Source organism: Shewanella jiangmenensis (assembly GCF_018596335.1).
Lineage (GTDB): Bacteria > Pseudomonadota > Gammaproteobacteria > Enterobacterales > Shewanellaceae > Shewanella > Shewanella jiangmenensis.
Map to the genome: position 1 here is coordinate 398,075 of NZ_JAHEPS010000004.1, position 57,671 is coordinate 455,745.

Sequence of the window (57,671 nt, forward strand, 5' to 3'; positions counted from 1 at the left end):
TCACGGTGGCGGCCTTGGACTTGGTAACACCCTCCAGAATAATGGTGAACTCATCGCCGCCGAGGCGGGCAACCGTATCGCCTTCACGCACACAGTTTTGCAGCCGGTTGGCCACGGATTTGAGCAGCAGATCGCCGATATGGTGGCCCATGGAGTCGTTGATGTGCTTAAAGCGGTCGAGATCCAAAAACAGCAGTGCCACCATGTTTTCGGCGCGGTGCGCCTGCGACAGCGCATGGCTTAAGCGGTCATGGAACAGGGTGCGGTTGGGCAGCCGGGTCAGGGGGTCGAAGGAGGCGAGCTGGCGCAAATCTTCTTCGGCCTTTTTGCGATCGGTAATGTCGGTGAACACGGCCACAAAGTGGCTCGCTTCGGATTTGGTATCCAGTACCTGATTGATTTCAAGCCAGATTAAGATGGCGCGCTGATCGCGGGTGCGGATTTTAAGCTCGCCGGCCCAGTGTTTGCTGCGCAGCAACTGCTGCTCTATGTGTTCATATAGCTGGCGGGTTGAGCGATCGTGGGCCAGGAACAGGAAGTGTTTGCCCAGAACCTGCGCCGGACTGAAGCCGGTAATGAGACTGAACGCCGGATTGACCGAGGCGACCCGATAATCGAGCCCGCCAACCACCACCGCTTCGTTCATGCTCGCGAGTACCTGCGCTGAAAGGCGCAGTTCATTTTCAATCACTTTGCGGCTGGTGATGTCTTTGTGGGTGCCGACCATCCTGAGCGGTTTGCCGCGTTTGTCGCGCTCAACCACCTTGCCCCGGTCGAGCAGCCAAATCCATTTGCCGGACTTTTCTTCAATACGGTACTCGGCTTCATAGAAGGCGCGTTCGCCTTCCGTGTGGGCCTCGAGCGCCTGCAGCACCTTGAACTTGTCTTCGGGATGGATTTTATCCAGCAGCACAGGGCCATCGACCTGCTGCTCCATGTGCGGGTGCATGCGGGTGCGGAACACCTTGCCGCTGCTGATATCCCAGTCCCACATGCCATCGCCCGAGGCCCACAGGGCGAGCTTGAGCCGTTCTTCCGAGGTGCGGATGCTGGATTCAAACTCCAGCCGTTCGCGCCGTTTGGCGCGCCGCTCACGCCAGACCCAGCCCAAAATGGTGAGGGTAAACAATCCATACAGGGCGTAGGCTGGCAGGGTACGGTAGAAGGGTGCACTGACGTTGAGCGGTATGGTAAGCACCTCGTGGCCGAGCGGATTGGCCGCCAGGCCATGGCGCACCCGCAGCAGGTAATTGCCGGGGCTCAAGTTGGTGTAGGTAATATGGGATGTTGACTGAGACTCGCGCCACTGATTGTCAAAGCCCTGCAGGAAAAAGGAAAACCTGTCTTCGCCGGGGTATGAGAAATCGAGCGAGGTGACTTCAACGCTGACCACCTTGTCGACATAGCTCATGGCGATTGAAGGTGGCTCGGCCAGGTCCAGTACTGCTGTGCGTTTGCCGCCCACGCTGTAGGCAGTCAGTGCCAATTTGGGTTCGTGGCGGACTTTGGGAATAAGCTCGGGGCGAAAGCGGGTGATGCCGTTAATGCCGCCAAACCAGAAGTAGCCATCGACGCCGGCAAATTTAACGCCGCCGTTATATTCCTGCTCCTGCAAGCCTTCGAATTTGCTGAAGGTGACTATCCGGTCTTCGCCGGGGATAAAGCGGCTGATGCCGGCGTTGCTTGAAAACCAGAACTGCCCCTGTTTGTCTTCCAGGATGGCGTAAACCGTATCGCTCGGTACCCCTTCGGCTGTGCTGAGGCGGTTGATTTGCCAGCCTTTGTCGGTGGCACGAAAAATACTGATACCGCCATGGGTACCAAGCCAGATATCGCCGTTGGCGGCCTGATAAATGTCGCGTACCCGGTTGTTGCTCAGGCTGTTTGGATTTTGCGGATCGTGACTGAAAAGCTCGGCGTCGCCGCTGACCGGATTCAGACGCACCAAACCATCCAGGGTACCAACCCAAAGCCAGCCATCGATAAATTCGACCGTCAGTACCTGGGTGGCGGGCAGCTTGTCATCGAGTTTTGGGGTTAAATCAAAGGCGAGCAGTTCATTGCCATCGGCTGGCAGATACCAGAGCCCCTCATCGGCGCCAAGCCAGATGTTGCCACGCTTATCAAAGGTGACAGCACGGCCCTGCACCCGGCCGTTCGCGGCCTGATACAGAGAAAAGCGGCCATCGGCGCCAAGCTTGCCAAGGCCATAGTTACTGGCAAACCAGAGGTTAGCCTCGGCGTCTGCCTCAATATCCCGCACCACCAACGAAAGGCTTGTGCTCGGCAGGCCAAGTGCTGCGGCAAAGAGCGCAGTGTGGTCCCGATAATCCGCCGCCTGGGGCTCAAGGGTTTTAACCCCGGCTCCTTCGGTGCCAATCCAGACAGTACCGTCACCGGTCTGGTGAATGGCACGGATCATGTTTACCTGCTTGGGCAGCACTGCGCTCTTGTCAAACAGGTGCTCAAAGTACTGGCGGCGGATGTTGATTTTATCCAGTCCCGAATAGCTGCCGCCGAGCCAGAGCACGCCGTTGGGGTCCAGCAGTATGCTCATCAGGGTGTTATCGCTGATGTCGCGGGAACTGCGGGCATCGTTCCTGTGATAGCGGGCATGCCAGCGGTCGGTGTGGCTAAGCTCAATCAGCCCCGCTCCCGGCGCGATGGCCCAGATTTCGTTTTCAGAGGCGATGGTAAAGTCGCGCAGCTCGCCATGATAAAAACTCTGCGGCTCGCTTTGCCAAAGCTCGCGGGCGACATGGCTGTCGATATCGTAACTCCACAGGCTGTTGCCGATGGCGAGCAGCACTTCGTGGCCCTGGCTTTGGATTTGATTCACCGAACTGTCGGCCGGCAGTTTCAGGCGCAGAATATTATTGCTGCTGATGGCGTAGGCGCCGTTTTCTTTGGTGCCGGCGAGCAGATACTCATCGCCTATGGTGGCAAGGCTGGTGATGTGCGGCGTTAAGGCGTTACCCAGCGGAATGGGGCGGATTTGGCCGCTTTTGCGCTGCATGGCATACAGGCCGTTTTCGGTGCCAATCCACAGGCTGTCGCCTATCACGGCAAGGCGGCTGACTTTAAGCTCGTTCAGGCCCTCGGCCTGGCCGAAGCGGGTAAACTTGCCCGTGTTCAAGTCCAGTCGGTTAATGCCCTGTGAATAGGTACTGATCCACAGATAGCCTTCCGGGTCCTGAATGATGTCGGTGATGTAGCCTTCGGAGATGCTTTGATTGTCGTCGGCGATGGGCAAAAACAGCGAAAACGCCTGCCCGTTGAAGGAGTGCAGCCCGTCCTGCGTACCTATCCAGAGCATGCCTGCATGGTCGGTGTAGAGGCGAGTGATGGTGTTTTGATTCAGGCCGTCACTGCTGCTGAAATGCTGAAATTCCAGCGTGTTATGGTAGTGATAACTGCCGTGATCTGCCCTGGCCGTTGACAGAAATATACCAAGGAACAGAACCAGAACAGAGCCAATAAATGCTCGAAACATGAGTCTCCAATCTTGCAGGGATTGGGCTGCGCACAGTTGACTGTGTCTTAATGGCCCAAAAACAAATGCGGCATTTATCCACCCGGCACAAATGCACTTAATTCCTCAGGGGTAATGGAATTTGGTGTTGTTTTTTTGTTGTAAGAGCTTAGATTCTAACGTTCGCGGCGGGGGTGTCAATTTGCGTGTAATACAAAAAGGTAAAAAGAAAAAAGGCCCCGCCGGAAGGGATTAAGCGGAGCCTTTGTAAAAGGTATTGCGGATTGACAGGTTAAGGTTGCGGCACCCGTACAGTGCCTTCCATCAGAATGCGCGCCGAGCGGCTCATAATGGCCTTGGTGACAGTCCACTGGCCGTCCACTTGTTTGGCTTCGGCGCCAACCCGCAACGTGCCGGAGGGGTGGCCGAAACGCACCGCCTGACGCTCACCGCCACCGGCGGCAAGATTCACCAGGGTGCCGGGAATAGCGGCCGCCGTGCCTATGGCCACCGCCGCTGTGCCCATCATGGCGTGGTGCAGCTTGCCCATGGACAGCGCCCGTACCAAGAGATCGACGTTATCCGCTTCAACCGTCTTGCCGCTTGACACCACATGGGTCATGGGTCTCGCCACAAAGGCCACCTTTGGGGTGTGCTGGCGGGTCTTGGCTTCATCGAGGCTCTTGATAAGCCCCATCCTGATGGCGCCGTGGGCGCGCAGCTGCTCGAACATGGCAAGCGCCGCGGGGTTGCCGTTGATGGCTTCCTGCAGCTCGTCGCCGCGATAACCAAGGTCTTCGGCATTGACAAAAATGGTCGGGATCCCGGCATTGATCAGGGTCGCCTGAATTTTGCCGCTTAAGTGCACTTCGGTGGGCACGTCCAGCTCGTCCACCAGATTGCCGGTGGGGAACATGGCGCCGCCGTCTTCGCCCCCGTCTTGAGAAGAGCCATCTGCCGGGTCGACAAATTCCAGCACGATTTCGGCGGCGGGAAAGGTTACCCCATCGAGCTCGAAATCACCGGTTTCCTGCACTTCGCCGTTAGTCACAGGCACATGGGCGATAATGGTTTTGCCGATATTGGCCTGCCAAATTCGCACTTCACAGATCCCGTTTTCAGGCACCCGCGAAGCGTCAACCAAACCCGCATGAATGGCGAAAGCACCGGCGGCGGTGGACAGGTTGCCGCAGTTGCCGCTCCAGTCGACGAAGGCGGTGTCGATGGACACTTGCCCATAGAGGTAATCCACATCGTGACCGGGCACGCTGCTCTTGTTCATGATCACGCACTTGCTGGTGCTGGAAGTCGCGCCGCCCATGCCGTCGGTGTGTTTGCCATAAGGGTCGGGGCTGCCAATCACCCGCAGCAGCAGTGCATCACGCTCTGCGCCCGGCACCCGGGCCGCCTCAGGCAAATCGTCGAGGCGGAAAAACACCCCTTTTGAGGTGCCGCCACGCATATAGGTGGCAGCAATTTTCATCTGTGGCTTACATGCCATGGCATTGAATCCTTTGACATAAATGGAACTAAGATCTTGGACAGTTTCTGACTCCACTTCAATCTGCTCGAAAGCGGAGATCTTGCAGTGAGGCCGAGCCGGGAGCGCGGAGTGTATCAGCCGATACATGAGCACTCCCGGCGTGGGATCGCGGCAAGAGAACGCTCAAATACTGCCTTGCAGGAAGTCCTGGGCGAAGCGTTGCAGAACTCCACCTGCTTCGTAGATGGACACTTCCTCTGCTGTATCCAAACGACACTTCACCGGCACTTCCAGGGTTTTGCCATCTGTCTTGTGCACCAGCAGGGTAAGGCTTGCACCCGGGGTGCGCTCGCCCTTCACATCGAAGGTCTCGGTGCCATCTATGCCATAGGTCAGGCGGGTTTCGCCCGGCATAAATTCCAGCGGCAACACGCCCATGCCCACCAGATTGGTGCGGTGAATGCGCTCGAAGCCTTCGGCCACAATCACTTCGACACCGGCAAGACGCACGCCCTTGGCGGCCCAGTCACGACTGGAGCCCTGACCATAGTCTTTACCGGCCACGATGATCAGCGGCTGTTTGCGCTCCATGTAGGTCTCGATGGTTTCCCACATGCGCAGCACCTTGCCGTCCGGCTCCAGGCGAGCGAGCGACCCCTGCTTCACCTTGCCGTCAGCATCTTTCACCATCTCGTTGAAGAGTTTGGGGTTGGCGAAGGTGGCGCGCTGGGCGGTCAGATGATCGCCCCTGTGGGTGGCGTAGGAGTTAAAGTCTTCCTCCGGCAGGCCCATTTTGGCGAGATACTCACCGGCGGCCGAGCTTGCCAGAATCGCGTTGGAGGGCGACAGGTGATCTGTGGTGATGTTGTCACCCAATACTGCCAGTGGCCGCATGCCGCTTAGGGTCCGCTCACCGGCAAGGGCGCCTTCCCAGTAGGGTGGGCGGCGGATGTAAGTGCTCTGCGGACGCCAGTCGTACAGTGGCTTCTCGGTGCCGTATTCCACGGCCAGATTGAACATGGGGTCGTACACGGCACGGAACTGCTCAGGCTTCACCGACGACTTGATGATGGCATCGATTTCCGCATCTTCTGGCCACAGATCTTTGAGGGTCACCGCATTGCCATCGGCATCAGTGCCGAGCACATCTTTTTCGATATCGAAGCGCACAGTGCCCGCGATGGCGTAGGCCACCACCAATGGCGGCGAGGCCAGAAACGCCTGCTTGGCGTAGGGGTGGATACGGCCGTCGAAGTTACGGTTACCCGACAATACGGCGGTGGCGTAAAGATCCCGCTCGATGATTTCCTGCTGAATAACTGGGTCCAGCGCGCCGCTCATGCCGTTACAGGTGGTGCAGGCGAAGGCGACTATGCCAAAGCCGAGCTGCTCAAGATACGGCAACAGACCTGCTTCTTTCAGATACAGCTCAACTGCCTTGGAGCCGGGCGCCAGAGAAGTTTTCACCCAGGGCTTGCGCACCAGCCCTTTTTGTACCGCATTGCGGGCAATAAGGCCCGCGGCAATCACGTTACGGGGGTTACTGGTGTTGGTACAGCTGGTGATGGCGGCGATGATCACCGCGCCATCGGGCATCTTGCCGGCTTCCTCTTGCCAGTCGGCGGCAATGCCCTTGGCGGCCAAATCGCTGGTGGCCAAACGGGCATGGGGGTTGGAAGGCCCGGCCATGTTGCGTACTACGCTGGAGAGGTCAAACGTCAGCACCCGGCCATAGTCGGCGCCGGTCATGGCATCCGCCCACAGGCCTGTGGTTTTGGCATAGTTTTCAACCAGCTGCACCTGCTGCTCGTCGCGGCCGGTGAGGCGCAGATAGTCGATGGTCTGCTCGTCGATATAGAACATGGCGGCGGTGGCGCCATATTCAGGGGTCATGTTGGAGATGGTGGCGCGGTCACCCAGGGTCAGCGCCTTGGCGCCTTCGCCAAAGAACTCAAGGTATGCACCCACTACCCGCTCTTTACGCAAAAACTCGGTCAGTGCCAGCACCACGTCGGTGGCGGTAATGCCGGGGTTTGGTTTGCCGGTAAGCTCAACACCCACGATATCCGGCAGACGCATCCAGGAGGCGCGGCCCAGCATCACGTTTTCGGCCTCAAGGCCACCCACGCCGATGGCGATTACGCCCAGGGCATCCACGTGTGGGGTGTGGCTGTCGGTGCCTACGCAGGTGTCGGGGAAGGCGATGCCGTCACGCACCTGAATCACCGGCGACATCTTTTCCAGGTTTATCTGGTGCATGATGCCGTTGCCGGGTGGGATCACATCCACATTGCGAAAGGCTTTTTTAGTCCAGTTGATAAAGTGGAAGCGATCGTCGTTGCGTCTGTCTTCGATGGCGCGGTTTTTCTCAAAGGCATCCTTTTCGAAGCCGCCGTGCTCCACCGCCAGTGAGTGGTCCACAATCAGCTGGGTTGGCACAACCGGGTTCACCTTGGCCGGGTCGCCGCCTTTGGCCGCAATGGCATCACGCAGGCCGGCAAGATCTACCAGCGCCGTTTGGCCAAGAATGTCGTGGCATACCACCCGGGCAGGGAACCAGGGAAAGTCTAGGTCCTGCTTGCGGAAAATCAGCTGGCTCAAGAAGTCGTTCAGGCGCGCAGGCTCGGCCTTGCGCAGCAGGTTTTCGGCCAGCACCTTGGAGGTGTAGGGCAGTTTGTCGAAGGCGCCGGGGGCGATGGCATCTACCGCCTCGCGGGTGTCGAAGAAGCTTAAATTGGTACCGGGCAGCGGCTTACGGAATTGAGTGTTCATAACGGCGTTCCAGAAATGCAAAAAGGGCGCGAACGTTTTTGGCTGTTTGTTGTTATTGCGCTGTGGTTAACGGGGCCAACCTTTGGCCGGCCCCGCCGTTATCAGCCGCGCTCGCTGATAGGGGTAACGCGGCGCAGTTCTACACCCACATAATCGGCGCTCGGGCGGATGATGCGGTTGTTGCTGCGCTGCTCCATCACGTGGGCTGTCCAGCCGCTGACCCGCGAGCATACGAAGATGGGGGTAAACAGCTTGGTGGGAATGCCCATGAAGTGATAGGCGCTGGCATGGAAGAAGTCGGCGTTACAGAAGAGCTTCTTCTGCTCCCACATAAAGGCTTCGCAGGCCACGGAAACACGGTACAGACGGTCGTCGCCGTATTCCCTGGCGAGCTTTTCAGACCACTCTTTGATGATGGCGTTGCGTGGGTCAGACTCGCGGTAGATGGCGTGACCAAAGCCCATGATCTTCTCTTTACGCTCCAGCATACCGGCCAGTACGTCGCGGGCGTGCTGCTCGTCGCGCATATCCTGAATCAGTTCCATGGCCGCTTCGTTGGCGCCGCCGTGCAGCGGGCCACGCAGTGAGCCGATGGCACCGGTTACGCAGGAGTGCATATCAGACAGGGTCGAAGCACAGACGCGGGCGGTAAAGGTGGAGGCGTTGAACTCGTGCTCGGCGTAGAGGATGAGTGATACATCCATTACCCGGGCGTGCAGGGCAGATGGCGCCTTGCCGTGCAGCAGGTGCAGGAAGTGGGCACCTATTTGCTCGTCATCGGTCTCGGTTTCGATGCGCACGCCATCATGGCTGAAGCGATACCAGTAGCAGATGATGGATGGGAACACCGCCAGCATGCGGTTGGTCACGTCAAACTGGTCGGCAAAGCTTTGTTCAGTTTCCAGGTTGCCGAGCATAGAGCAGCCGGTACGCAGCACGTCCATGGGGTGAGCATTGGCTGGGATGCGCTCCAGCACTTCTTTCAGTGCCTGTGGCAGACCGCGAAGGCCTTTGAGCTTGGCGCGGTAGTTGTCCAGCTCCAGCTGAGTAGGCAGTTCGCCGTAAAGAATGAGGAAGGCTACTTCTTCGAAGCTGGCGTTCTCGGCCAAATCTTTCACGTCATAGCCGCGGTAGGTGAGGCCTGAGCCGGATTTACCTACGGTGCTCAGGGCGGTTTCACCGGCGCTCTGACCACGCAGGCCTGCACCACTCAGTTTTTTATCGGTTGTCTCAGCCATTTTGCATTCCCTCGTAAACTCGTCTTTTTCTGAAGGCCGGCATCGTTAGGGCGATGGGGTCCCGGCGCTGATTTATGGATTACTTTGTTCGCCCCGGGTTTTAGCCGGGGCGGGAAGCAGCTACTGCCTGGGTCTTATGCCCCGCTGTCTTCGTCCCTGTGTTGCTTGTTATCTTTCTGTCTTGCCTGGTCTTATTTGCCGTTCGCCTTATTTGTTTTTTCCTTCGGCAAACAGGCGATCGAGCGTGTCTTCAAAGCTGTGGTAGTTCAAAAATTCGTACAGCTCTTTGCGGCTTTGCATGGTGTCTACCACATTGCGCTGGTGGCCATCGTTCATCAGTGCCTGCATCACCTTAAGGGCGGCCAGGTTGGCGGCGCGGAAGGTGCTTAGCGGATACAGCACCATGTCGGCACCGGCCTCATACAGGGCGGACTTGTCGAACAGCTCGGTCTGGCCGAATTCGGTCATGTTGGCGAGGATCGGCGCCTTTACTGCATCCTTGAATTTGCGGTACTGGGGCAGCTCGGTCAGGGCCTCGGCGAAAATCATGTCGGCACCGGCCTCGATATAGGCCTGGGCGCGCTCAATACCAGCATCTAGGCCTTCCACAGCTACGGCATCGGTGCGGGCCATGATGACGAAGTTCTCATCGGTACGGGCATCCACGGCGGCCTTGATGCGGTCAACCATCTCTTCGGTGCTCACCACGGCCTTATTGGGGCGATGACCACAGCGCTTTTGCGACACCTGATCTTCCATGTGCACGGCGGCAACGCCGGTCTTTTCAAATTCTTTGATGGTGCGGGCGATGTTGAAGGCGCCGCCCCAGCCGGTGTCTATGTCGACCAGGAGTGGCAGCTCGGTGGCCGAGGTGATGCGACCGGCATCAATCAGCACATCGTTCATGGAGGTCATGCCCAGATCCGGCAGACCATAGGAGGCGTTGGCCACCCCGGCGCCGGACAGATAAAGCGCCTGAAAGCCGGTCTTTTCGGCCATCAGAGCGAAATAGGCGTTGGTGGTACCAACGATTTGCAGTGGCTTGGAGCGTGCCAGTGCGTCGCGAAAACGCTTGCCTGCGCTGTGGGTCATGCTGTCTCTCCCTTTAATTGCTGTGTGTTGGCGAAGGTAGCTGAGCTGTGCTCACGGGCGCTGGCCTCGGCCTTGAGTTCTTTAAGGCGCGCCTCTGTGTTGCGTCGTCCCTGTTCGATATGGCGCTGCATCAACAGCGCCGCCAGTTCACCGTCTCTGTCGCTGATGGCTTCCACTATGCGTCTGTGTTCGGCGATAGCGCGGCTTGGGCGCTGGTGGTTGCTGCACTGATAGCGGTACATGCGAAGCAGGTGATACAGGCCGCCCATCAGGGTTTCCTGCAGGTGTTTGTTGCCGCTGGCGCGGATGATTTGATAGTGAAAATCCACATCACCTTGCTCCTGAAAATAGGTATCGCCCTGCTTGAGCGCTGCTTCCTGACGCTCAAGCAGCGCCTGCAATTCGGCAAGTTGGGCGTCTGTGATGCGCTCGGCCGCGAGGCGACAGGCCATGGCTTCGAGGGTGGAGCGCAAATCGTAGAGATCGTTCAGCTCTTCCACCGACAGCTGCGCTACCCGGGCGCCCACATGGGGCATGCGCACCACTAAACGTTGCCGCTCAAGGGTTTGCAGCGCTTCGCGGGTCGGGCCTCGGCTGATGCCGAAGCGCTCGGCCAGTGCCTGTTCGTTGATCTTGCTGCCGGGGGCCAGTTCGCCCTTGATGATGGCGGTTTGAATGGCACTCAATACCTGATCGGCCAGGGTAGCCGCGCCGCGCTCATTTGCTGAATGGTCTTTGGAAGTGTCTTGGCTCATGGTGCTGTCGCCTTTTGTGCAACCCGGACTCTGACAATGGTTGAAAATTAGACCCGTTTGGCAGGATTGTCAACAATGTGTTGACGTAGACGTAAGTCTAACAAATGGTGTTGATAGGGTTGTAATTTCATTATCTGATTGATAAATATGTTTATTTGTATATGTTTTTGTTTGGTGTGTTTTTGCATCACAGTCGCCTGCTAAGTTTTATTGTCAACAACTGGCGGTTTTGCACTTTGTCTGCAAGGCATGGGATGATGTGGCAATTGGCTAATAAGGGTAGTTGTATTCATCGATGTTTGCCGCCGATGTGCTGCCCACTACAGAGCGAAGAAGCGATGGAAAAAATCCTGGTGAGCGCCTGCCTGCTGGGCGAAGCGGTGCGATATGACGGCAAAGATAATTTGCTGGATTCCCCCCTGTGGCAAGGCTGGCAGCAGCAGGGGCGCTTTGTCAGTATCTGCCCTGAGTGCGCCGGCGGCTTGCCGACGCCAAGGCCTGCGGCAGAAATCGTCAGTCCGCCAGGCCGCGAGGCCGTTGGAAGCCAGGCCATTCGGGTGCTGACGGTGTATGGAGCCGATGTGACTGATGCTTTTGAAAAAGGTGCCAAGGACGCTTTAAAGCTTGCCCGGCAGAACAATATCCGCTTTGCGGTACTTAAGGCCCGCAGCCCTTCCTGTGGCAAGGGGCTGATTTACGATGGCAGCTTTTCCCGCACCCTGATTGACGGTGACGGTGTTACTGCGGCGCTGCTGAGCCTTCATGGCATCGAAGTCTTTACCGAGCATCAGTTGCAGCAGCTCGCAGAGCGGTTGGCCGAGGTCGAAGCCTGAGGCGGTGCGCAGGCAATAAAAAACGCAGGCTTTGGCCTGCGTTTTTTATGTCGCTAGCGACAGGGCGTTCAGTTGGGGCTTCGCTCGGCAAGCTCTCGGTAGCTGCTGGTGCAGGCTTTGTGCTCGGCGAGCAGCGCATGGATTTGTTCATCCTTTTGCAGCCAGATGTCATTGAGCCATCGCTGGAACTGGGCGCGGTACTCGGCATTGCTGAAATACTCTTTGTCATCGACCTGAGGCACCGGCAGTGCTTCAACTCTGATAACGATTTTGCTCACTTTGCCCTGCATTACCCCGGCAAGAATGTCTTTGGGCGCGTCGGGATACACCACGGTCATGTTCAAAAGGTGGCTGAACTGCTCACCCATGGCGGAAAGGGCAAAGGCGATACCGCCAGCCTTGGGGCGCAGCAGATAGCGGTAGGGCGAATTTTGCCGATCGCGCTTTTCTTCGGTGAAGCGGCTGCCTTCCACATAGTTGATGATGGAGGTGGGCAGATCGCGGAATTTCTCACACGCCTTGCGGGTGGTTTCCAGATCCTTGCCCTTGAGTTTGGGGTTCTTTTTCAGCTTCTCCGGGCTGGTGCGATTCATAAAAGGCATATCCAGCGCCCAGCACCCCAAGCCCATGATGGGCACATAAATCAGTTCTTTTTTAAGGAAGAACTTCAGCATGGGGATGTGGTTACGCAGGATATAGGTCTGGGCGGCAATGTCGAAGCCGCTCAAATGGTTACTGATCACCAGATACCAGCCGTTTTTATCCAGCCCATTAATGCCTTTTACATCCCATTCGATTTTGGCAATCAGCTTCAGAATGGCGCCGTTGAGGGTGGCCCACAGCCACATAAAACGGTTCATCAGCATGGTGACCCGGACCCGACCCGCCTTGAAGGGGGTGAGCAGCTTGACGAGACCACCGATACACACCAGGGAACCGCAAATGGCGGTATTGATAATGAGCAGACTACCACTGATGAAAAACAGCAGCGGCCCCGGCAAAAAGTTAAGCATGTTGTTCGCAAACCTCTGATTTTATGTCTTCCTGACGCGAGAGTTTGTCGAGGATGACATCCTTTTCAGACCAAATCTCGTTGAGTTGTTCCTGGAAATCCTGTTTGAATTCACGGTCGTTAATATAGTCACCGCGCATCTCGGTACTAATATCGGCCACAGTGACGTGTACGCGGATTTCATCGACCTGACCCGAGATAAAGTCCCAGAAACTGGGCACCTTGCCGGGATAGTAAATGGCGACGTCTACCAATTTGTGGATTTGCTCGCCCATGGCGGAAAGGGCAAACGCCATGCCGCCGGCCTTGGGGCGCAGCAGATGCTGATAAGGCGAGTTCTGCTTTTTGTGTTTGGCAGCCTGAAAGCGGGTGCCCTCAACAAAGTTCATCACGCTCACCGGCTTGTCTTTAAACTTGGCGCAGGCGCGGCGGGTGATTTCGATATCCTTGCCCTTGAGTTTGGGGTTCTTTTTCAGCTCGGCGGTGGAATAGCGACGCATAAAGGGGAAATCCAGCGCCCACCAGGCAAGCCCCAGCACCGGCACATACAAGAGCTCTTGCTTAAGGAAAAATTTCAGAAACGGGATTTTGCGGTTGAAAACCCGCTGCAGCACCAGAATGTCGACCCAGCTCTGGTGGTTGGCAATCACCATATACCACTCATCGCGGCTCAGCTCGGCGTTGCCCTGCACATCGATACGCACCGGGTGCAGCACATTTTGAATAAAGCCGTTCACCGAAATCCAGTTGGAGGCACAGCCATCCACCAGATAGGACATCAGCTTACGCAGGGCAGGAATGGGCAGCAGCTTTACCAGACCAAGCAGCACAATAGGGACAAACCAAAACAAGGTGTTAAGGGTGTACCCCAAAAAAGCAAAAGAGCCCCGGAAAAGCGACAGCAGCGTGCGCATTCATACCTCCTGAATTTTGTGGACGCCTATGTTAACCGTGAATGGCGTATTGCTCAATCTTGCGGCCGACCCCTGAGCGCTGGCAGTACCAGTGAGCTTTTGGCGCACAGGGCACAAATGGACGACACTTACCTTAATTCATCCTTGGACATGCGCTATGAAATCACTGATTGGGTGCCTGCTGCTTGTCTTGCTGCAGGCGAGCTTGGCGGTAAATGCGGTTGCTACCGACATGAACAGCGCCGATGCTGAGATTATCCTCGCCTACCGCACCACCGAAAAACTGCCCTTTATTGCCCAGGCGCCCGACAATCGGGGCCTGTTTGAAGATATGTTTCGTGAGGCTGCGCACCGCGCCGGGCTGCGCCTCAAAATCGAGCGCATGCCCAAGGCGCGTATTCTTAATGCGCTTATCAATGGCGACGTGGATTTTTACCCGCAATTTACCTTTGATGACGCGCGCAACAAGTACACTTTTTTTGCGCCGAATGGTCTCAACGTCAGTTACAGCGCTATTTCGAGACCGGGCATTGGGAGGCTGGATTCAGCCGAGCACTTTAACGGTCTGACATTACTGCATGGGGTCGGTAATCCGGATTATCTCGATAAGCTGGGCTTTGGCAGCGCCCGAACCAAACGTTTTGAGGTGGCCGAAATGGATTTGGCCAAGGCCATTATGATGATCCAAAAAGGCCGCGCCGATGCCTATATCTATGAGGCTGAGCCGCTGGAATACGCCCTGATTAAAAGTGGCGTGACCGATGTCATCCTGCACCGCGAGCTGATGAGCCAGGCCGAGCCTGCAACCTTGGGCTTTTCACGAAAGTCGCGCCTGATAGCGCTGGAGCCGAATCCTTTTTACGACGGGGCGAGCCCTGTATCGGCCGACAATCAACCCGAGCGTCTGGTTGCCGGCTCACCGCTGGCAAGGCTCGTAGGCGCGCTGGACGAGATGCGCCGTGATGGCACCATTGCCGCCTTGTACCGCAAGTATCTTGGGCAGGAACCACAGTAGTTCGGCTGTTGTTGTAATGAATGATTGTTGCGATGATGTTTATCAGCGCCCGAGCTGCTGTGACAGGCTGGCGAGCAGCCTGTCCATGGCGCGATATCCGAGCGCCTGCGCCAGATGTTTGCGCTCCACATTGGGGCTATTTTCAAGGTCGGCGATGGTGCGGGCTACCCGCTGCAGGCGGTGAAAGCTTCGCACCGACAACCCAAGCCGGTTAACGCTTTGCTCAAGAAATTCAAGATCCTGCTGCATGAATCCCGCCTGTTTCAGCTCTTTTCCCGTGAGTTCACTGTTAAGTTTGCCAGCCCGCGCCAACTGGCGTTCGCGGGCGTTGGCCACCCTGCGGGCTATGGTGTCAGTGGTGTCGGCGGTCGGGGCATTTTGGGTGAGGGTGCCCGGCGGCAGTGGAGGTACTTCGATGGACAAATCGAAGCGGTCAAGAAAGGGGCCCGAAAGCCGTGCCAGATAGCGGCTGATTTGCTCGGGACTCGAGCGGCTGCCGGGGCCGGCACTGCCGCAGGGGCTTGGGTTCATGGCGGCTATCAGCTGAAAGCGGCTGGCAAAGGTGAGTTTGGCGGCGGCGCGGGAGATAACTACCTCGCCTGTCTCCATCGGCTCGCGCAGGCAGTCGAGCACCTTGCGCGGGAATTCCGCCAGTTCATCGAGAAACAGCACGCCCCGGTGGGCGAGGGAAATCTCCCCGGGCTTGGGCATGCTGCCACCGCCAACCAGAGAGATGGCTGAGCAGGTGTGGTGCGGTGAGCGAAAGGGGCGGCGATGAAACTCACTGGGTTTGATATTAAGCCCTGCCACCGAATGCAGCGCCGCCACTTCAAGTGCTTCGTCGTAATCGAGCGGCGGCAGTAAGCCCATTATCCGGCTGGCGAGCATGGTTTTACCGCAGCCCGGCAATCCCAGCATAAGTAGGTTGTGAGCGCCTGCGGCGGCTATTTCCAGCGCCTGCTTGGCCTGATACTGGCCAATGACCTCACTGAGGCAGTTAAATCTTGCCGGTGCGTCATCCAGCCACTCGGCGCCTTGCTCAAGCCCCGGCAATGGCTGCTGCCCATGCAGAAACGCCACCAGATGCACCAGCTGGCTACACAAACGAATGGCGGGATAGTCGACCAGCTCGGCATCGGCGCGGTTGGCGAGTGGCAATATGAGTTCGTGCCCGTCCCTGCGGGCGGCAACTATAACGGGCAGCAGCCCCTGACAGAAGCGGATTTCACCCGACAGTGCCAGCTCACCGACAAACTCGCGGTTTTTAAGGCTTGCGAGTGGGATTTGCCCCGAGGCGGCCAGAATGCCGATGGCAATGGGCAGGTCGTAGCGGCCACCCTGTTTGGGTAAGTCGGCCGGGGCGAGATTGACTGTGATGCGCCGCATCGGAAACTCAAACCCAGCGTTCACGAGGGCGCTTCGAACCCGCTCGCGGGCTTCTTTGACCGAGGCTTCGGGCAGGCCAACCAGATTGAAGGCGGGCAGGCCGTTGGCAAGATGCACCTCAACCGTCACGGCCGGAGCCTCAACGCCGAGGCTGGCGCGGGTGGCAACGCAGGCGATGCTCATGGGACAAATCCTTTTGTTCCGGGATAGAGCTCAGTGTAGCAGCTGCGCGGCCTGCAGCACGATTCGGTGATACGAAGGTACTAAATGCTACATTGCAATGTGTTGCATTTTGTGACATTTATAGTTAATTCTTCTGCGACGCAGAAGCAAGGACGATACATTACCAGCAGGGAGCCGTAGCCGTCGGGTAAGTAGGGTGTATTCATGAGGATGACGTTTTTTTGGGGATTGATGCTGCTGTCGTCCCTGACGCATGCCAAAACTGATGTGTTATTTCTGAATCCGGGCACCAGCGATGAAAGCTTTTGGCACGATGTGGATAGCTTGCTGACGGTGGCCGCGGCCAAGTATGATTTTGACGTCAAAACCCTTCACTCCAACCGCAATCACTTTGAAATGATCCGTCAGGCTACCGAGGCTGCCGCGTCAACCACTCTCCCCAAGTACGTGATTTTGGTCAATGAAAAGCAGTCCGGCGCCCGCATGCTGGAGGCTTTTTACCAAAAGCCGGTTTATGTGCAGTTTTTGCTGAACGATCTTAAGCCGCTGGAGCGCGGCGCACTGCTGCGCGATCCCCATTGGAGCAAATACCTGTTGCCGCCTGTGGTGCCGGATAATCGCAGCATAGGCTATCAAACCGCCCGCGCCCTGATGGCGGGGCTCGGAAAAGATAAGCCGGCGCAGGTGGTGCTTATTTCCGGTGACAAGTCCACACCGGCATCGGTACAGCGCACCGAGGGCGCGCTGGCGGCTTTGCAATCCATGGCTGAAATCAGTACCGAACAAACTGTCTATGGACAGTGGCAGGAAGCCAAGGCGTATCAACAAACACAAATTCTGCTGAGCCGTTATCCCAAACTCGATGCCGTCTGGACTGCCAATGACTTAATGGCGTTTGGCGCCATTCGTGCTATCCGAGAATCGGGGCGTGAGCCCGGCAGGGACGTGCGCATCGCCACCATCAACACCTCACCGGAAGTACTTGCCGCAAGGCGCAGTGGCGAAATCAATGTGCTTGGTGGCGGCCATTGTCTGGCGGCCGGAGTGGCGCTTGCCAATCTAAGGCAGCACAACGTCAGCGGCCACTACCCCGACAGCCGTTACCCACTGTTTTGGATGCTGAATCCCGACAGTGAGTTTTTCAGCGCGCTCGAGCGGCGTGACTGGGACTTTTTACTCAACATGACCTTAATTGCGCCAATGGACGGCGACGAGTCGCAGATGGTGCTGTGCGACGGGCCTGTCACCGGGTGCAGGTGAGGCCTTGAGCAGCAGATTTACCTCCATCAGCAGCAAGGTGACCGTGATGATTATCATGGCCAGTTCCCTGTTTGCGCTGCTGACCATGCTCATTCAGCTGCTGTGGAATTATCTTGGCGCCGTCGGCAATGCCCGCAATGAAATCCATGGCTACAGCGAGCTTATCCTGCCAACGCTGGCTCAGGCGCTGTGGGATGTTGACCGCTCGCTGCAGCAGGATTTGCTCTCTGGCATGGAGCAGATGCCCAACGTCGGCAGTGTCGAACTGGCAAGCCGCGATGGGGTTTACATTAAGCTTGGCGGCGAAGCCCAACTCGGCAGCCAAGCCCAGCCCGGCAGCGAAGCTCAGCGTGGGGGCGAATCGCGGCGTAGCGCCGACGCGGTGGCCGAGCCTGTGGTGCTGGCGGTTAACTACGAAGGCGAGCGCATTGCCACCCTCACCATTGCGCTTGACCGCAGCGAGATTTATTCCACCCTGTGGCATCAAATGGTGCCCCTGCTGCTTGGCAATGCACTCAAGACGCTCGCGATGGCATTTGTCATCCTCTATTTGCTCAAGCATTTGATCATGAAGCGGTTACTGGCACTATCCAGCTTTGCCGATGCGGTGGGTTTATCGGAAGGGGCACGGGCGGTGCCGGCGCTTCAGCTTGACCGGAAAAATGATGAAATCGGCCAGGTGGCGTCAGCCCTCGAGGCCATGTATCGCCGTATTCGCGGCGATTGGGCTCTTATCCGCCAGCAGCAACGTAAACTGGCGCTGCGTGGCCGGGCTCTCAGCCACACGGTGGAGCGTCAGGATGACATGCTTAAATGGATGGCGCAGGCAAATCAGCTGCTTGCCGAAGTCAGTCTGCGCTTTTTAAAGGCCTCGGCAACCGACTCGGCCGCTGAGCTTGGCTTTTTTACCGAAAACCTCGGCCAGATGCTCGCCGTAGAGCGGGTTGCCGTGATGGAGTTTGGCGATGGGCGGGTGTCCTATCGCGGCTTCTGGTCGCCGGAGCCTGACGCCATGCCCGCCAGAGACCTGCTTATCGATAACCTGCCGGCATTGCACCACAAATTTGGCCAGACCCGTACCGTGGTGATTGAGGATGTTGAGCAAATCTGCGACAGCGATCCGTTGGAATACCGTTATCTTAAGCAGGTTGGTATCACCTCGGTGGCCGGTTTTGCCATCACGGACGGGGATACCTTACTCGGGGTGCTTGCGGTCAGCAATCTGACGGCGCCGCTTTGCTGGAGCCCCGAAAAGTCGGCCATTCTGACTCAGTTTGCCGCGGCGCTGAACGAGCTGTGGCTGCGGGAGCGGCGTGAGCAGCGGATGCTTGAACTGCAGCAGGAGCTGATGCGGGTCAACGTAAAACTCGCTGAAGAAGCGGTGACTGATGCGCTGACTGGCCTCAGTAACCGCCGCCCCTTTGTCGAGCGCCTGTCGGCGGAGATTTTCCGCACCGGCGCGCTGCTGATGATAGATGTGGACTTTTTCAAGCGTTACAACGACAGCTATGGCCATCTTGCCGGCGACGATGTGCTTAAGCGGCTGGCGCAATTGTTAAAAGAGACACTGCCGAAAAATGCCCTGCCGGCGCGGATCGGCGGTGAAGAATTTGCGGTGGTGATCCCGGGCATGGATGCAGAGGCGCTGACCTTGCTGTGCCGGGATTTACTCGATGCGGTGCGGATACTGGCCATTCCTCATCAGGGCTCGCACCTTGGCCATGTTTCCCTCAGCATAGGCGCGGTTTCTCTTGAACATTGCAGCAGCGTTCGTGATGCCATGGGCAAGGCCGATGCGAGCCTGTATCTGGCCAAAGAGCAAGGCCGCAACACTGCGGTGGTCAATGGTTCTTTGTCGGTGCTGACTGTCCGTCAGGCAGACTGATTGCAAAACCCTTTGCTGATGTCCTTTGCAAATGTTCGCTGCTGATGTCCCTTGCTGATTTCAGGCCGGAATACCCGCTCAGGGCTGGGGTTGCTGCAGTTTTTCCTGGTTTATTTCGAGTATCCGCGCCAGTTCGCCCTGGTTTCTGAGCTTATTGATTTGCTCATCAAAATGGCGCTTAAGCCATTCCCGCTTCGGGCTTTGGGGCGAAATCAGCAGGTAAAAGGGTTCGCTGGGCGCGCCGATGATGGGGCCTTTGCCAAGCGGCGGAAACGGCTGATTGGGCATCAGAGCCAATTTGGCCGGCAGCAGCTCCAGTCGGTCGAGGTAAAAGCGGCAGCGCCCGGCACTCAGCACTTCAGAAAGCTGCTTGTAGCTTGCTGTGCGCACCACGTCTGTGCCGCTTGCCAGACCGAAGTGGCTGTAGTTGTGATCGCCAAGGCCGCAAACCGTGCCAGCGCTGCGTAATTCTTCTGCTGAGGCAACCTCGGTTGGTGCGTCTTTCGTCGAAGCGAGAAAAAAATAGCCGGGTGTCAGATAATAATAAGGCTCAGATGAGATATAATCCCGCTGCCGCTGCTCGTTCATGGATGCGCTCAGGGCACCATCCACGGCTCCGGTAGTCAGGGATACAAGACATCGCCGCCATGGAAGGGACACCACCTCATAGGATCCCACCTCAAATACCCGTTTGAGCACATCGATATCGTAACCGGCAAGTTCAGTGGTTTTGGCATTGCCCTGACGGACAAAATAGTTGAATGGCGGAAACTCGGTTTCCTCGACACAGAAGGTGAGCTTGCCCTCTGCCGCGTCGCATGGCGGCGCGAGAAGCGTCACAAAGTTGAAAAATGCCAAAAGATATAATGATTTGAACATCGCTCCCCCATCGGCTGTGGCCGACGTACTGAGTATAGCAAGCGATAGGCGCAGCCGCGCTGATCCACAACGGACGAGAACATGGGTTTTATAGAGAATATTTTTGTTATCTTGCTGCTGATAAGTGTCAGCTGCTTTTTTTCCATGTCGGAAATTGCGCTGGCAGCCGCCCGTAAAATCCGCCTGCGCCAACTGGCCGACGAAGGCAATGAGCGCGCCGCCAAGGTATTGGAGCTGCAGGCCCATCCCGGCAACTTTTTCACCGTGGTGCAAATTGGCCTCAACGCGGTCGCCATCATGGGCGGTATTGTCGGTGAATCGGCCTTTACCCCGCACATCATGGCGCTGCTGCAAGGCGTTGTGCCCGATCACTGGCTCAGTAAAGTCAGCTTTTTATTATCATTTTTGCTGGTAACCAGCCTGTTTATTCTGCTCGCTGATTTGATGCCAAAGCGCATTGCGATGGCCATGCCCGAGCGGGTCGCCATGCGTTTGGTCGGCGCAATCACCCTGTGTATTACCGTGCTGCGCCCCTTGGTTTGGCTCTTCAACGCACTGGCCAACGGTCTGTTTCGCATGCTGCGTATCCCCACCGAACGTAACGATGCCATCACCGAAGATGATATTTATGCGGTGATGGACGCGGGCGCCGAGGCCGGCGTGCTCGACAAGGGCGAGCAGCAGATGATGGAAAACGTGTTCGAGATGCAGAGCGTGCCGGTGACGTCGGCCATGACTGCCCGCGAAAGTCTGGTGTTTTTCCGCCAGAACGACACCGAAGATGACATCAAGCGCAAAATTACCCAGGACCCGCACAATCAGTTTCTGGTGTGTGATGGTCTGCTGGATTCCATCAAGGGTTATGTGAATTCCACCGATGTGCTTATTCGATTAATCAGCGGTCAGCCCTTGAATCTGAAAGATAATTCGTTGGTGCGCAGCTGTCCTATTATCCCCGACACCCTGAGCCTTTCTGAGGCGCTGGATTATTTCCGCAACAACCGGGTGGATTTTGCAGTGGTGATGAACGAGTACGCCCTGGTGATTGGGGTCGTGACCTTCAAAGATCTGCAAAGCGCCGTGATGGGCTCCTGGGTGCTGGCCGAAGGCGAGGAGCAAATCGTCGCCCGCGATGCCTCCTCCTGGCTGGTGGACGGCGTGACGCCTATCACCGACGTCATGCGCGCCTTTGGCATCGACAGTTTTCCCCAGAGCCAAAACTACGAGACCATCGCCGGTTTCATTATGTTTATGCTAAGAAAAATACCGCGCCGCACGGACTTTGTGGTCTATGCCGGTTACAAGTTTGAAGTGGTTGATATCGACTCCTACAAGGTTGATCAGTTGCTGGTAACCCGGGTCGAGCAGCCGCCGCTGAGCTAATCCCAGCTCAAAGCCAGGCCAAAGTGCAAAGCCGGGCGAAAAGTAAGGCGAAAAGTAGGGCGAAAAGTAGGGTAAAAAGCCAGGCGCAAAACTAAGCTGCGCCGGATGTCCGGACTCAAGCGAAAAAGCCGCGAAGCTATTAATGGCTCGCGGCTTTCTTATTTGTAAAAAGCTTTATTTCTTCAAAGCTTATTGGTCGATACAGTCGAGAAAGGCGGCAATCAGCGGGTCATCCAGCCGTTTACCTTTGCAGCAGCAGCCAAGCTCAAACGGCGCTATCGGCACGGGGCTTGGAATAAGCGCAATCCGGTCGCGCACCGGGCTGTGCTGGATCACCACTTCCGGAGTGATGCTCACCCCGCAGCCGAGCGCCACCATGGAGACAATCGCCTCGTGGCCCGACACCTTGGCGTAAATATTCGGATTAATGCCCATGGCGCGAAACCAGGCATCGGCGCGACGCCTCCCTGGGCCATGCTCTTGTAAAATAAAGGGTAATCTGTCCCACTGGATGCTGGCTTCTGCCAATAGCTCCTTGGCGCGGCAATGTACCTGGGGCGCTATCAGGGTCAGTGGAATGGTTTCAATCGGCGCAAAATGCAGGTTTTCCGGAAAGGATTCCGGCAGCGCCGCAATGGCGATGTCGGCGCGGTTTTGCTGCACTTCGCTGACCGCGTGGGCGGCATCGCCGGTGCTGAGCACGATTTCGACCAACGGATGCTCGCGGCGGAATTTATCCAGCATCTTGGGCAGGTGGCTGTAGGCTGCCGTGACCGAGCAGTAGAGATTCAGGCGGCCCTTGAGCTGCAGTTGATTGGGGTCGATGCGGCTTCTGAGCTGCTCCCAGCCGTTGACTGTGTCCTGGGCAAACTGACGAAATTCCACCCCGGCCGGCGTGAGGCTGACGCTGCGGTTATCGCGCTCAAACAGCCGGGTGCCGGCGTCTTCTTCCAGTCGCTGCATGGCGCGGCTTAAGGTTGAGGGGCTGACATGCATCTGCTCGGCGGTGCGGGCAAACTGCAGGGTGTCACACAGGCTCAGGAACAACTTGATTTCTCTGATATCCACACTGACCTCGACGTCCGGATTAGGCTGGTTTCACGTTGCTAAAAGTGAAATGTTAGATTTCGTATATATCATTTTGAGCAATGCTAACCCTCCGCTATAGTGATTTCAATCACAATCGACGAGCCCTTTCGCAGGCATGCTGATTGTTTGAACCCAATTAACGAAGGATAAGTGGTATTCACTATGGCTAACTACTTTAACTCATTGAATTTACGTCAGCAGCTGGCGCAGTTGAGCCAGTGCCGTTTTATGGACCGCAGCGAGTTCGCCAAGGGCTGTGACTACATCAAGGGCTGGAATATCGTTATCCTCGGCTGTGGTGCCCAGGGTCTGAACCAGGGCCTGAACATGCGCGACTCCGGTCTGAATATCTCCTATGCCCTGCGCGCCGAAGCGATTGCCGAAAAGCGTGCTTCCTGGAAAAAAGCCACCGATAACGGCTTTAAGGTTGGCACCTTTGAAGAGCTGATCCCAACTGCCGATCTGGTACTGAACCTGACCCCGGACAAACAGCACTCCAACGTAGTTAACACTGTGATGCCGCTGATGAAACAGGGTGCGACTCTGGCCTATTCTCACGGTTTCAACATAGTGGAAGAAGGCATGCAGGTTCGCCCAGATATCACGGTTGTGATGGTGGCGCCCAAGTGCCCGGGCACCGAAGTGCGTGAAGAATACAAGCGTGGTTTTGGTGTTCCTACCCTGATTGCGGTTCACCCGGAGAACGATCCACGCGGTGACGGCCTCGAGATTGCCAAGGCTTACGCCAGTGCCACCGGCGGCGACCGTGCCGGCGTGCTGCACTCGTCATTCATCGCCGAAGTGAAATCGGATCTGATGGGCGAGCAAACCATCCTGTGTGGCATGCTGCAAACCTCTGCCATCCTTGGTTACGAGAAAATGGTGGCCGACGGTGTTGAGCCTGGCTATGCCGCCAAGCTTATCCAGCAGGGGCTGGAGACCATCACCGAAGCGCTCAAGCACGGTGGTATAACCAACATGATGGACCGCCTGTCTAACCCAGCCAAGATCAAAGCCTTTGATATGGCTGAAGAATTGAAAGGCATTCTGGCGCCATTGTTTGAAAAGCACATGGACGACATCATCAGCGGTGAATTCTCCCGCACCATGATGGCCGACTGGGCCAACGACGATGCCAACCTGCTGCGCTGGCGCGCCGAAACCAACGAGACCGCGTTTGAGAATGCGCCGCACAGCGACGAGCATATCGACGAGCAGGCCTACTTCGACAAGGGCATCTTCCTGGTGGCCATGATTAAGGCCGGTGTAGAGCTGGCGTTCGATACCATGGTTGCGGCCGGTATCATCGAAGAATCAGCCTATTACGAGTCGCTGCACGAAACACCGCTCATCGCCAACACCATCGCCCGCAAGCGTTTGTACGAGATGAACGTGGTGATTTCCGATACCGCCGAGTACGGCTGCTATCTGTTCAACCACGCTGCGGTACCGCTGCTGCGTGACTACGTAAAAGCCATGCCGGCGGAATTCCTCGGCGCTGGCCTGAAAGACAATGGTAATGGCGTTGATAATCAGCGTCTTATCGAAGTTAACCGCGCTATCCGTTCTACCGCCGTTGAGTTTATCGGCGAAGAGCTGCGCGGTTACATGAAAGACATGAAGCGCATCAGCGCTGCCCAGTAACAATGGGCATGGCCGGGCTGCTCAGGGAGCCAGCAGTCCGGCAGCAACAAATGCAATAATATCAATCCATTAATCTGGTTGATATGACAACAGTTGTGTTGAGTGGTCACAACTGACGCTGGTCGAAAGACCTGAGCTTGTGGCCAAGCTCGATACTGTTTCTGTTGTTGTTTGCATTGTCTCGGCAGGGATGCTGAATCTTTTTTGGAATGCAAATTTTCTGTTGTAAAGCCCGCAAGCTTTGTGCTAATTCTTAAAGCTCGCTGAAAAAGGCGACAATCAGAAACGATTACGCAATATTTTAAGGACTCTGTCGAACGTGTTTAACCTGGCTGCCAAGCTCCTTCTCGTGATTATTACCGTAGTGATTATTAAGTCACAGCGGGGGCGGCGCTTGGCAAACTGACAGACCTAATACCAGGAAAGAAGTTGCAGAAACCCCCCGCTCCTCAAGGACCGGGGGGTTTCTCGTTTCAGGGCTTATAAAAATCTTACGGCAGACGGGCATGGCAAAGAATTTGATGGAAGGACAGATGATGAGAGGCGCAGACGCAGTCATCAAGGTATTGGCCGCCCACGGGGTGACCACGGTATTTGGCTATCCGGGCGGCGCCATCATGCCCATCTACGACGCGCTTTACGGCAGTGAAGTCGAGCACACCCTGTGCCGCCACGAGCAGGGTGCCGGCTTCGCTGCCGTGGGCTATGCCCGCGCCAGCGGCAAGACCGGCGTGTGTTTCGCCACCTCTGGCCCCGGTGCCACCAACCTCATCACCGCCCTTGCCGATGCGCTGCTGGATTCAGTGCCTGTGGTTGCCATCACAGGTCAGGTGTCCACCTCGGTTATCGGCACCGACGCCTTTCAGGAAATCGATGTGCTCGGCATGAGCCTGTCCTGCACCAAGCACAGCTTTATGGTGCAAAGTGTGGAAGAGTTGGTGCCCACCCTGTACCGCGCCTTTGAGCTTGCCGCCTCCGGTCGTCCCGGCCCTGTGCTGGTGGATATCCCCAAAGACGTGCAGATAGCCCAGCTTGAATACCGCGCCCCGCTGATAGCCGTTGCCGACGAGCCCGAAGTCCGTGATGCCGATATCGACGCCGCCCGCGCCCTGCTTGCCGCTGCCAAAAAGCCGATGCTGTATGTGGGCGGCGGTGTGGGGATGGCCGGAGCCACTTCGCAGCTGCGCCGTTTTATCGAGGCGACCCGCATGCCATCGGTCGCTACCCTCAAGGGACTTGGCACCATAGCCCATGGTACCCCGGGATACCTTGGTATGCTCGGCATGCACGGCGGTAAGGCCGCCAACCTTGCGGTGCAGGAATGTGATTTGCTCATGGTGGTGGGTGCCCGTTTTGATGACCGCGTCACCGGCCGTCTGGCCTCATTTGCCCCCAATGCCAAGGTGCTGCATCTGGACATAGATGCCGCCGAGCTTGGCAAGCTGCGCCGCCCCGATGTGGCCATCGCCGCCGAGCTTCGCGCCGTGCTGCCGCGGCTTGAAATGCCGCTAGACATCGCGTTGTGGTGCGCCGAGGTCGATGCGCTCGAAAAGGCCCATCGCTGGGACTATAACCACCCGGGCAGCCTTATCTACGCGCCGGCCATGCTGCGCCGTTTGGCAAACAAACTGCCGGAAGACAGCGTGGTGAGCTGCGATGTGGGTCAGCACCAGATGTGGGTTGCCCAGCATATGCATTTCCGTCGCCCCGAAGATCATTTATCCAGCGCTGGCCTTGGCACCATGGGTTTTGGCCTGCCAGCGGCCATCGGCGCCCAGATGGCGCGCCCCGATGCCACAGTGGTAGCTGTGTCCGGCGATGGTTCGTTCATGATGAACGTGCAGGAGCTTACCACCATCAAGCGTCGTAAGCTGCCGGTGAAAATCCTGCTTATCGACAATCAGCGTCTTGGCATGGTGAAGCAGTGGCAACAGCTGTTTTTTGAAGAGCGCTACAGCGAGACCAATCTGTCCGACAACCCGGACTTTGTCACCCTGGCTTCTGCCTTCGACATTCCCGGCCGCACCATTTTTGCCGCCGAAGAAGTGGAAGAAGCCCTGAATGAAATGCTCACCTGCAACGGGCCATTCCTGCTGCATGTGGCAATTGATGATGCCTTTAACGTCTGGCCTCTGGTACCGCCGGGAGCCTCCAACAGCGATATGATGGAAGAAATGGAGAGAAGCACATGAACCATAATCTGGAAGTCACCATGGCCCAGCGTCCCGAAGTGGTTGAGCGTGTGCTGCGCGTTGTGCGCCACCGTGGCTTTACCCTGACCCACATGAATATGCGTCTGGGTGAGGGCAGTGTGTCACTGTCGCTGTCGGTCTCGAGCGAGCGGGCAATTGAGTTACTCAGTAACCAGCTCACCAAGCTGGTGGATGTGACCGGCTGCCATGTACTGCCGCAGCCCATGTCACAGTCAGCCAGCGCCTGATGCTGCAAACTGTATTCTGTTTCCAACAAAAATTTTAAAAATCATAGGAAGTTACAATGGCTAAATTACGTTCCGCCACCAGTACCGAAGGCCGCAATATGGCGGGAGCCCGCGCCCTGTGGCGTGCCACCGGCGTGAAAGATACCGACTTCGGCAAGCCTATCATCGCCATTGCTAACTCCTTCACCCAGTTTGTGCCCGGCCACGTGCACCTTAAAGACATGGGCTCTCTGGTGGCCTCGGCCATCGAAGAGGCGGGCGGTATCGCCAAAGAATTCAACACCATCGCCGTGGATGATGGTATCGCCATGGGCCACGGCGGCATGCTGTATTCGCTGCCATCCCGCGAGCTGATTGCCGACAGTGTGGAGTACATGGTCAATGCCCACTGCGCCGATGCGCTGGTGTGTATCAGTAACTGTGACAAAATCACCCCCGGCATGCTGATGGCGGCGCTGCGCCTCAACATTCCTGTGGTGTTTGTTTCAGGCGGGCCGATGGAAGCGGGTAAAACCAAGCTGTCTGACAAGCTCATTAAGCTTGATTTGGTGGACGCCATGGTGGCAGCCGCCGACAGCCGCATCAGCGATGCCGACAGCGAGAAAATCGAGCGCAGCGCCTGCCCGACCTGCGGCAGCTGCTCCGGCATGTTTACCGCCAACTCCATGAACTGCCTCACCGAAGCGTTAGGGCTGTCGCTGCCGGGCAACGGCTCGATGCTGGCGACTCATGCAGATCGCCGTGAGCTCTTCCTCGAAGCCGGTCGCCGGGTGATGAAGCTTGCCAAGCGCTACTATGGCGACGATGACGCCTCCGTGCTGCCCCGCGCCATTGCCTCGTTCAAGGCCTTTGAAAACGCCATGGCGCTGGATGTGGCCATGGGCGGCTCGTCCAATACCGTGCTGCACCTGCTGGCGGCGGCCCAGGAGGCCGAGGTGGATTTCACCATGGCCGATATCGACCGCATCAGCCGCAAGGTGCCGCACCTGTGCAAGGTGGCGCCGTCCACGCCCAAATACCATATGGAAGATGTGCACCGCGCCGGTGGCGTGATGGCGATTCTGGGTGAACTCGACCGCGCCGGGCTGCTGCACACAGACGTAAACCACGTAGCTTCGGAAGATGGCACCTTGAAATCTGTGCTTGAGCGTTTCGACGTGGTGCTGACCAAAGATCAAAAAGTGCATGAGTTTTTCCGTGCAGGTCCTGCGGGCATTCCGACGACCCGCGCCTTCAGCCAGTCCTGCCGCTGGGATACCCTGGATGATGATCGCCGCGAAGGCTGTATCCGCAGCCGTGAGTTTGCTTTCAGTCAGGAAGGCGGCCTTGCGGTATTGTCGGGCAATCTCGCCGAAAACGGCTGCATAGTGAAAACCGCCGGGGTGGACGACTCTAACCTGGTGTTCAGCGGTGTCGCGCGGGTATACGAGAGCCAGGAAGATGCCGTTGCCGGCATCCTTGGCGGCGAAGTGGTGGCAGGTGACGTGGTGGTGATCCGTTACGAAGGCCCCAAAGGCGGCCCCGGCATGCAGGAAATGCTGTATCCAACCAGTTACTTAAAGTCACGTGGCCTGGGTACCCAGTGCGCCCTTATCACCGATGGCCGCTTCTCAGGCGGTACCTCGGGGCTGTCCATCGGTCACGTGTCGCCCGAGGCGGCCTCCGGCGGCACCATAGCCCTGATTGAAAATGGCGATCGTATCGATATCAATATTCCGTCGCGCAGCATCAAGCTGCTCGTGAGTGACGCCGAGCTTGAAAGCCGCCGCGAAGCCATGAACGCCAAAGGGCCGCTGGCCTGGAAGCCGCTGTCTCGTGTTCGCCCTGTGTCGCTGGCGCTCAAGGCCTACGCCATGCTCGCCACCAGTGCCGATATGGGCGCGGTGCGCGACAAGTCCAAACTGGAGGGCTGAAATGCTGGATTTTGCAGGTAGTAGTGAATCGAATAAATCAGAGGTGAAGCCCGTGGATCTTGCTCATTATTATCTGCAAAAAATCCTGCTATCGTCCGTGTATGACGTGGCCAAGGTGACGCCCCTGTCTCACATGGGCAAGCTGTCGGCGCGCCTCGGACAGGAGATTTATTTAAAGCGCGAAGACATGCAGCCGGTGCATTCTTTCAAGCTTCGCGGTGCCTACAACCGCATTTCGCAGCTGTCGGATGCCGAGTGTGCCCGCGGCGTGGTCTGCGCTTCGGCGGGCAACCATGCCCAGGGCGTGGCGCTCTCGGCTTCAAGCCGTGGCATCGATGCCGTTATTGTGATGCCGACTACCACGCCGGACATTAAAATTGATGCGGTGCGCCGCCGTGGCGGCAATGTACTCTTGCACGGCGAGTCATTCGATCAGGCCAACGCCCATGCCCAGCATCTGGCGCAAACCGAGGGCCGGGTGTACATAGCGCCCTTCGATGATGAGGCGGTGATCGCCGGGCAGGGCACAGTGGCGCAGGAAATGTTGCAGCAGCAGCGGGATCTGGAGCTGGTGTTTGTGCCTGTGGGCGGCGGCGGTCTGGTGGCCGGTATCGCCGCTTACTACAAGGCGGTGCGCCCGTCGGTGAAGATCATCGGGGTCGAGCCCGAAGATGCCGCTTGCTTGAAGGCGGCTATGGCGGCGGGTGAGCCGGTGACACTGTCTCAAGTGGGCCTCTTTGCCGACGGCGTGGCGGTCAAGCGCATCGGCACCGAGCCGTTTCGTATCGCCAAGCTCTATGTGGATGAAGTGGTGACCGTTAGCTCAGATGAAATCTGCGCTGCGGTAAAGGATATCTTCGAGGATACCCGCGCCATCGCCGAGCCTGCTGGCGCACTGTCGCTGGCGGGGCTTAAAAAGTATCTCTCCCACAGCGGCGCCGCGCTGCAGTTGGTCGACAATCAACCGCGCAAGGTGGCAGCTATCTTGAGTGGCGCCAATGTGAACTTCCATAGCCTCAGATACGTGTCTGAGCGCTGCGAGCTTGGTGAGCAAAAAGAAGCTGTGCTGGCGGTAAAGGTGCCCGAAGTACCCGGCAGCTTCCTTAAGTTTTGCGAGCTTTTGGGCAAGCGCGCCATGACAGAGTTCAACTACCGTTTCTCCAGCCGTGACCGTGCTGTGGTGTTTGCCGGCATTCGCCTGAGCCGTGGCCAGCAGGAACTGGCGGAAATCATTGCGGCCCTGACTTCGGGCGGCTTTGAGGTGCAGGATTTATCGAACGATGAAACCGCCAAGCTGCATGTGCGCTATATGGTGGGCGGTCATCCGCCTGAACCCATCAATGAGCGGCTGTTCAGCTTTGAGTTCCCCGAGTATCCCGGCGCACTTTTGAAGTTTTTAACCACCCTGGGCAGCCGCTGGAACATCAGCCTGTTTCACTACCGCAACCACGGCGCCGCCTTTGGGCGGGTGCTGGCGGGGTTCGAGGTGCCCGAAGCCGACAGCGAAGCTTTTGGCCGCTTCCTCACCGAGCTTGGCTTTGTGTGGCAGGAAGAAACCCACAGCCCGGCTTACCAGTTGTTTTTGGGTACCAAGTAAGAGAAATAACGCCCCTGCCTTAGACCAAGGCAGGGGCGTTTTAGTAAGGGAATTATGCTAGGGTAATTGCTCGAAATCAGAAGATAACGAGATAACTCAGACCTCAGCGCGGCTGCGCCGCGACAAGTTGCAAACCCGACAAAACCAACAAGGAGTCTCCATGCAAGCCGCCCCCAAGATTGCTCCCTTTATGCCACCGCGCCGAGTGCTGATGGGCCCGGGCCCTTCGGATGTGTATCCTGCCGTGCTGCTCGCCCAGGCCCGTCCGACAGTTGGCCACCTCGACCCGCTATTTGTGGCCATGATGGATGAGCTGAAAGCGCTGCTGCAATACACATTTCAAACTCAAAATGAGGTGACGCTGGCGGTGTCGGCGCCGGGCAGCGCCGGCATGGAAACCTGTTTTGTGAACCTGGTGGAGCCGGGCGAAAAGGTGGTGGTGTGCCGCAACGGTGTGTTTGGTGAGCGGATGCGCCAGAACGTGGAGCGCTGTGGCGGTGTGGCCGTGGTGGTGGATTTCCCCTGGGGCGCACCGGTAGACCCTGCTGTGGTGGAAGGAGTGCTGAAGCAGCATCCGGACGCGAGTTTCCTCGCCTTTGTGCACGCTGAAACCAGCACAGGCGCACTGTCGGATGCCAAGACCCTGTGCGCCCTGGCGCGTGAGCACGGCTGCCTGTCTATTGTGGATGCGGTGACGTCTCTGGGCGGCGTTGAGCTCAGAGTCGATGACTGGGGCATAGACGCCATCTATTCGGGTAGCCAGAAGTGTTTGTCCTGCGTGCCGGGCTTGTCGCCTGTGTCCTTCTCGCCAAGGGCGGTGGAGAAGATAAAAAGCCGCAAAACGCCGGTGCAGAGCTGGTTTTTGGATCAGACGCTGGTGATGGCCTACTGGAGTGGTGGTGGCAAGCGCGCTTATCATCACACGGCACCTGTGAATGCCCTCTATGCACTGCACGAGTCGCTGCGCCTGCTTGCCGAAGAAGGCTTGGAAAACGCTTGGGCGCGCCATAAAAACATGCACTTGCAACTCAGGGCCGGGCTTGAAAAGTTGGGGCTTAAGTTTGTGGTAGATGAGGCTTATCGCTTACCGCAGCTTAACGCTGTGTATATTCCTGCGGGAGTGGATGATGGCGCGGTGCGCTCGACTCTGCTGACGCACTATAACCTCGAGATTGGCGCCGGACTGGGTGATTTGGCCGGTAAAGCCTGGCGCATCGGCCTGATGGGCTACGGCGCCCGCGCCGAGAATGTGGCCCTGTGTCTGCAGGCGCTGGATGAAGTGCTGCGCTGAGTAAATTACTGAGCGCGGAAGTAAGCCATAAGTTGGTCTCTTCGATTGTCAGTGTCTATAGTTATGACAGTGACAATTCGAAGGGGTTTTATGCGCTTAGCTCTGCTTTTGCTGATGTTGCTGGCCTTGCCATCCGGGGCGGCAACCGTAACCATAGGCGCCGCCTTCAACCGTCCGCCTTATATCATTGAAGACGCCGAATCGGGCTTTGAGCTTGAAGTCATCCGCGCCGCCTTTGCTGAAATGGGCATGGAGGTGCGCTTCAAATTTTACTCCCGCAAGCGGCAAATCCTGTTTTATGAAAAGGGTCGCCTCGACGGGGTAATGACCATCAGCCCCAGCTTTGGCTTGTCGGGCTATCCTTCAGATATCTATATCAATTATTTCAATGTCGCCATCAGCCTGAAGAGCCGGCAGCTGCATTTGCAGCAGGTGATGGATTTAGCCAATTACAATGTGGTGGCCTTCGAAAATGCCTCTTTATTGCTTGGCGGCGACATTCAAACCCTGAGTCGGCGGCCCAACTACCGCGAGATTGAGCCGCAGTACACTCAAAACAAATTGCTCTACCTTGGCCGGGCCGATGTCGCCGTTGCCGACAAATATGTGTTTCTGGCCAACAATGCTTTGGTGGGTGATGAGGTAGACACCAGCAAAGAACTTGAATTTCATCAGCTGTTTGCGCTAAGCCCCTACCTGGTGATGTTCAGAAACTCCATAGTGCGCGATGCCTTTAACGCGGGGCTTGGCAAGCTTAAAGCAAGCGGCAAATATCAGGCGTTGCAACAGAAGTTTCTGGAGTGAGGTTCTGCTTTTTCTCGGCTGACGCGTTGCTTTTCCTCTACTTGTTGGCGGCCTTTAACAGCGAAGCAGTACCTATGCCTGCGAGGCTCAGCGGCAGGGCTATCAGGGTTGCCACCAGCACATCCTCGCTGTAATGCATGCCAAGCAACATCCGCGAAAATCCCATCGCCAGCGCCCAGACGGTCAGCATAAAGACCAGCAGCCAGTGGCCGGACGCTAAAAAATACCAGCACGCCGTGAGGCTCAGCACCACAGCAAACAGGGTGTGTCCGGATGGAAACGAATAGCCTACCTCTTGCTGCCAGTGGCCGTTGATGGCGGCCGACATTTTGGGGATGACGGGTGGCGGGGCTTGCATTAATCCGCTCATCATCGCCTGTCGTCCCGCTTTGGCCTGCCGGTAAAACTGCTCAAGATCCAAAAGGCCTGCCTTAGCAAGGTACTCGGCATTGGGCCGTGGGGCATCAAAGCGGGATTTCAGCGTTTCGTTCAGCAGCAGGCCCGCACCCAACGCCAGCGCGGCCGCGAGCAGGAGTCGGGTAGCCTGAATGCGCGACAAGCTGACAAAGCCGTAAGCAACCACGGCGGCCGCTGTAATTGCGCCCCAGGGCGCAGTGCCGCTGAACGTAATGCCATAAAAGAAGCTGGCAGCGGTGCCATCGAGCGCGATTAACGGGAAAAGATTGATATCGGTAAACTGCAGCAGCGCAGGCGGCAGCAACATAGTGAGCCACAGCGCGGCGAGACTCAGAAAGCGGCCCGGTTTTGTCAGGGTTACTCCTTGGCGATGCATGTAGACTCCATTCACTCAAAACTGCCACTCGCTGCTAAAAATTAAAAGCGAGAATTAACAACGAGATTTAAAAACGAGAGTTAAAAACGAGAGTTAAAAACGGCAAAGTAACATAGCCGCCCAGCCTAACGGCAAGCACGCTGCTATGCCAGCCAAAAATCACCCCAAGCCCGACATTTACCTTGGCGGGCTTGCTCGAACGTAACTGTTGCTTAAGTCACCGCTTGGTCAGCCGGATTGCAGTTGCCAAGCAGCTACGCCGCCAACCCCAATGCACATCAAACATTCTTTTCTGCGACATGGGCAGTTACCTTAGGCTGAGCTAGGCTTTATCAAGGCCGCCGCCCTCTGTGGCGGCGCAGTCTGTCTTAGCGGGTAGATCAGGGAGGATGCCGTATGCAGCTTATTATCGAACAACAGGAACCCAGGCTTATAGCCGCAGCCCTTGCCGAACAATTTGATTTTGCCAGCGCCGATGCCCAGTGCATGAAGGCCTGTTACAACGCCTTGTTGTCGCCAGATGCAACCTATGTGTTTTTCAGCCGTTATGCGGCCATCAATGGCTTTGCCGGGCCGCTGGTCGCGAGGCTTGCCAGCGCGATTGGTTTAAGTCGTGGCACCTTTATCGACCAGGATGAGTATCCCGATATCGCCGACAAAGACATGCTGGTTGCGCAGCAGGTGTTCAGCGCGACCATAGATGAATTTGGTGATGCCGGACAGCGTGGGTTAACCCACAGAACCCTGGCGCAGGCGACGGTAGAAGCCGCCGCACAATTTGCCGGCCTCAGCCGCTATCGGCGCCGGGAGCTGGCGCAGTTGCCCGGCACGTATCAGCCGCTGCTTGAGTCATTTATCCGTGACTATCAGGGGGAGGTGGGTAACGCGCGCCGTCTCGTGTATGCGCTTGGGTATCATCTGGCGAGTGAACTCAGGGCCGACAGGGAATATGCCCTGATAGACGAAGTGTTTTTGCACAGCAGTTGGGGTAAGGATTTCAAGGCGTGGCTCAATGAGCATAAAAGGGTGTCGCTGTTTGGCGAAGCCCTGCCGTCCTGGTACTGGGTTGCAACCCACGGTCACTATGGTGGCAACGGGGTGGAGTGGCAGCATTTTGATGCGGCGCTGGTGGCTATTCGTGGTGCCCGCCGTTACAGCCCGTTACCGATCGCGGAATTTGATACGCTGGTGGCGGAGGGCTTTGGCGATTTTATCCGTCTTATTAACGACACCTTTATCTTGCTGGCGGGTGAATGTGGGGCGGTTGCTGCCAGCGAAGAAGCGCAGGTTTAGCGGCGCTAGCCGCCGAATTTAGCGCCATGCGCGCCAGATGTTTACTGTTTGATACATAAGAAAAAAGCCGGCAATGCCGGCTTTTTTCTGTTAAAGCACCTTTCAGTTACCGAGCTTTTTTTCCAGCTCTTCAACTTTGGCCTGCAGGGCCTCGAGCTTTTCGCGGGTGCGCAGCAATACGTGTTGCTGCACTTCAAATTCTTCGCGGGATACCAGATCCAGCTTCATCAGTTGGCTTTGCAGTACCTGCTTGCTGCGCTCTTCCACTTCCCCGGCAAATTGCTTCAGACCGGATGGCAGGTTGTCACTGAGCTGCTTGGCCAGCTCTTCGATTTTTTTCGGATTCAGCATAGGGTGTTCCGCCTTGGAGTGATTCAGCCCTGAATGTCATGGCCATGATGAACTTGGCAGGATTGTACCCGAGGCTGCAGCTAACCCCAAGTCTGAGCTTAACTCCAAGCCAGAGCTTTGCCCAAAGCCAGATGTTAACGTTAAGGCCGAAGCCGCTGGCCTGAGGTGTGCGCTCAGACCCGGGGCTTTTGGCTTTGGAGCTTAAAGCAATCAGGCCTGCGCCTCTTCAAACTCGGGCAGCGGCTTGTGCTTTTCGCCAAGGAAGCTGTAAATCACCGGCAGTACAAACAGGGTGAACACAGTACCTATGGCAAGACCTGCCACAATCACCAGACCAATGTTGAAGCGGGCCACGGCGCCGGCGCCGGAGGCAAACAGCAGCGGAATAAGACCCGCAATCATGGCCGCGGTGGTCATCAGGATGGGGCGCAAACGGATTTTGGCCGCCAGGCTGATGGCCTCGATGCGGTTTATACCCCGGTGCAGCTGCTCTTCCTTGGCCACTTCACACATCAGGATACCGTGCTTGGTGATAAGGCCCACCAAAGTAATCAAACCGACCTGAGTGTAGATGTTCATCGACGATAAGCCGAACACATGGGTCCAGCCCAGCGCGATAAGCGCGCCACAGATGGCGAGCGGCACAGACACCAGGATCACAATCGGATCTTTAAGACTCTCGAACTGACTCGCCAACACCAAAAAGATGATGGCAATGGCCAGCAGGAAGGTGCTGTACAGCGCCGAGCCTTCGGTCACAAACTGACGTGCTTCGCCAAGGAAGTCGTAGTTGTAGCCCTTGGGCAGCTCGTTATCGCCGATGTTTTTCAGGAAGTTTATCGCATCGCCAATGGCCACGCCCGGGGTGGCAACGCCGCCCACGGTCAGTGAGTTCATCTGGTTAAAGTGTGGCAGTGAGCGCGGCTGCGCCACCATCTCGATTTCCACCAGACTGGAGAGCGGAATCGACTTACCGTCAGCGGCCTTAACGTAGTAGTTCGCCAGCGATTCAGGGTTGGCGCGCAGTTTACGCTCCACCTGCGGGATCACCTCGTAAGAGCGGCCATCCAGATTGATGCGGTTAACATAGCCGTCGCTCATCATGGTCGATAGCGTCATGCCTATGTCCTGCATGGTCACCCCATAGGTGCCCGCCAGATCGCGCTTGATATGAATGCGCATGCTGGCAGAGTCGAACTTGAGGTTCATCTCTGAGTAGATGAAGTACGGACTCTTTTGCACTTTTTCGAGCACCTGGGTACCAATCTGGAACAGGCTCTCGAAGCTGCTGGCGGTGGTGATGACAAACTGGATCGGCAAGCCGCCCGAGGCGCCTGGCAGTTCCGGCATCTCGAAGGTAGTCACCGCCATGCCGGGGATCTGTTTGACTTCACCGGCAAAGAACTTCTGCATTTCCTTCTGGCTCTTGTCACGCTCGCTCCAGGGCACCAGCGGCGCAATACCAAATGCCTGATTGGCATTGGGAATACCGACGAAAGCCAGTGAGGCGGCCGACTGCGGCTGGGCCTTAATCATGTCGGTGACCAGCTTCATATTGCTCTGGATGTAATCAAGGTTCGCGGTAGAAGGCGCTGTGCCCATCATCATCACCACGCCCTTGTCTTCCTTGGGGGCAAGCTCGGCGGGGATGAATTTAAACAGCAGCGGCAGCGAGGCAAACACGATAACCGCAAAGGCAACCACCACGGCACGCTTTTGCATCACGGCGGCCAGCATACGGGCGTAGCTGTCGGTCATACGGGTTAAGGTGGCTTCCACCGCATGCTCGAACTTGCTCGGTGCGCTGTGGGCTTTAAGGATTTTCGAGCACATCATAGGCGACAGTGTCAGCGCCACAATCCCGGAGATAAACACGGCGCCGGCGAGGGTTAAGGCAAACTCTTTAAACAGCGAGCCTGTGATCCCGCCCATCAGCGCAATTGGCGCGTACACCGCCGCCAGGGTGATGGTCATGGAAATCACCGGCACCGCAATTTCGCGGGTACCTATGATGGCGGCGCGAAACGGGCTTTCACCGAGCTTGATATGCCGGTCGACGTTCTCTACCACCACGATGGCATCGTCCACCACCAGACCAATGGCCAGCACCATGGCGAGCAGGGTCATCAGGTTCAAACTGAAGCCGAAGGTCTGCATGATGATGGCCACACCAATCAGCGACAGCGGAATGGTGACAATCGGAATAAGCACCGCCCGCAGTGAGCCCAAAAACAGGGTGATCACCACAATCACGATAATCGCCGCTTCACCAATGGTCTTGATAACCTCATTGATGGATTCATCGATGGCGCGGGATGAATCGTACAGGATACGCGCCTTGATGGAAGGCGGCAGGCTGCGCTCGATTTCCGGCAGCAGGGCACGGGCATCGGCGGCCACGGTGAGCGGGTTGGCGGTGGGGGTGACGTCCAGGCCAATCACCACGGCCTCCTGACCATCGGCGAGAGCGCGGTACACATCGTGGCTCTTGTCCAGCGACACTTCGGCGATGTCGCCAAGGCGCACCACCTTGCCGTCACCGCTTTTGATAACGAGGCGCTTGAGTTCATCAATGGTGGCCACCTGAGTATCGGCGGTGCCGTTAAACAGGGTGTAAACGCCATTGGCCTGACCTACGGCCGACTGGAAGTTGTTGGCCTGCAGTACCTGCATGACCTCGGTGGCGCTTAAGTTAAAGGCGCCCATGCGAGCCGGGTCGAGCCATATTCTCATGGCGTACTGAATGCCGCCGTACAGGTTCACCTTGGCCACGCCATTGATGGTAAAGAGCTGCGGCTTGACCACCCGCTCCAGATAATCAGTCAGCTGACTGGAGTTGATCTGGTCGCTGGAAAAGGCGATATAGAGCACTGACGTTTGCGAGCCGGTGGACATGGTCACGGTCGGGTCTTCAGACTCTTTGGGCAATTGCGAACGCACCGAGTTCACCTTGGCGAGAATATCCGCCAAAGCGCCGTTGGGGTCGGTGTTGAGCTTCATGTAGACGTTGATATTCGACTTACCGAGAAAGCTCTCGGAGGTCATAAAATCCACATTGTCGGCCTGGGCCAGCGCCTGTTCCAGTGGCTGGGTAATAAAGCCCTGAATAAGGTTGGCGTCGGCGCCATAGTAGCTGGTGGCCACGTTGACCACGGTATTGGTCATCTCGGGGTATTCCCGCACCTGCATGCTTTTCAGGGCATTAAGGCCCAACAGCAGGATAAGGAAACTTATCGAAATCGCCAGCACCGGCCGCTTGATAAAAATATCGGTAAAGCGCATCCGGATGTCTCCTTAGAGCCTTGGCATGGCGTCAGATTCGGTCAGGGCCTTGTCTTCCACCACCTTCACCTTGCTGTTGTTCGACAGGCGGATTTGACCCGAGGTCACCACCATGTCACCGGCCTTGATGGCGCCGCTCACCAGCGCATCATTGCCGCTGCGCTCCAGCACATTGACGTTAAGCTGATGCACCCGTGACAGGGTTTCACCGTTTTCGGTTTTTTCTTCAACCAGATACACAGAGTTGCCATAGAGGGTGAAGTTGATGGCGGTTTGCGGCAGTACAAACTGGTTTTCAAGGGTAGGCAGCAGCACATTTACCCGGGCGAACATGCCGCTTCGCAGCTTGGCGTGGTCGTTCGGAATGCGCGCCTGCACCTGAATGAGGCCGCTCTGGTAAAACACCGCAGGTTCAATGGCGGCAATTTCGCCTTCGAAGGGCTCGTCGGGGTAAGCATCCACAAACACATGAATTTTCTGGCCCACGGCGATGCGTGGCAGCTGGGTTTGCGGGATGGTGAAACGGATTTTCATGGTGCTGATATCTTCGATACGCACTATGTCGCTGCCCACCTGCAGGTATTCACCGAGGTTGATGTTGCGAATACCCACCAGGCCATCGAAAGGCGCGCGGATTTCGCGGCGGCCAATGGTGGCTTCCAGGCTGTCGATATCCGATTTAAGTGCCAGATACTTGGCTTCGGCGTTGTCCAAATCCTGTTTCGAAACCGACTTTTGCGTATAGAGGCGTGACAGGCGCTTGTAGTCGGCTTCGGCAGCAGGCAACTGCACCAGCTTGGACTGCAGATTGGCTTTTTCTACCTTGGTGTCCAGCGCGATAAGTAGCTGATCTTTGGTTACCTTGGTACCGTTTTCAAAGGCGATTTGGGTAACAACCCCCGCCGCTTCGTTAGCTACTGTCACGCCCTGATGAGGCTCAACAAAGCCGATGGCGTCTATGGTCGGCTGCCAGCTTTGTGGGCTCAGCTTCATGGCGGTGACCGGAAATTCCGCTTCCGGCATGTTGGCGATGGCATCTTTAATCTTGGCCTTCACAAACAGGTTAAAGCCGATGACGCTCCCCAGAGTCACCAGCGCGATGATCAACATGATCACTATCCACTTCTTCATTGCCTTTTGGCTCCGCTTGATGGTGGTAATTAAAGTTTAAAAATCAACGTTTGATGGCGTGCCAGCTGAGGTCACAGACCACTTCCAGCTCGTCCATTGAAAAATTAAGGCCAGTGCGGCGCATGCGGCGGCAAAGGCCAACCGCAGGCTCCAGCGCCAGCGCAAACAGCAGTTCGTCATTCAGGTCGACTATTACCCCTTCGGCCTTGGCCTCATTGAACAGGGCATGCAGCGGCGCAAAGGTGGCCCGCTCAAACTGACGATGTTCCTCGCTGTTGGCACCCGGCAGATGGGTGTACTGCTCAAAGTTGAGCCGCTCCATGGTGCAGGTTTCGCCCAGCCTGATGATGTTGAACCAAATGCAGCGAAAGCGTTGCTCCACGCTGCCAATCTCGCTGCCTTGTAAAATCGAGTCGGCAATCTGGGTCAGCACATCGCGGCGTAATTCATCAATCAGCTCGTCCTTGTCGGTGAAATAACGGTAGATGGTACCGGCGGCAACGCCGGCATCCTTGGCGAGCTTTTGCATCGACAGATTGTGCAAGCCTTCGTTGGCGATGATGTTTTCCGCTGCCCGCAGGATTTGATCCCGTTTGTTATCCATGGTTTTAATCGCTTATGAATGAACGTTCATTCATTCTAGAGTGATAACGTAAACTTGGCAAGCGCAGCTATGGTCGCCCTTTGTAAAAAGGATCTGCTATGATCCCGCTTCTGTATTGCCTTTCCCCAAGAGAAGTTTGCCCCGATGAAGCTCAACCCCGCTCAAGATGAAGCCGTTCACTATGTCTCCGGACCCTGCCTGGTTTTGGCCGGGGCGGGCAGTGGCAAGACGCGGGTGATCATCAATAAAATTGCTTATCTGGTGCAAAGGTGCGGCTATCAGGCGCGCAATATTGCCGCGGTGACCTTTACCAACAAGGCGGCGCGGGAAATGAAAGAGCGGGTGGCTCAGTCGATGGGCCGCAAAGAGGCGCGGGGGCTGTGGATTTCCACCTTCCACACTCTGGGGCTTGAAATCCTCAAGCGCGAACATAAAACAGTGGGCCTCAAGGCTGGTTTTTCGTTGTTTGACGATCAGGACACCCTGGCGCTGCTTAAAGAGCTCACAGTCAACGAGCTTAAAGATGACAAAGACTTACTGAAGCTGCTGGCAAGCGCCATTTCCAACTGGAAGGGTGCGCTGGTTATTCCCGACCATGCCCGCAAGATTGCCAAAGATGAGCGCGAGCAGCTGTTTGCGCTTCTGTATCAGCGCTACGCCCAGCATATGAAGGCCTACAATGCGCTGGATTTTGACGACCTGATTCTGTTGCCGACTTTACTGCTGAAGCACAACGCCGAGGTGCGCAGCCGTTGGCAGGCGCGTATTCAGTACCTTTTGGTGGACGAATATCAGGACACCAACGGCAGTCAGTACGAGCTGGTAAAACTGCTGGTGGGTGAGCGGGCGCGCTTTACCGTGGTGGGCGACGATGACCAGTCGATTTACTCCTGGCGCGGCGCCAAGCCACAAAACCTGGTGCTGCTTGGTAAGGACTTCCCCCAGCTTAAGCTGATTAAACTCGAGCAGAATTACCGCTCCAGTCAGCGCATCCTGCGGGCGGCCAACATCCTCATAGCCAACAACCCCCACGTGTACGACAAGTCGCTGTTTTCTGAGCTGCCCTACGGCGAGCCGATGCGGGTGCTGACGGCGCTCAATGAAGAGCAGGAAGCGGAGCGGGTGGTGGCCGAAATTGTTCGCCACCGCTTTGTGGGCAAGACCAGCTATGGCGATTACGCCATTTTGTACCGAGGCAACCATCAGTCGCGATTGATGGAGCGGGCGCTGATGACCAACCGCATCCCGTATAAACTGAGCGGCGGCACCTCGTTTTTCTCCCGCGCCGAGATTAAAGACATCATGGCCTACCTGCGGCTGGTGGTGAATCCTGACGATGACAATGCGTTTCTGCGTATCGTTAACCTGCCCAAGCGTGGCATAGGCCCGGCGACGCTTGAAAAGCTGGGTAACTTCGCCAACAGCAAGCATATCTCTATGTTTGCGGCCATCTTTGAGCCGGAAATTGAGCTGCATCTGGGTGGCAGTGCCCTTAATGCTCTGGAAGAGTTTGGCCGCTTTATCGTCGAGACCGGCGATGTAGCCGAGCGCGGCGAAGGGGTGGATGCCATCAAGCAGCTTATTCGTAATATCAATTACGAAGATTTCCTGTATGAAAGCAGCCCCAGCGCCAAGGCCGCCGAGATGCGTATGAAAAACATCTCCGAGCTGTACCGCTGGGTAACGGAAATGCTTAACGGTGATGACCTGGACGAGCCCATGACCCTGCCGGAGGTGGTCAGCCGCCTGACGCTGCGGGACATGATGGAGCGCTCCAGTGAAGATGAAGCGGGCGATCAGGTGCAGCTGATGACGCTGCACGCCTCCAAGGGGCTGGAGTTCCCTTACGTGTTTATGATTGGCATGGAAGAGCGGATACTGCCGCACCAGAGCAGCATAGATGAAGACAACGTGGAAGAAGAGCGCCGCCTCGCCTACGTGGGCGTGACCCGCGCCCAGCGAGAACTGTGGTTTACCATGTGCCGCGAGCGGCGCCAGTTTGGTGAGACCATGCGCTGTGAGCCGAGCCGTTTTCTGGATGAGTTACCCCAGGACGACCTCATTTGGGAGAGTCGCAAGCAGCCCCAGAGCGAGCAGCAGCGTCAGGAGACCGGCAAGGCCAACATCGCCAACATCAGGGCGATGCTGAAGAAGTAATAGAGGGACGACAAGCACGCCTGAGCGTGCTTGTCTGATAAGCCGAGCTTATATACAGAGCTTATATACAGAGCTTATATACAGAGCTTATATACAGAGCTTATATACAGAGCTTTGGTTCGGTGGCGCTGGTTCAGCTGCAGCTTGCCAGCGCATTGAGGCGGGTTGCCTCGTGGGTTTGGAATAAGGTCACACCAGCGCTGGTCAGTGCCCTTTGAGTGTCGGCGCTGCCGTTTTGGGCGGCAATCACCTTAAGCCCCAATGACATGGCCGCCACCGCCGAGGCAGTCAGCAGCCGCATTTTCTCCTGCCCGGCGTCTTCGCCGGCACTGGCGAGGCGCAGCGCCTTCACCGGCATCAGCGTCAGGGATTTGAACGAGCTGAAGCCGTTACCATAACCTGAGAGCCCAAACTGCACTCCAAGTTTGCCAAGAGCCTCAAAACCCGCGATATGACTTTGGGTATCCTGCACCACCGCCGCTTCATCAAAAAACAGCCACAGCTGTTTTGCCGCGCAGTGGGTTTCTTTGACCATGTTTTTAAGGCCCCTGAGCGCGTGCTTGTGCTTTAAATGGGCGCTCGAGAGGCAAAGGTGCAGCTCGGCGCCATCGAGCCAATCCGGCACGGGGTCGGCCAGTTGGCGCAGCAGGTAACGGTCAAGCTCGAGGCTCAGGTTGCAGCGCTCGGCCAGGGTTGCCAGTTCAAGGCCGCCAAGTGCGTGTCCGCGTGGATGCTCCCAACCAAGCGACAGCGCGTATGCGCTGGTCTGCTCCTGCTGCTGGCAAACCACTGGCATTACCTGCAGATACAGCTGCTCATGAATTAGGGCGTCGCGCAGCAGCGCCTCGTCCTGATGTTCCTGATGGCGTTCTGCCCGCCCTTTTGCATCAAACACCACATAGCAGCCCTTGCCGCGAGCCTTGGCCTGATACATGGCGGCGTCGGCATCGCGAAGGATGGATTGCGCCGTGTCCTTAAAGCCGGTGCCGCTGACGGCAATCCCGATGCTGGCGCCGGACTGGAACAGGCTGTCGCCGAGGATAAAGGGCACCGACAGGGCGCTCAGGATCCGCTCTGCCACTTCTTCGGCATCTCTTGGACTGTTGATGTCATCCAGCAGCACCACAAACTCATCACCGCCGATACGCCCCAGGGTGTCGATTTCGCGCACGCAGGCCGACAGGCGACGGGCTGTTTCTATCAGGAAGCGGTCGCCTTCGAGGTGGCCCAGGGTATCGTTAATCTGCTTGAAACGGTCAAGGTCGATAAACAGCAGCGCAAACTGATCGCGACCATGGCGGCGTACATGGCGCACCGCCTGTGCCAGACGCTCGGTAAACATGGCGCGGTTGGGCAGGCCGGTGAGGGTGTCGTGCTTGGCGTCGTGGATAAGCTTTTGTTCCACTTCTTTACGCCGCAGAATTTCCTGTTCAAGTTCGCCGTTCAGCTCGGCCAGCGCCCGGGTGCGTTCGGCCACTTTCTCTTCGAGCTGTTCGTAGCTGCGCCGCAGCGATTCGGCGTGCTGTTTGCGCTCGATGGCGGTGCCTATGTGCTGGGACACGAAGGTGAGCAGCTCAAGGTCCCGCATCTGGTAATTCTGGGTCATGCTGAGGCTGTAAATCGTCAGCGCGCCTTTGACTTCATCGCCGATAAACAGCGGCACACCAATCCACTGGTGCATTTTCTGAGTGTTGTTGAGCTGCGGCGTGTGGGCGTAGATATCGCCCCGCGCCATCAGTTCCTGAATGTCTTTTTGGTCGAGCAGCAAAGGACGGCGGCGGCTTAGCAGATATTCGGTCAGGCCATCGGTCATCGGCCGCCGTTTGGGCGCCTCGGTGCCAAGCTGTGAAACATAAAACGGAAAATGGAGTGCATTCTCTTGGGCATCAATCAGGGCGATATAGCAGTTACTGGCCGGGATCAGGTGGCTTAAAATGCTGTGCAGGCGCTGGTAGAAGTCGGGCTGCTCCAGCCCCGATGCCGACAGCTCGGCGATTTCAAACAGGGATTTTTGCAGGCGCTCGGCGCGGCGGCGCTCGTACACTTCCTGCTTAAGCTTATCGTAGGCTTCGCTGAGCTCTCGGGTGCGCTGGTCGATGGATTGCTCAAGCTGCTCCTGATGCCTGAGGCGCTCCATCACCCCGGAAATATGGTGGCTGATAAACTCCATCAGCTCGATTTCGGTCAGGCCGTAGTTGACCTCGCTCTTGTAGGTTTGCACCACCAGAACGCCTGTGGTGCGCTCCTGATAGCGAATCGGCACCCCAAGCCATTGGTGGCTGGCACTGCCGAGGCTGACGATGTCGCCCTGCGCTTCGAGCCGTTCAAAATCGGCTTGGCCGCAGAGTGCGGTTTCGCCCTGACGGAACACGTAGCCGGTAATGCCGCGCATCAGGATTTGATGCAAATCCTCTTCGGGAAACATTTCAGAAGGATGCGGGTCTTTTTCATCGGCGAAAAAGGGGATTTCCAGACGGCCTGTGCGATGGTTATAGGTGGCGATAAAAAAATTATCGGCGGCAATCAGAGATTTAAGATGCGCGTGTACGCCGGCGTAAAAATCTTCCGGTGAACTGACTTCGGTGGCTATATGGGTGATTTGCAGCAGCGCGTCCCGAACCACTTCGGCGCGCTTGTATTTGCCGGCGAGGCGCCTGAGTCGGTCGACCCGCTTGAGCAGACGACTGACGTCATCCCCTGAAGGGGGATTGGCTTCGTCCGTAAATCCAGAATCCCTTTGCATATTACTCGCCGCTATTTTTTTGTTATCTGACGGGAATTTGACCCTGAACCAGAGCATACATCGTAATGCTGACACCAGAAAGTGAAATCTGTGAATGATTTTTGCGCAGTCGCATGGTCGTTTGTGTCAAAACTTGAGCAAACGACGAAAAAAAGCAATTTATGCTCTGGACTCAGGGCCAAATACCCCATACTATATGCGGCGCTGACACGGCAGGGCACCCATAGCTCAGTTGGATAGAGCGCACCCCTCCGGAGGGTGAGGCCGAGGGTTCGAATCCTTCTGGGTGCGCCAGTTAGGTTCGACAGTGTCAGCAAAGGAAATTCAGTGGTGACTGTAGCTCAGTTGGTAGAGTCCCGGATTGTGATTCCGGTTGTCGTGGGTTCGAGCCCCATCAGTCACCCCACTTCCTGCTAGAAGAAGTATCACGTCGGTGATTAGCGCAGTCCGGTAGCGCATCTGCTTTGGGAGCAGAGGGTCAGAGGTTCGAATCCTCTATCACCGACCACTTCTTTCTGTTTAAGGTTACATGAATGCCGCCAGGCATTTTTTTGTTTGTGACATTAAACAATCAGCTTTCGATATCGTCGGTGATTAGCGCAGTCCGGTAGCGCATCTGCTTTGGGAGCAGAGGGTCAGAGGTTCGAATCCTCTATCACCGACCACTTCGATTCCTCCTCGCGTTATCCTTCTGATTTATCCTCTGAATTACCTATTTTATCTGGTTTTGCTACGCGTTTACTCGGCTTATTGCGCTATCCGCTTGCTGCCAGTTGCGATAGTTTTCGCTTGTTAGTCTGCTTCTGTTTACCTGTTTCTGTTTACCTGTTTCGGTTTGCCTGAGTCGGTTTGCGATGGCGGCCTTGTATTCATGCCGAAAGCTACTGTTTTGTTGCTGTAAGCGGCACTGGCGTGTGTTTGAGCCAGCATTACCAACGTCTGGCTCTAAGTCAAAAACCACTAATAGATCAAAAAAATAAGGGCGCCACTGGGGCACCCTTATGCAGGCAGATTTAACGCTTATTGCACCGGCTCTGGCGGCGCGATAAAGCCTTGGTAGGCCGTGGTCTTGAGCGGCATAAAGCGATCTAGCTGCGGCTTTTCCTGAATGCCTGTGACAATCACCTGAATTTCCAAACCGCGGGCCACGTTCACCAAAGCGCGGCACAGCTCGGCGTTGTGCTGGTTTTCGTCGTAGTAGGCGAAGGATTGATCCAGCTTCACGTAGCTTGGGCGCAGTGACTGCAGATAAGACATAGAGCCAAACTGGCGACCGAAATGGTCGATACCAAACTTGGCACCATTGTCGCGGATGATGTTACACAGGGCTTCGCAGGCCTCGGGGTTGCTGTAAACGCCTGACTCTGGAATATCAAAGCACAGCCGCTCGGCCAGCGGTGTTGCGCGCAGGAACTGCTGCAGCCACTGATGGAACTCAAGGTCGGTTAAGCTCTGATGGGTCAGGTTGATGGCCACAGGTTCAAAGTTGCGATCGAGCAGGTGCAAATCGTGCACTTTCTGAATAAGGCACTTATCCAGGAGGGCGCCGAGCGACAGGAGTTCAACATAGGGCATGAACTGACCGGCGTGGGCCAGCTTGTCGCCGATTTCCAGTTGGCAATACAGCTCGCGCTGCAGCAGGCCTGCACCGTCGGTAAGCTGAATGGGTTGCCAGCGGAATTTGAACAGTTTGGCGTTGATGGCGTTGGAGAGCTTTTCGCGCCACTGCTCGCGGGTGAACAGCTGCTCTTCGTTGGACTCAAACCAGTGATACACCTTGCCGGATTTCACGGCGGTTTGCAGCGCGTTATCCGACTGAGCCAACATGTCGGAGGCCGTCATGGCGCCAATCCGCTCCGCAAGACCAATAGAGAAGCGCTCGTTGGGTTTACCGCCGGCCTTGGAGATTTCCTGATTCACGGTGCGAATAAGGGTTTGCAGATACTTGCTGATCTGCTCCTTATCCACATCAAACACCAAAAAGGCAAATTCAAATGCCGCAATACGCGCCACCACACCGGGGGCGACATCTTCAAGCTGGCTTTGCAGCTTTTCCGACAGCAACTTGATGGTTTCGTCGCGCACCTGATAGCCGTATTTGGCGTGTACGTCTTCGAGCCAGTCAAACTTGGCCATAAACAGCGCGCCGCTGCCGGGCTCAGACAGCCAGCTGTTGAGGCGACCCACCAGATACTGGCGGTTTGGCAGGTTGGAGACCTGATCCACCAGATTCTTTTTACGCAGGGCCGTTACTTCTTCATCGAGGGAGCTGAAGATTTGCTTGAGCTGCGATGACATGCTGTTAAACGCCAGCACCACCTCTTTAAGCTCGGTGGTTTTAGGGATCTCCAGCTCAGGGCCAAACTGGCGGTTGGCGATGCTCTTGGCATGCTCAGACACCACATGCAGGGGTTTTAAAATCCAGTTCAGGCCAAAACGGGCAAAGAAAATAGCCACCAAAAACAGCACCGAGAATACGATGATGGTGTTGGTGAGAATGCGCCACAGTTCATGGTAACCAAAGCCGGGGTGGGCGGTGATTTCCAACTGCGCCAATTGTAGCCAGCCTGAGGTGATGGTGCTGTCTTTCTTGATGGTGCCGAAAATCCCCAGGTCGATAAACCACTGGGGTACGCCCTGGATCTTCAGACTGTTGTTCCATTCCTTCTGCTTGCCGTCAACCAGCCAGGTCAGTTTGACCTGTTGATAGTAGCCGCCTTCGAAAATCACGTTGATCAGGGTTTCGGCGGTGGCGATATCACCGGATTCCAGTGCGGGCACCAGCAGCAGGCCCAATGAGTTACTGACGTTATTGAGGTCAGATTCCATCTGGTTGGTCAGGAAGCTCTTGGTCTCTGTAAATTGCACATAGGCCAGGCTGGTGATCACCAAAAGAAACAGACCGAACAATAGCGAATACAGCTGTCGAAACAGTGTCATGTTGGGTATTACTCCAATCTCATTTTGGGGGTTTTCAGTCGCGAAACGCCGAGACGTTGGGTTAAATCGGTCCATTTTTCCAGCCTGGACGACGACCCGGCCAATTCACCCCGACCACGTTCTTTGTTCAGCCACAGTTGTTTACCGTTAAAGCTGTAAACAGGCAGCAGATCCCGGCGTTGGGTTGCTGGCTTTATGGATTTATCGAGGTTATCCAATACCAAAGGCACAGACCCGGGTGTTTCATAGTAGGCCAGTACCATATGGTATTGATTCACAGAGGTGGCTTTTACCATGGTAATGCGCAGCTTTTCATCGGGGATCCCAAGCTGCAACAGGGTAAAATATTTGGCAATGGAAAAGTCTTCACAATCGCCGCCGGCGGCACCGATAAACTCCATCGGGGTGGCCCAATAATTGGAATCGCCCCAGAGTTTGATGTCGTCAACGAAATTGAACATATTGAAAAAACTGTTCACCTTGGCGAGCTTTTCCTGATCGCCCAGTCCCTGTGCCGAATCAACCAATTTAAACCATGCGTTGGCTCGCTGTCCCGCCCTGCCGCCATACTTGGTTTCCAGGGCTGAGACAATTTTGCCGCGATCCAACTGTGCACTCGAATGCGCCAGCAGACACGTTCCCACCATGGCCACTGCCAACAGTCCTTGTCGGCAGACCTTAAGCAATGGTTGGGTGAACGTTTGTCTGCCTGTCATGGTGTTAGGTCACGGGCCTATTTCGCTTGTTGATCAACAGTATATATGTTCCATTTCAAATCGGCAGCGGTATCGTCACCTACAATTTCGGCGATAACGCGACGATTTTTTTCATGGGCTTCCGGCGTGTCGCTGGAATCCACAGGACGATCGTAGCCATAGCCTATGGCCTTGAGCCTGGAGCCAGCGATGTTGTATTGCTGCTCCAGTACCCGCGTTACCGCATTGGCACGGCGCTGCGACAAATCCATGTTGTGCTCATAACCGCCGGTCTTGCTGCAGTGGCCTTCAATGGTCACAGAGGTATTGGGGAACTGGCGCATAAAGTTGGCCAGATCTTCAATCTGTGAATAATACTGCGGTGCCAGATAATCCGAATCATTCGGAAACAGTAATTTTAGCTCACGGCGCTCGTTAATGGTCTTCACCTGGCCGCAGCCATAGTTATCAACCGCCGCGCCGCCAAGTGTGCCGGTGCAGCGCTCACGGGCTTCAATTACGCCGTCTTTGTCCGGATCGTTAAGATCAAATTGCTGGTTGGTTGCGCTGTCCATGCTGACGGTGTCGCGCATAGAACAGGCGCCCAAGCTCAGCAGTGCCAGAATTATCAGTGTGGTTCTCATTGTTTTACTCCCCCTTCATATTCGCGCTCTCCCTGCCATACGCTTGGGCGGGTCACTTTCAGTGAGTCCAGCAGGCGACCGGTTGAGTTCAGCACCCGGTATTTGGCAATCACTTCATCATACTCAGCCTGCAGATAGTCCTTACGGGCTTCGAACAGTTCGTTTTCGGTATCCAGCAAGTCGAGCAGGGTGCGTTGACCGAGGTTGAATTGCTGGGTGTAAGCGACCTGAGTATCTTTGGCGGCTTTCACATGATCACGGATAAAGTCACGCTGTGGGCCAAGCAGTTCGTAGGCGTTCCAGGCGAGGTTTACGCCTTCGACCACTTCGCGGTAGGCGCGCTGACGGATTTCTTTGGCTTCGCTGATGTTGTAGGCCGCTTCTTTTTCACGGGCGAGATCTTTACCGCCGGCAAACAGGTTGTAGCGAACCCGCACCATGGCGAGCAGGTCATTGCTGTGGCCGCCAACGTCGGAGCGGAATGCACCTGAGCCGGTAATGCCATCTTCGCCGTCCATGTCGTTGTTCCAGTTACCATCAAGCTCAAGGGTGACCTTGGGGTAATAGGCTGACTGGGCTGATGAGCGTTGGTTTTCGGCGGCATTGATGTCAGCGGCAGCCGATTTGAGCACAGGGTGATTGTCCTGGGCCAGGGTCAGGCTGGTCGCCAAATCGCTTGGCAGCATGTCGGTGTCGGGTACGGGCACTATCATGTCATCGGGCGCCAATTCGACGATGCGGGCGAACTGCGCCTTGGCATCAAAGAAGTTGTTGCGGGCAGACATTACGTTGGCGTTGGCGCGGGCCAGACGGCCGCTGATTTGCGACAAATCTGCAATTGAACCCAGACCTGAGTCGGTGCGCTGCTTGATTTGATCGTAGATTTCTTTGTGGGTTTCGAGGTTTTTCTCAGCCAGTGTCAGCACTTGTTCGGTGCGGATGTAGTTGATATAAACTTTGGCCACGTCGAGCGCCATGTCTTCAGCGGCGGCAAACAGCGCCCACTGATCGGCACTGGCTTCAAAGCTTAAACGGTCCACTTCGCTTGGGGTGTAGAAACCGTCAAACAGCATTTGGCGGATACTGATCCCGGCTTCGCCGCGCTCCAGCTCAAAATCACCATTGTCACGGCCAAAACGGCGGCGCGTCGATGGGCTGTCGGTTTGTTCCCAGCCATAACCGCCGGTCAAATCAACGGTAGGCATGTAACCGGCCACGGCCTGGCTGACTTGCTCTTCCCGCGCTTTGAAGCGGTTAAATGCGGCGCGCAAATCTGGATTGCTATCCAGTGTGTGTGCCACGGCTTGTTCCAGCGTCAGGGCGCTGGCTGACATTGGCAGTAAAATACCGCCGATGGCAGCGGCCAGCATACCGATGCGCAGCTTCTTCAAGCTTTTGTTTTTCATTGATAAACCCTCCCGGTTTAGTCAGAGCCTTATCTTTCCCTTAATGCGGTATCCTTGGCTCTTAAAATTGGATTTAGTAAATACTCGAGTATCGATCGTTGCCCGGTGATCACATCGACTGATGTGAGCATGCCGGGGATAATTGGCATCTGCGTGCCATCGTCTTTTACCAAGCTGGACTCTTCGGTCCTGACGCGGATTAAATAAAAACTGTTTCCTTCTTCGTCCTGGGTGGTGTCGGCACTGATGTGCTCTACCGTGCCTTTCAGGCCGCCGTAGCGGGTAAAATCGTACGCCGTGACCTTCACCACTGCCGGTAACCCCGGGTGCAGGAAGGCGATGTCTTTGGGCGTAATCTTGGCTTCGACCAACAGTTGGTCTTCGGACGGTACAATCTCCATGATATCGACACCGGGCTGAACTACGCCGCCCAGAGTATTGATATGCACAGATTTCACCGTGCCATTAACCGGTGACGTAATAACCGCTTTACTCACTTTATCCTGCGCCCCAACCTGGGCTTCGCTCATGCGCGACAGCTTGGTTTGCATCTCGTTAAGCTGTGCCCGGGCATCGGCAGCAAAGGTAAATACCGCTTCGCGACGCTTGAGAATAGCCTCATCCATTGCGGCTTTAATCTTGGGGCGCATGTCGCGGGTGGATTTGAGTTCCCCTTGCAGATCGTTCACCGTGCGCTCGAGCTTCAGCAGCTCAACTTCCGGCACAATGCCTTTTTGCGCCAGTGGCCGGGTTAGCTCAAGCTCGCGGCTGATCAGCTGGAAACTGGTGGTCAGGGTGTTGATCTTGGTGGTCAGCTCTTCGTTTTCCTGCTGACGCTGCTGGATTTGGCGCGCCAGGATCTCGAGCTGGTTCTCCAGGCTGTCAAGCCGTCCATGGTATTCGGCTTGCTGGCGGGCAATCAGCTCAGGTTTTTGTTCTGCCAGTTCGCTGGGGAAATTGAGCTGTACCTTGTTGATTTTCACCTGCTCGCGCCAGTCAGACGCCATGTCAGACACTGTGATGCCATCAAGTTCCGCCTTGATGCGGATAACGTTGGCGCGCAGGCTGTAAACCTCTTGCTCCTGCTGGGCAAAATCGGAGCGGAAGCGGGTATCGTCAATCCGCGCTAATGGCTGACCTTTGGTCACCAGATTGCCTTCGCGGACAAACAGCTCTTGCAGCACACCACCATCAAGGCTCTGGATCACCTGAATTTGCGAGGAGGGAATAACCTTGCCAGCGCCTACGGTGACCTTATCGAGCTCGGCAAAGTAGGCCCACACCAGAAAGGTAAACATCAGCGCAGACAGGGACCAAATTGTGAGCCGGTGGCTGGTCGGTGCATCGGTCATCATGGCGCCGTATACGTCATCGACCATTTCAAGGTCACGTGCGGTCAGCTTTTTGCTCATGATTTACCTCCGGCCAGCAGCCCAAGGCTCAGTTTCTCCAACACCTCTTCTTTGGGGCCATCGGCCAGCACATGGCCGCGATCAAGCACTATTACCCTGTCGACCAGTTTAAGCAGGTGCATTTTATGGGTAATGATGATGAGGGTTCGGTCTTTGCTGACATGCTCCATGGCGCGGATAAACTGCTTCTCGGCGCGGGCGTCAAGGCTGGCTGTTGGTTCATCCATCAGCAAAATCGGTGGGTCATTGAGGGTCGCGCGTGCCAGAGCGACCGTTTGACGCTGGCCTCTTGATAGTGCCTGACCGCCTTCGCCCACCTGCTGCTCCAGACCTTCGGACTCAAGATTGGTAAACAGGCTGACGCCGGAAATTTGCACCGCGCGGATGAGCTGGTGCTCAGATACCTGGCGGGTACCAAACAGGATGTTGTCACGGATAGAGCCGTGAAACAGCACCACATCCTGCGGCAGATAACCAAAGTTACGCCGCAAATCGCTTGGGTGGATTTGCGCACTGTCGATACCATCGTAACGCAGGCTGCCCTTGGTCGGTTTATAGAGCCCGCACAAAAGCTTAGCCAGGGTGCTCTTACCCGAACCGTTGCGGCCGATAATCGCCACTTTTTCACCCGGTTGGATATTCAGCGAGGTTGGGTGCAAAACAGGTTTTTCGGAACCCGGATAGCAAAAGCTCACATGGTCGGCTTCAATCTTGCCGAGCAGGCGGGTTTTACTGACCAGATGGCCTTTGTTCTCGAACTCGTCTTCCTGAGTCATGATCTGATCGAGCTGACGCAGGGCGCTGGCGGTATGGTTAGCGCGGGTCAGCAGACCAGCAAGCTGCGCCATCGGTGACATGGCGCGGCTAGACAGCATCACTGCTGCGATAATGCCACCCATGGAAATGTCGTTATCGGCAACCCGGTAAACCCCGAGAATGACCACAAACACTACGGTTACCTGCACCATAAAGCTGGCGACGTTACTGACCGAGTTGGACAGCTTTTTCGCTTTCAGTTGCCAGTTGGCGGTGTGGCCAATCATTTGCTGCCAGCTTTTTTGCACCAGACCTTCGGCGCCATAAGCCTTGATAGATTCAAGGGCGGCCAAACTCTCAATCAGGTGACCATGCTTAAGGCTGGCGTACTTATTACCTTCTTCGATGGCTGCCTTGAGTCTGGGTTGTATATACAAGGTGTAACCAATAATGATGACGCCGCCAAGGAGTGGCAGCAGAGCCAGATCGCCCGAGACGATAAAAATAATCACCAGGAAAAACAGGGCAAATGGCAAATCCACCAAGGTGGTGATGGTAGCTGAGGTAAGAATGTCGCGGATACTGTCAAATTCGCTGAGCTGCTTTGCCATGCCGCCGACACTGGGCGAGCGCTTGGACAGCGGAATACCTACCGCTTTGGCAAACAGTTGCGATGAAACAATGATATCGACTTTTTTTCCAGCAACATCAATAAGGTAGCTTCGAAGCTGACGCATGATTAAGTCGAACAGGTAGGCAATGCCGGCACCAATGGCCAGCACCCACAATGACTCAAACGCCAGGTTGGGAACCACCTTGTCGTACACGTTCATGATAAACAGCGGTGATACCAGCGCAAACAGGTTCACCAGTACAGAGGCAATCAGGGCATCGCGATAAATGGGCGCTGAGTCTTTGAGGATACTGAGCAGCCAGTGACTTTTATTGTCATGGTGATGCACATCAAAGCCCATATCACCACGGTATTGCTGTTTAACCAGAAACAGATAACCCACGTACAGGGTTTCAAGCTGTTCGATGGCAAGGGTTTCTTCGCCACCGGTATCCGGCAATTGGATAACGGCTTTATCAGCTGTTAACTCCCTAAGCAAACATGCTTTTTTATCTTTCAGCAGCAGGATGCAGGGCAGCATGATAGGAGTGACCTGATCCAGCCCTTTGCGGGTTAAGCGGGCGTTGAGCCCGGCCCTTGCCGCCGCTTGGGGCAGCAAATCCGGAGTCAGCACAGCTTCAGACAGCGGCAAGCCTGCCGCCAGTGATTCACTGGAGCAGGGGGAGCCAAAATATTCGGTGAGAAGAACCAGACTATCGAGCAGGGGGTCAACAGTGACCCGCGTGGAAGCAGCGATAGTCCATTGTTCTTCGCTTCCGGGAGCAGATAAAGACACCTTAGAAATTTACCTTTTTATTTTTATAGCCTTAGAGCCAGTATAGCCATGCCGGACCATATTGCTATAGTCCGGCATGTCGACTGGGTGACGCATTAAGGCAGGATAGTATCCCTGCGATCTTCATCCAAAGGCTGAGGTGCAGAGCGCATGATTGGCTGGGCATCGCCAGAGTCACTCTGGGTATCGACAATCAGCGGACCTGTGCCGTTACCGAGCAGACCGTTGATGATGCCCGATTGAACGCCATCTGCATCCTGTCCCTGCAGGTTATACGCATCCCGCAGGTCAACCCCATCCAGCACGATCCGCTGGTCGATAACACCATCTTTGTTGGCGTCAATTTCGATAGTGGTAGAGCTGTTACCGAAGCTGAAGCTGAGGAAGTCTTCCAGATTTCCATTTTCTTCACCTTGCAACAGATCGCTCAGGTCCAGCTTATCTTCGTTGACGTTAAAATCGATGATGTGGTCGGTGCCAGTTTCACCCGCCTTCCAAACGAAGATGTCACTACCACCGTCCCCGCGCAGCACGTCATTACCACCGTCGCCGCGTAATACGTCATCGCCAAGACCGCCGATCAGGGTGTCGTCGCCACTGCCCCCGCGTAAGCCATCAATGCCTTCGCCGCCGATCAGCAGGTCGTTGCCACCGCCGCCATAAACGACCTGATTACCTTCCCCACCGTTAACAGTGTCATTACCTGAGCCCAGATTGACGGTATCGGTCTTAGGTTGCATTTGTTGTAAAACGTCGTTCAGCAGGGTGCCATCACCATCTGTGATGTTGGCTTCGGTCATGAACTTACTGGCCATAATTTCAGCTTGGGTCACGACGGCGTTGTGCAAATTCGGTAAAGAGCTGCCTGTGTTTACAACATTATTGGCAGTCGAAACCCCCAAATCCACGTAATCATTGCTGGCGCCGGCATTTATCAGTAACTCAGTGCTCTTGGCAAAATATTGAACACCTAAATCAACAGACCCAACAGGCGTGATTCCTGAGAAATATGCGCCCAGATCAACTGCAAATTGTGCTTGATTACCTGATTCTGTCAGCAGGAAGGTATCATTTCCTTGCGCGCCATTACTAATCGTGGCTGGTGGCAGCACGGTCACCTGGAAGCTGCCGTTGGTCTGAGCTTTATCAAGGTTACTGGCTTCGGTTGCAGTGGCCACGACGGTAACATTAAAGGTGCCGGTATTCGGCGCTTTAATCTGCAGGTTACTCTTATCCCAACTGCTGATATCCAAGGTGCCATCTGCGCCAACCACTGCAGTGTTACCCAAGCCATCCTTGAGGATCGCACCCTCGGGCAGGCCTTGCAGTTTGACGCTGAGCGACTCAGAACCATCTTTATCAACAAGACTGGAACTGATGTTGCCAAGTTTAATAAACTTGTTGTGATAACCCAGGTTATCAACAGCTCGGAACGCCAGGTTGTCCATGATAGCGCCGACGGAGTCCGAATTATCAGCCTCGAATAGCAGGCGATAGTTGCCGCTGGTGCCCACTGGCAGTGTGACCTTTTGATCTTTCAGCCAACCTGAGCTGGTTGGATTGAAATCGTACAGCATCACAGCTTGTGCCATTATTGGATTGCCACCGGCATCCAATGGGATCAGTTTAATGGTCAGGCCTGAGGTGGAGGCACTGTTTACACGTGCCGCAATGTCAAAACCCAACTCATAGAAGCGGCCAGCTTCCAGTCTCATGTCGGTGTACAGGGTCTTATCGCCGTTATTAAACTCGATTTCCATGACCTTGTTGTTGGAGTCTCCACCTAAGTAGGTCTTCTCCAAGCCAACCTCAATTTTGCCGCCAGAGTTGCTGGTGTGCCAAGTGCCGAGGGTATCCAGGCCGGAGATGCTGTCTGCTTTGACACCGCTCCATCCACCAGAAACAGGCACGTCTTCGAAGTTGATTGAAGCGAGGTTGGTGTAGCTGCCAACTTTCAGGGTTGGCGCATCAGCTACCGCTTCTACGGTGATAGACAGGGTGCCGACACTACCGGTGTTGGTGGTGTAGGTGATTTCAGGTACTTTGCCGCTCCAATGAGAGTTTGGCTGGAAGCTGTAGTCACCATTGGCTTTCAGAGTGAGCACACCGTCTGCAAGTGTATGGGCAGTGTTGCCCGCGTTGTAGCTGGTGCTGCTGCCCGCAATGCTGAAGCTTGTTACGGAGGTGTTGTTTACGCTGTCGTTGCTAAGCACATTGCCTTCGATTGGGCCGCGGTCCTCAAGGCCGCTAATGCTATCAGCATTGGTAGCTACAGGCAGATTTTCCACCTTATTCACTGCGATATTGATGAGAGCACTGCTCTTATCGCCATCGGCGTCGGTTATGGTATAGGTGAAGGTGTCGACGGCGCCTGCAGGGATCTTGCTACCATTGGCGGTAACCTGGTAATTGTAGTTTCCGTCGCCAAGGAGTGTCAGAACCCCGTATTGACCCACAACCTTAGTGCCGACGTTTCCGCTGACACCGGTATTTTGCTTGTCACCTGCGTCGATACCGACAATATTCATGACCTTGTCTGAGCCAGCGACATCGTTATGCAGCACGTTGCCGCTGGTGGATGGCAGTTCATAGCCGGTACCTGCAACCATACGTACAACCAGTTCATAACTGTTTTCTTTATTCTCGGCAGTATGGATTTCGGTGACCACGTTACCTGTTAGTTTATCTTTGAAACCAACAACCTGTAGCGTATAGAACGCGCCTTCATAGTTAAAGGTAACGCTGGTTTGGCCAACTTTCACAATATCCTTCGATGCCTCAGGATCATCTTCATCATTTGGCGTTTCGTTGTGAGTAAAGTTGAGATCCAGCGAAACCGGCGTGGTTTTGCCATACGCATCTGTCAGCGTGAACGTTACATTCATGCTGGCGCCGGTGATTGATGTTCCAGCTTGGGTCGGCCAGTTATAGTGGGTAAAGGTGCCAAGCACTATGTCTTCATTCAGTGCAAGATGGCCTGACAAAGCGGCATCGTTGTCGATAAAGCCATAACCTGACTTGTACGTATCTGATGGTACACCCCAACGCAGCTGATCTTTACCATCGTCGTTATCCAGGCCACCGCCATTGGTTGCGCTGGTGCCATCGAATTTCTGAATGTTAGAACCACCTTGAGTCGTGGTCCAATTGGCAACAACACCGGAGACCAGGAAGCTGTCGACGATGACATTTACTTCGCCGCCATCGTTGTTGGCGAGGTTGTTGTCGTCAGCTACAGTGACGGTTACCGTTGAATTAGCGGTTACACTTCCGTCGGTTGCAGTAACCTTGATGCCGGATATTTGGATGGAGTCGGCGTTTGCATTGTGAGGCAAGCTGCCAATCAGCTCGGCTTTCACTTCAACAGCACCTTGCTGACCTGCAGTTATCGCATCCCAGTCAAGGGTCAGCTTGATAAGCTCTTTATTGCCAATTGAGCCAATTAAGGTCTGCTTATCACTGCTCAAGGTCCACTGCAGTGGTTGGCGGATACCGTCGACCTGAATGCCATCGGTACTGGCAAAACCAATGCTGTTCACATTACTGCCGCCAGCTTTGAACAGCAGGGTACTGCTGTCACTATCGGGAGCATCCGTGAGCAAGGTAGCTTCGCTCAATGAGTTAAGCGCGTTTGGCGTTAACGCACTGAGTGTGCTTGGCGGTGGTGTCAGAGTTACGGTAAACGGATTGGTGCCATCAACATCGCCGTCACTGT

General features: G+C 56.0%; 38 protein-coding genes and 4 tRNA genes (2 of these 42 running past the window's edge). 18 read left to right on the forward strand and 24 right to left on the reverse strand.

Features of this window, described 5'->3' with window-relative positions; genetic code table 11:
* The 6 genes from KJI95_RS12820 to KJI95_RS12845 all read right to left on the reverse strand — a co-directional run.
* A protein-coding gene (locus KJI95_RS12820; RefSeq protein ID WP_214507593.1) for an EAL domain-containing protein crosses the window boundary here: on the reverse strand, window positions 1-3,493 show its 5' portion. The gene continues 992 nt to the left of window position 1, outside the view; 3,493 of the gene's 4,485 nt are visible here — the first part of the coding sequence; it begins with the start codon at window positions 3,491-3,493; its stop codon lies beyond the left edge, outside the window.
* 271 nt (window positions 3,494-3,764) lie between these two features.
* Window positions 3,765-4,973: a 2-methylaconitate cis-trans isomerase PrpF gene (gene prpF, locus KJI95_RS12825; protein WP_214507594.1), complete on the reverse strand. Its 1,209-nt coding sequence runs from the start codon at window positions 4,971-4,973 to the stop codon at window positions 3,765-3,767.
* A 165-nt stretch (window positions 4,974-5,138) separates the two neighbouring features.
* A complete protein-coding gene (acnD, locus tag KJI95_RS12830) occupies window positions 5,139-7,727 on the reverse strand; it encodes a Fe/S-dependent 2-methylisocitrate dehydratase AcnD (RefSeq protein ID WP_214507595.1) in 2,589 nt (862 codons plus the stop codon).
* A gap of 101 nt (window positions 7,728-7,828) precedes the next feature.
* Window positions 7,829-8,965: a bifunctional 2-methylcitrate synthase/citrate synthase gene (gene prpC, locus KJI95_RS12835; protein ID WP_214507596.1), complete on the reverse strand. Its 1,137-nt coding sequence runs from the start codon at window positions 8,963-8,965 to the stop codon at window positions 7,829-7,831.
* Between the two features lie 207 nt (window positions 8,966-9,172).
* Complete coding sequence (gene prpB, locus KJI95_RS12840; RefSeq protein WP_214507597.1) at window positions 9,173-10,057, reverse strand: methylisocitrate lyase; 885 nt, start codon at window positions 10,055-10,057, stop codon at window positions 9,173-9,175.
* Entirely contained in the window at window positions 10,054-10,812 is a 759-nt protein-coding gene (locus KJI95_RS12845) for a GntR family transcriptional regulator (protein ID WP_214507598.1), read from the reverse strand. The genes prpB and KJI95_RS12845 overlap by 4 nt, the downstream gene beginning before the upstream one ends.
* 338 nt (window positions 10,813-11,150) lie before the next feature.
* On the opposite strand from KJI95_RS12845, the gene KJI95_RS12850 reads away from it, so the two are divergent.
* A complete protein-coding gene (locus KJI95_RS12850) occupies window positions 11,151-11,645 on the forward strand; it encodes a 2-thiouracil desulfurase family protein (protein WP_214507599.1) in 495 nt (164 codons plus the stop codon).
* Between the two features lie 68 nt (window positions 11,646-11,713).
* Here the strand turns inward: KJI95_RS12850 and yihG (KJI95_RS12855) are convergent, their stop codons facing one another.
* Together yihG (KJI95_RS12855) and yihG (KJI95_RS12860) are read right to left on the reverse strand one after the other, a co-directional pair.
* Entirely contained in the window at window positions 11,714-12,658 is a 945-nt protein-coding gene (yihG, locus tag KJI95_RS12855) for a 1-acylglycerol-3-phosphate O-acyltransferase, YihG family (protein WP_214507600.1), read from the reverse strand.
* Window positions 12,651-13,571, reverse strand: coding sequence for a 1-acylglycerol-3-phosphate O-acyltransferase, YihG family (gene yihG, locus KJI95_RS12860; protein WP_214507601.1), 921 nt, complete (start codon window positions 13,569-13,571; stop codon window positions 12,651-12,653). Before yihG (KJI95_RS12860) ends, yihG (KJI95_RS12855) begins: the two co-directional genes overlap by 8 nt.
* Window positions 13,572-13,728: 157 nt before the next feature.
* Between yihG (KJI95_RS12860) and KJI95_RS12865 the strand changes: the two genes are divergently transcribed.
* Window positions 13,729-14,586: a substrate-binding periplasmic protein gene (locus KJI95_RS12865; protein ID WP_214507602.1), complete on the forward strand. Its 858-nt coding sequence runs from the start codon at window positions 13,729-13,731 to the stop codon at window positions 14,584-14,586.
* Between the two features lie 42 nt (window positions 14,587-14,628).
* Here the strand turns inward: KJI95_RS12865 and KJI95_RS12870 are convergent, their stop codons facing one another.
* Entirely contained in the window at window positions 14,629-16,155 is a 1,527-nt protein-coding gene (locus KJI95_RS12870) for a YifB family Mg chelatase-like AAA ATPase (RefSeq protein WP_214507603.1), read from the reverse strand.
* A gap of 210 nt (window positions 16,156-16,365) precedes the next feature.
* Between KJI95_RS12870 and KJI95_RS12875 the strand changes: the two genes are divergently transcribed.
* Both KJI95_RS12875 and KJI95_RS12880 read left to right on the forward strand, forming a co-directional pair.
* The gene (locus KJI95_RS12875; RefSeq protein ID WP_250885804.1) at window positions 16,366-17,415 is read left to right on the forward strand and encodes an ABC transporter substrate-binding protein; all 1,050 of its coding nucleotides are present in this window, start codon (window positions 16,366-16,368) and stop codon (window positions 17,413-17,415) included.
* Between the two features lie 4 nt (window positions 17,416-17,419).
* Entirely contained in the window at window positions 17,420-19,300 is a 1,881-nt protein-coding gene (locus KJI95_RS12880) for a GGDEF domain-containing protein (protein ID WP_214507605.1), read from the forward strand.
* Window positions 19,301-19,378: 78 nt separating this feature from the next.
* Here KJI95_RS12880 and KJI95_RS12885 read toward each other — a convergent pair whose 3' ends face one another.
* The gene (locus KJI95_RS12885; protein ID WP_214507606.1) at window positions 19,379-20,179 is read right to left on the reverse strand and encodes a substrate-binding periplasmic protein; all 801 of its coding nucleotides are present in this window, start codon (window positions 20,177-20,179) and stop codon (window positions 19,379-19,381) included.
* A gap of 81 nt (window positions 20,180-20,260) precedes the next feature.
* On the opposite strand from KJI95_RS12885, the gene paeA reads away from it, so the two are divergent.
* The gene (paeA, locus tag KJI95_RS12890) at window positions 20,261-21,562 is read left to right on the forward strand and encodes a polyamine export protein PaeA (RefSeq protein WP_214507607.1); all 1,302 of its coding nucleotides are present in this window, start codon (window positions 20,261-20,263) and stop codon (window positions 21,560-21,562) included.
* Window positions 21,563-21,751: 189 nt separating this feature from the next.
* Here the strand turns inward: paeA and ilvY are convergent, their stop codons facing one another.
* The gene (gene ilvY / locus KJI95_RS12895) at window positions 21,752-22,630 is read right to left on the reverse strand and encodes an HTH-type transcriptional activator IlvY (RefSeq protein WP_214507608.1); all 879 of its coding nucleotides are present in this window, start codon (window positions 22,628-22,630) and stop codon (window positions 21,752-21,754) included.
* Between the two features lie 183 nt (window positions 22,631-22,813).
* On the opposite strand from ilvY, the gene ilvC reads away from it, so the two are divergent.
* From ilvC to KJI95_RS12930, 7 genes are all read left to right on the forward strand, one after another.
* Window positions 22,814-24,295 carry a ketol-acid reductoisomerase gene (ilvC, locus tag KJI95_RS12900; protein ID WP_214507609.1) on the forward strand — a complete coding sequence of 494 codons (1,482 nt, stop codon included), beginning with the start codon at window positions 22,814-22,816 and terminating at the stop codon, window positions 24,293-24,295.
* A 518-nt stretch (window positions 24,296-24,813) separates the two neighbouring features.
* Window positions 24,814-26,487, forward strand: coding sequence for an acetolactate synthase 2 catalytic subunit (ilvG, locus tag KJI95_RS12905; RefSeq protein WP_214507650.1), 1,674 nt, complete (start codon window positions 24,814-24,816; stop codon window positions 26,485-26,487).
* On the forward strand, window positions 26,484-26,735 hold the full coding sequence (gene ilvM / locus KJI95_RS12910; protein ID WP_214507610.1) for an acetolactate synthase 2 small subunit: 252 nt from the start codon (window positions 26,484-26,486) through the stop codon (window positions 26,733-26,735). The genes ilvG and ilvM overlap by 4 nt, the downstream gene beginning before the upstream one ends.
* Window positions 26,736-26,791: 56 nt before the next feature.
* Window positions 26,792-28,648 carry a dihydroxy-acid dehydratase gene (gene ilvD, locus KJI95_RS12915; RefSeq protein ID WP_214507611.1) on the forward strand — a complete coding sequence of 619 codons (1,857 nt, stop codon included), beginning with the start codon at window positions 26,792-26,794 and terminating at the stop codon, window positions 28,646-28,648.
* Window position 28,649: 1 nt separating this feature from the next.
* Window positions 28,650-30,245 (forward strand): threonine ammonia-lyase, biosynthetic, encoded by a 1,596-nt coding sequence (gene ilvA / locus KJI95_RS12920; protein WP_214507612.1) that lies wholly within the window; start codon window positions 28,650-28,652, stop codon window positions 30,243-30,245.
* 160 nt (window positions 30,246-30,405) lie between these two features.
* Window positions 30,406-31,536 carry a pyridoxal-phosphate-dependent aminotransferase family protein gene (locus KJI95_RS12925; RefSeq protein ID WP_214507613.1) on the forward strand — a complete coding sequence of 377 codons (1,131 nt, stop codon included), beginning with the start codon at window positions 30,406-30,408 and terminating at the stop codon, window positions 31,534-31,536.
* Window positions 31,537-31,626: 90 nt separating this feature from the next.
* Entirely contained in the window at window positions 31,627-32,340 is a 714-nt protein-coding gene (locus tag KJI95_RS12930) for a substrate-binding periplasmic protein (RefSeq protein ID WP_214507614.1), read from the forward strand.
* Between the two features lie 37 nt (window positions 32,341-32,377).
* Here the strand turns inward: KJI95_RS12930 and KJI95_RS12935 are convergent, their stop codons facing one another.
* On the reverse strand, window positions 32,378-33,133 hold the full coding sequence (locus KJI95_RS12935) for a phosphatase PAP2 family protein (RefSeq protein ID WP_214507615.1): 756 nt from the start codon (window positions 33,131-33,133) through the stop codon (window positions 32,378-32,380).
* A 396-nt stretch (window positions 33,134-33,529) separates the two neighbouring features.
* Here KJI95_RS12935 and KJI95_RS12940 point away from each other — a divergent pair, with 396 nt between their 5' ends.
* Window positions 33,530-34,426 carry a hypothetical protein gene (locus KJI95_RS12940; RefSeq protein ID WP_214507616.1) on the forward strand — a complete coding sequence of 299 codons (897 nt, stop codon included), beginning with the start codon at window positions 33,530-33,532 and terminating at the stop codon, window positions 34,424-34,426.
* Between the two features lie 102 nt (window positions 34,427-34,528).
* Here KJI95_RS12940 and ubiK read toward each other — a convergent pair whose 3' ends face one another.
* The 4 genes from ubiK to KJI95_RS12960 form a co-directional block, all read right to left on the reverse strand.
* Window positions 34,529-34,777 (reverse strand): ubiquinone biosynthesis accessory factor UbiK, encoded by a 249-nt coding sequence (gene ubiK / locus KJI95_RS12945; RefSeq protein WP_214507617.1) that lies wholly within the window; start codon window positions 34,775-34,777, stop codon window positions 34,529-34,531.
* A 210-nt stretch (window positions 34,778-34,987) separates the two neighbouring features.
* The gene (locus KJI95_RS12950; RefSeq protein WP_214507618.1) at window positions 34,988-38,059 is read right to left on the reverse strand and encodes a multidrug efflux RND transporter permease subunit; all 3,072 of its coding nucleotides are present in this window, start codon (window positions 38,057-38,059) and stop codon (window positions 34,988-34,990) included.
* 12 nt (window positions 38,060-38,071) lie between these two features.
* A complete protein-coding gene (locus KJI95_RS12955) occupies window positions 38,072-39,190 on the reverse strand; it encodes an efflux RND transporter periplasmic adaptor subunit (protein ID WP_214507619.1) in 1,119 nt (372 codons plus the stop codon).
* 43 nt (window positions 39,191-39,233) lie between these two features.
* Window positions 39,234-39,794, reverse strand: a complete 561-nt coding sequence (locus tag KJI95_RS12960; protein WP_214507620.1) for a TetR/AcrR family transcriptional regulator — start codon at window positions 39,792-39,794, stop codon at window positions 39,234-39,236.
* 144 nt (window positions 39,795-39,938) lie between these two features.
* Between KJI95_RS12960 and rep the strand changes: the two genes are divergently transcribed.
* Window positions 39,939-41,951, forward strand: coding sequence for a DNA helicase Rep (gene rep / locus KJI95_RS12965; RefSeq protein ID WP_214507621.1), 2,013 nt, complete (start codon window positions 39,939-39,941; stop codon window positions 41,949-41,951).
* Between the two features lie 133 nt (window positions 41,952-42,084).
* Here rep and KJI95_RS12970 read toward each other — a convergent pair whose 3' ends face one another.
* Window positions 42,085-44,694, reverse strand: a complete 2,610-nt coding sequence (locus tag KJI95_RS12970) for a bifunctional diguanylate cyclase/phosphodiesterase (protein WP_214507622.1) — start codon at window positions 44,692-44,694, stop codon at window positions 42,085-42,087.
* Between the two features lie 217 nt (window positions 44,695-44,911).
* On the opposite strand from KJI95_RS12970, the gene KJI95_RS12975 reads away from it, so the two are divergent.
* The 4 genes from KJI95_RS12975 to KJI95_RS12990 all read left to right on the forward strand — a co-directional run bounded on the left by KJI95_RS12975 (window position 44,912) and on the right by KJI95_RS12990 (window position 45,359).
* Window positions 44,912-44,988: transfer RNA gene (locus tag KJI95_RS12975), tRNA-Arg, on the forward strand.
* Between the two features lie 36 nt (window positions 44,989-45,024).
* Window positions 45,025-45,100: transfer RNA gene (locus tag KJI95_RS12980), tRNA-His, on the forward strand.
* 25 nt (window positions 45,101-45,125) lie between these two features.
* Window positions 45,126-45,202: transfer RNA gene (locus KJI95_RS12985), tRNA-Pro, on the forward strand.
* Window positions 45,203-45,282: 80 nt separating this feature from the next.
* Window positions 45,283-45,359: transfer RNA gene (locus KJI95_RS12990), tRNA-Pro, on the forward strand.
* Between the two features lie 355 nt (window positions 45,360-45,714).
* Here the strand turns inward: KJI95_RS12990 and KJI95_RS12995 are convergent.
* The 7 genes from KJI95_RS12995 to KJI95_RS13025 form a co-directional block, all read right to left on the reverse strand.
* A complete protein-coding gene (locus KJI95_RS12995; RefSeq protein WP_214507623.1) occupies window positions 45,715-47,634 on the reverse strand; it encodes a bifunctional diguanylate cyclase/phosphodiesterase in 1,920 nt (639 codons plus the stop codon).
* 8 nt (window positions 47,635-47,642) lie between these two features.
* Window positions 47,643-48,350, reverse strand: a complete 708-nt coding sequence (locus tag KJI95_RS13000; RefSeq protein ID WP_214507624.1) for a transglutaminase-like cysteine peptidase — start codon at window positions 48,348-48,350, stop codon at window positions 47,643-47,645.
* A gap of 17 nt (window positions 48,351-48,367) precedes the next feature.
* A complete protein-coding gene (locus KJI95_RS13005; protein WP_214507625.1) occupies window positions 48,368-48,973 on the reverse strand; it encodes an OmpA family protein in 606 nt (201 codons plus the stop codon).
* On the reverse strand, window positions 48,970-50,343 hold the full coding sequence (locus KJI95_RS13010; protein WP_432653800.1) for a TolC family outer membrane protein: 1,374 nt from the start codon (window positions 50,341-50,343) through the stop codon (window positions 48,970-48,972). Before KJI95_RS13010 ends, KJI95_RS13005 begins: the two co-directional genes overlap by 4 nt.
* Window positions 50,344-50,408: 65 nt before the next feature.
* Window positions 50,409-51,791 (reverse strand): HlyD family type I secretion periplasmic adaptor subunit, encoded by a 1,383-nt coding sequence (locus KJI95_RS13015; protein ID WP_214507627.1) that lies wholly within the window; start codon window positions 51,789-51,791, stop codon window positions 50,409-50,411.
* Window positions 51,788-53,956 (reverse strand): type I secretion system permease/ATPase, encoded by a 2,169-nt coding sequence (locus KJI95_RS13020; RefSeq protein ID WP_214507628.1) that lies wholly within the window; start codon window positions 53,954-53,956, stop codon window positions 51,788-51,790. Before KJI95_RS13020 ends, KJI95_RS13015 begins: the two co-directional genes overlap by 4 nt.
* Before the next feature lie 95 nt (window positions 53,957-54,051).
* On the reverse strand, window positions 54,052-57,671 hold the 3' portion of the coding sequence (locus KJI95_RS13025) for a VCBS domain-containing protein (protein WP_349356737.1). It continues 2,887 nt past the right edge of the window; only the last 3,620 of its 6,507 coding nucleotides appear in the window; its start codon lies off the right edge, out of view; its stop codon occupies window positions 54,052-54,054.

What these genes read in the sequence shown, in the direction of transcription:
- KJI95_RS12955 (WP_214507619.1), bottom strand. Translation starts at nt 39,190, where the DNA reads ATGAAGAAGTGGATAGTGATCATGTTGATCATCGCGCTGGTGACTCTG.
- yihG (WP_214507600.1), bottom strand. Translation starts at nt 12,658, where the DNA reads ATGCTTAACTTTTTGCCGGGGCCGCTGCTGTTTTTCATCAGTGGTAGT.
- KJI95_RS12885 (WP_214507606.1), bottom strand. Translation starts at nt 20,179, where the DNA reads ATGTTCAAATCATTATATCTTTTGGCATTTTTCAACTTTGTGACGCTT.
- KJI95_RS12875 (WP_250885804.1), top strand. Translation starts at nt 16,366, where the DNA reads ATGACGTTTTTTTGGGGATTGATGCTGCTGTCGTCCCTGACGCATGCC.
- ilvD (WP_214507611.1), top strand. Translation starts at nt 26,792, where the DNA reads ATGGCTAAATTACGTTCCGCCACCAGTACCGAAGGCCGCAATATGGCG.
- yihG (WP_214507601.1), bottom strand. Translation starts at nt 13,571, where the DNA reads ATGCGCACGCTGCTGTCGCTTTTCCGGGGCTCTTTTGCTTTTTTGGGG.
- acnD (WP_214507595.1), bottom strand. Translation starts at nt 7,727, where the DNA reads ATGAACACTCAATTCCGTAAGCCGCTGCCCGGTACCAATTTAAGCTTC.
- prpC (WP_214507596.1), bottom strand. Translation starts at nt 8,965, where the DNA reads ATGGCTGAGACAACCGATAAAAAACTGAGTGGTGCAGGCCTGCGTGGT.
- KJI95_RS13000 (WP_214507624.1), bottom strand. Translation starts at nt 48,350, where the DNA reads ATGACAGGCAGACAAACGTTCACCCAACCATTGCTTAAGGTCTGCCGA.
- KJI95_RS12970 (WP_214507622.1), bottom strand. Translation starts at nt 44,694, where the DNA reads ATGCAAAGGGATTCTGGATTTACGGACGAAGCCAATCCCCCTTCAGGG.
- ilvC (WP_214507609.1), top strand. Translation starts at nt 22,814, where the DNA reads ATGGCTAACTACTTTAACTCATTGAATTTACGTCAGCAGCTGGCGCAG.
- prpB (WP_214507597.1), bottom strand. Translation starts at nt 10,057, where the DNA reads ATGACCCACAGCGCAGGCAAGCGTTTTCGCGACGCACTGGCACGCTCC.
- KJI95_RS12940 (WP_214507616.1), top strand. Translation starts at nt 33,530, where the DNA reads ATGCAGCTTATTATCGAACAACAGGAACCCAGGCTTATAGCCGCAGCC.
- rep (WP_214507621.1), top strand. Translation starts at nt 39,939, where the DNA reads ATGAAGCTCAACCCCGCTCAAGATGAAGCCGTTCACTATGTCTCCGGA.
- KJI95_RS13010 (WP_432653800.1), bottom strand. Translation starts at nt 50,343, where the DNA reads ATGCTGGCCGCTGCCATCGGCGGTATTTTACTGCCAATGTCAGCCAGC.
- KJI95_RS12865 (WP_214507602.1), top strand. Translation starts at nt 13,729, where the DNA reads ATGAAATCACTGATTGGGTGCCTGCTGCTTGTCTTGCTGCAGGCGAGC.
- KJI95_RS12845 (WP_214507598.1), bottom strand. Translation starts at nt 10,812, where the DNA reads ATGAGCCAAGACACTTCCAAAGACCATTCAGCAAATGAGCGCGGCGCG.
- ilvM (WP_214507610.1), top strand. Translation starts at nt 26,484, where the DNA reads ATGAACCATAATCTGGAAGTCACCATGGCCCAGCGTCCCGAAGTGGTT.
- KJI95_RS12950 (WP_214507618.1), bottom strand. Translation starts at nt 38,059, where the DNA reads ATGCGCTTTACCGATATTTTTATCAAGCGGCCGGTGCTGGCGATTTCG.
- KJI95_RS12870 (WP_214507603.1), bottom strand. Translation starts at nt 16,155, where the DNA reads ATGAGCATCGCCTGCGTTGCCACCCGCGCCAGCCTCGGCGTTGAGGCT.
- ubiK (WP_214507617.1), bottom strand. Translation starts at nt 34,777, where the DNA reads ATGCTGAATCCGAAAAAAATCGAAGAGCTGGCCAAGCAGCTCAGTGAC.
- KJI95_RS12930 (WP_214507614.1), top strand. Translation starts at nt 31,627, where the DNA reads ATGCGCTTAGCTCTGCTTTTGCTGATGTTGCTGGCCTTGCCATCCGGG.
- KJI95_RS13015 (WP_214507627.1), bottom strand. Translation starts at nt 51,791, where the DNA reads ATGAGCAAAAAGCTGACCGCACGTGACCTTGAAATGGTCGATGACGTA.
- KJI95_RS12935 (WP_214507615.1), bottom strand. Translation starts at nt 33,133, where the DNA reads ATGCATCGCCAAGGAGTAACCCTGACAAAACCGGGCCGCTTTCTGAGT.
- KJI95_RS12850 (WP_214507599.1), top strand. Translation starts at nt 11,151, where the DNA reads ATGGAAAAAATCCTGGTGAGCGCCTGCCTGCTGGGCGAAGCGGTGCGA.
- KJI95_RS13005 (WP_214507625.1), bottom strand. Translation starts at nt 48,973, where the DNA reads ATGAGAACCACACTGATAATTCTGGCACTGCTGAGCTTGGGCGCCTGT.
- KJI95_RS12925 (WP_214507613.1), top strand. Translation starts at nt 30,406, where the DNA reads ATGCAAGCCGCCCCCAAGATTGCTCCCTTTATGCCACCGCGCCGAGTG.
- ilvA (WP_214507612.1), top strand. Translation starts at nt 28,650, where the DNA reads ATGCTGGATTTTGCAGGTAGTAGTGAATCGAATAAATCAGAGGTGAAG.
- paeA (WP_214507607.1), top strand. Translation starts at nt 20,261, where the DNA reads ATGGGTTTTATAGAGAATATTTTTGTTATCTTGCTGCTGATAAGTGTC.
- prpF (WP_214507594.1), bottom strand. Translation starts at nt 4,973, where the DNA reads ATGGCATGTAAGCCACAGATGAAAATTGCTGCCACCTATATGCGTGGC.
- KJI95_RS12960 (WP_214507620.1), bottom strand. Translation starts at nt 39,794, where the DNA reads ATGGATAACAAACGGGATCAAATCCTGCGGGCAGCGGAAAACATCATC.
- KJI95_RS12995 (WP_214507623.1), bottom strand. Translation starts at nt 47,634, where the DNA reads ATGACACTGTTTCGACAGCTGTATTCGCTATTGTTCGGTCTGTTTCTT.